This is a genomic window from Pseudomonas sp. B22129, assembly GCF_044218875.1.
In the GTDB taxonomy this organism is placed as follows: domain Bacteria; phylum Pseudomonadota; class Gammaproteobacteria; order Pseudomonadales; family Pseudomonadaceae; genus Aquipseudomonas.
The window spans coordinates 1,429,983-1,486,712 of sequence record NZ_CP162592.1; the positions used below are offsets into that span (position 1 = coordinate 1,429,983).

The window sequence follows — 56,730 nt, forward strand, 5'->3', positions numbered from 1 at the left end:
GGGACCTGAAATACAGCCTGGAAACCAAAGTGATCGGCGGTTTGTTCTTCGCCGGGCAAATCAACGGCACCACCGGTTACGAAGAAGCCGGCGCCCAGGGTTTGCTGGCCGGAACCAACGCCGCACTGCGCGCCCAAGGCAAAGACAGCTGGTGCCCGCGTCGCGATGAGGCGTATATCGGCGTGTTGGTCGACGACCTGATTACCCTGGGTACCCAGGAACCGTACCGGATGTTCACTTCCCGGGCGGAATACCGTCTGATTCTGCGTGAAGACAACGCCGACCTGCGCCTGACCGAAAAAGGCCGCGAGCTGGGCCTGGTCGATGACGCGCGTTGGGAAGCGTTCTGCAAAAAACGCGAAAGCATCACGCTGGAAGAGCAGCGACTGAAAAGTACTTGGGTTCGTCCGGGGACCGAGCAGGGCGACGCGATTGCTGAAAAGTTCGGTACGCCACTGACCCACGAATACAATTTGCTCAACCTGCTGTCCCGTCCAGAAATCGACTACGCTGGTCTGGTCGAAGTGACAGGCGGCGGCGCAGAAGATCCACAGGTTGCCGAGCAGGTCGAAATCAAGACCAAATACGCTGGTTACATTGACCGCCAGCAGGATGAGATCGCTCGCCTGCGCGCCAGTGAAGACACCAAGCTGCCTGTGGATATCGATTACACCGGGATTTCCGGGCTGTCGAAAGAAATTCAAAGCAAGCTGGGTATAACTCGCCCGGAAACGTTGGGCCAAGCTTCACGTATCCCCGGTGTTACTCCGGCAGCCATTTCGCTGTTGATGATTCATTTGAAAAAACGCGGCGCGGGCCGTCAGTTGGAGCAAAGCGCTTGAGTTCGTCTGTTACCTCGCAACATGCCGAAGAGTTATCCACAGGTGCACGCCAGTTGGGCGTCGACCTGACCCCGGCCCAGCACGAATTGCTGCTGGGCTACCTCGCCCTGTTGATCAAGTGGAACAAGGCTTACAACCTGACGGCTGTGCGCGATCCGGACGAAATGGTTTCCCGTCACTTGCTCGACAGCCTGAGCGTGATGCCATTTATCGAAAATGGCCGCTGGCTCGACGTTGGCAGTGGTGGCGGCATGCCCGGCATCCCGTTGGCCATCCTGTTTCCCGAGTCCCAGGTCACTTGCCTGGACAGCAACGGCAAGAAAACCCGCTTCCTGACCCAGGTCAAACTCGAACTCAAGCTGGATAACCTGCAAGTTATCCACAGTCGCGTTGAAGAATTCACGCCTGAACGTCCTTTCAACGGAATTGTTTCCCGGGCGTTCAGCAGCATGGAGAACTTCAGCAACTGGACTCGCCACCTGGGCGACCGCGACACCCGCTGGCTGGCAATGAAGGGCGTCCATCCAAGCGATGAGCTGTTAGCATTGCCGGCAGACTTCCACCTCGATAGCGAACACGCCTTGGCCGTACCCGGTTGCCAAGGCCAACGCCATCTGCTGATACTGCGCCGCACGGCATGATTGGGAACACAAGCAAGAATGGCTAAGGTATTCGCGATAGCGAACCAGAAAGGTGGCGTGGGCAAAACCACCACCTGCATCAACCTCGCAGCATCCCTGGTGGCTACCAAGCGCCGGGTGCTGTTGATCGATCTCGATCCACAGGGCAACGCCACCATGGGTAGCGGTGTGGATAAACACGGCCTGGAAAACTCGGTCTACGACTTGCTGATTGGCGAGTGCGACCTGGCTCAGGCCATGCACTACTCCGAGCACGGCGGTTATCAACTGCTGCCGGCGAACCGCGATTTGACTGCGGCGGAAGTGGTGCTGCTGGAAATGCAGATGAAAGAAAGCCGTCTGCGCAGCGCCCTGGCGCCGATCCGCGAGAATTACGACTACATTTTGATCGACTGCCCGCCGTCGCTGTCGATGCTCACGCTGAATGCGTTGGTGGCCGCCGACGGGGTGATTATCCCCATGCAGTGCGAGTACTACGCCCTGGAAGGCTTGAGCGACCTTGTGGATAACATCAAGCGTATCGCTGAACTGCTCAACCCGAACCTGCAGATCGAAGGCCTGCTGCGGACCATGTTCGATCCGCGCCTGAGCCTGATGAACGATGTGTCGGCGCAGCTCAAGGAACACTTTGGCGAACAACTGTACGACACGGTGATACCGCGCAACATCCGTCTGGCAGAAGCGCCAAGCTACGGCATGCCCGCGCTGGCGTACGACAAGTCATCCCGTGGTGCCATTGCCTATCTGGCGCTGGCCGGCGAGATGGTTCGCCGTCAACGCCGCAACTCTCGCACCGCTGCAGCCCAGCCAACTTAAGGAATCCCCATGGCCGTCAAGAAACGAGGTCTCGGACGTGGACTGGATGCACTGTTGAGTGGTCCGACCGTCACATCGCTTGAAGAGCAAGCGGTGCAGGCCGACGAGCGCGAGCTGCAGCACCTGCCGCTGGACCTGATCCAGCGCGGCAAATACCAGCCACGCCGGGACATGGATCCCCAGGCGCTGGAAGAACTGGCTAATTCGATCAAGGCCCAGGGCGTGATGCAGCCGATCGTGGTTCGCCCCATTGGTGGCGGGCGCTTTGAAATCATCGCCGGTGAACGCCGCTGGCGCGCGAGCCAGCAGGCCGGCAAGGAAACCATCCCGGCGATGGTGCGCGATGTGCCAGATGAAACGGCCATTGCCATGGCGTTGATCGAAAACATCCAGCGTGAAGACCTCAATCCGATCGAGGAAGCGATCGCGTTGCAGCGTTTACAGCAGGAATTCCAGCTGACCCAGCAACAAGTGGCCGAGGCGGTGGGCAAATCCCGCGTGACTGTATCCAACTTGCTGCGCTTGATCGCGTTGCCGGAAGTCATCAAGACCATGTTGTCCCACGGCGACCTGGAAATGGGCCACGCCCGTGCTTTGCTCGGTTTGCCGGAAAATCAACAGGTTGAAGGGGCGCGACACGTTGTCGCACGGGGTCTCACTGTCCGTCAGACGGAAGCCTTGGTTCGCCAATGGCTCAGCGGCAAACCTGCACCGGTCGAAACGGCCAAACCTGATCCGGATATCGCACGTCTTGAGCAGCGCCTGGCCGAGCGGCTGGGCTCTGCGGTGCAAATTCGTCACGGCAAGAAAGGCAAAGGGCAATTGGTCATCGGATATAACTCGCTTGATGAGCTTCAGGGCGTCCTTGCCCACATCCGCTGAAACATTTGCTTATGTAGCGCGCGATCGGAAAACACTACCCGACAGTTGAATAGGGGCTGAACCGCCCCTATACTCTGCGCGCATTTTGTCGGCACAAATTATGCCAAGTTATTGATTTCCGGCAGCCGACCATTGAGGAGCAAGAGTGATGGAAACCCGCACGCCAAACACGTTGCCGTTCCATCGCTTGGCCGTTTTCCCGGTTTTATTGGCTCAATTTGTCATTTTGCTGATCGCCGCATTGGCGCTTTGGTATTGGCATGGAGTCGTTGCCGGATATTCAGGACTCTGCGGAGGCCTGATAGCCTTGCTGCCCAATATGTATTTTGCTCACAGGGCCTTTCGGTTTTCCGGCGCCCGAGCAGCCCAGGCTATCGTCCGGTCTTTTTATGCCGGCGAAGCAGGGAAACTGATTTTGACGGCAGTGCTGTTTGCACTGACCTTTGCAGGTGTGAAGCCATTGGCGCCGCTGGCTGTATTCGGCGTCTTCGTGTTGACCCAACTGGTCAGCTGGTTCGCTCCCCTGCTAATGAAAACAAGACTTTCGAAACCTTAGGGCGTTTGAGGCAACCATGGCAGAAACAACCGCTTCGGGCTATATCCAGCACCACTTGCAGAACCTGACCTTCGGCCAGCTTCCTAATGGCGGCTGGGGCTTTGCCCACTCCGCAGCAGAGGCCAAAGAAATGGGCTTCTGGGCTTTCCACCTGGATACTCTGGGCTGGTCGGTCGCATTGGGTCTGATCTTCGTCCTGATTTTCCGCCTGGCGGCAAAGAAGGCGACTTCCGGTCAACCTGGTGCTTTGCAGAACTTCGTTGAAGTATTGGTCGAATTCGTCGATGGCAGCGTGAAAGACAGCTTCCATGGCCGTAGCCCGGTGATTGCACCGCTGGCACTGACCATCTTCGTCTGGGTGTTCCTGATGAACGCCGTCGACCTGATCCCGGTTGACTGGATTCCTCAGCTCGCCATGGCAATCAGCGGCGACCCGCACATTCCATTCCGTGCCGTATCGACCACTGACCCTAACGCTACCCTGGGCATGGCCCTGTCGGTCTTTGCGTTGATCATTTTCTACAGCATCAAGATCAAGGGCATCGGCGGCTTCATCGGCGAACTGACCCTGCACCCGTTCGGCAGCAAGAACATCTTCGTTCAAGCCCTGCTGATCCCGGTGAACTTCCTGCTGGAATTCGTGACCCTGATCGCCAAGCCGATTTCCCTGGCCCTGCGACTGTTCGGCAACATGTATGCCGGCGAGCTGGTGTTCATTCTGATCGCTGTGATGTTCGGCAGCGGCCTGCTCTGGCTTAGCGGCCTGGGCATTGTTCTGCAGTGGGCGTGGGCTGTGTTCCACATCCTGATCATTACCCTGCAGGCCTTCATCTTCATGATGCTGACCATCGTTTACTTGTCGATGGCGCACGAAGAGAACCATTAAGACCAGTCTCGACTAGTCTGATGTCCTTCCCGGTGAAACGGGAAGGTGGCCCAACAGGGCTATGAAACGATTTGTTTTACCGCTTTAAAATCTAAAAAACCTAAACCATACGACGTAAAAGTCGGGAGGAAAGATGGAAACTGTAGTTGGTCTAACCGCTATCGCTGTTGCACTGTTGATCGGCCTGGGCGCCCTGGGTACTGCCATTGGTTTCGGCCTGCTGGGCGGCAAGTTCCTGGAAGGCGCAGCGCGTCAGCCAGAAATGGTTCCAATGCTGCAAGTTAAAATGTTCATCGTCGCCGGCCTGCTCGACGCCGTGACCATGATCGGTGTTGGTATCGCTCTGTTCTTCACCTTCGCGAACCCTTTCGTTGGTCAACTCGCCGGTTAATCACTCGTTTTTTCGAGTGATTGGTGTGTTGTGCAACGAATGAGCGAGGTATTGGCGTGAACATTAATGCAACCATTATTGGTCAGTCCTTAGCGTTCTTGATTTTTGTCGTTTTCTGCATGAAGTTCGTATGGCCTCCGGTCATCGCAGCTCTGCACGAACGTCAGAAGAAGATTGCGGATGGGCTGGACGCTGCAGCCCGAGCAGCTCGCGACCTGGAGTTGGCCCAAGAGAAAGCGGGTCATCAACTGCGCGACGCTAAGGCACAGGCAGCTGAAATCATTGAGCAAGCCAAGAAACGCGGTAACCAGATCGTCGAAGAGGCTGTTGATAAAGCCCGCGTCGAAGCTGACCGTGTGAAGGCTTCGGCTCATGCCGAGATCGAACAGGAACTGAACGGCGTCAAAGACGCGCTGCGTGCCCAACTGGGTGCTCTGGCGGTTGGCGGTGCTGAGAAGATCCTGGGTGCCACAATCGATCAAAACGCGCACGCGGAGCTGGTTAACAAACTGGCTGCTGAAATTTAAGCGAGGGCGATCATGGCAGAACTGACCACGTTGGCTCGACCTTACGCTAAGGCAGCCTTCGAGCACGCCCAGGCCCACCAGCAACTGGCCTCTTGGTCAGCCATGCTCGGCCTGGCTGCAGCAGTGTCGCAAGACGACACCATGCAGCGCGTGCTCAAGGCCCCGCGCCTGACGAGCGCAGACAAGGCCGCCACTTTTATTGAAGTGTGCGGCGACAAGTTTGATGTGAAAGTGCAGAACTTCATCCACGTCGTTGCCGAAAACGACCGTCTCCCGCTGTTGCCGGAGATCGCCGCTCTGTTCGACCTGTACAAGGCCGAAGAAGAGAAGTCGGTAGACGTTGAAGTGACCAGTGCTTTTGCATTGAACCAAGAACAGCAAGACAAACTCGCCAAGGTTCTCAGTGCACGACTCAATCGGGAAGTGCGCCTGCAAGCTTCGGAGGACGCATCCCTGATTGGTGGTGTTGTTATCCGTGCCGGCGACCTGGTTATCGATGGCTCGATTCGCGGCAAAATCGCGAAACTTGCCGAAGCATTGAAATCTTGAGTTTGAAGGGGCAGCAGAGCAATGCAGCAACTCAATCCTTCCGAAATAAGTGAAATTATCAAGGGCCGCATCGACAAGCTCGATGTGACCTCCCAAGCCCGTAACGAAGGCACTGTCGTCAGCGTATCTGACGGCATCGTGCGGATTCACGGTCTGGCCGACGTTATGTACGGCGAGATGATCGAGTTTCCGGGCGGCGTCTACGGTATGGCCCTCAACCTGGAGCAAGACTCCGTAGGTGCCGTTGTATTGGGCTCCTACCAGTCTCTGGCCGAAGGCATGAGCGCCAAGTGCACAGGCCGCATCCTGGAAGTTCCGGTTGGTAAGGAACTGCTGGGTCGCGTAGTCGACGCACTGGGTAACCCTGTTGACGGCAAAGGTCCACTGGGCAACACCGAGACCGACGCGGTCGAGAAAGTTGCTCCAGGCGTGATCTGGCGTAAGTCGGTAGACCAGCCTGTACAGACTGGCTACAAGGCTGTCGACGCCATGATCCCTGTCGGCCGTGGCCAGCGTGAGCTGATCATCGGTGACCGTCAGATCGGTAAAACCGCTCTGGCCATCGACGCGATCATCAACCAGAAAGACAGCGGCATTTTCTGCGTCTACGTAGCCATCGGTCAGAAACAATCGACCATCGCCAACGTGGTTCGCAAGCTGGAAGAAAACGGCGCCTTGGCCAACACGATCATCGTGGCTGCCAGTGCTTCGGAATCTCCTGCGCTGCAATTCCTGGCACCGTACTCCGGTTGCACCATGGGCGAATACTTCCGCGACCGCGGTGAAGACGCGCTGATCGTTTATGACGATCTGTCCAAGCAAGCAGTGGCTTACCGCCAGATTTCCCTGCTGCTGCGCCGTCCACCAGGCCGTGAAGCTTACCCAGGCGACGTGTTCTATCTCCACTCCCGTCTGCTGGAGCGCGCATCCCGTGTTTCGGAAGAGTACGTAGAGAAGTTCACCAACGGCGCAGTGACCGGCAAAACCGGTTCCCTGACCGCACTGCCGATCATCGAAACCCAGGCTGGCGACGTTTCCGCGTTCGTTCCGACCAACGTGATTTCCATCACCGACGGTCAGATCTTCCTGGAATCGGCCATGTTCAACTCGGGCATCCGCCCTGCAGTGAACGCCGGTGTTTCGGTATCCCGTGTGGGTGGTGCCGCTCAGACCAAGATCATCAAGAAGCTCTCCGGTGGTATCCGTACCGCTCTGGCTCAGTACCGTGAACTGGCGGCATTCGCCCAGTTCGCGTCCGACCTGGACGAAGCGACCCGTAAGCAACTTGAACATGGTCAGCGCGTTACCGAGCTGATGAAGCAGAAGCAATACGCCCCAATGTCGATCGCTGACATGGCGTTGTCGCTGTATGCCGCTGAGCGTGGGTTCCTGACTGACGTCGAAATCACCAAGGTCGGCAGCTTTGAACAAGCGCTGATTGCTTACTTCAACCGCGATCACGCCGACTTGTTGGCCAAGATCAACGTGAAGGGTGACTTCAATGACGAAATCGACGCTGGCATGAAAGCCGGTATCGAGAAGTTCAAGGCCACCCAAACCTGGTAAGCCGCAGCGGGAGCCGCAAGGCTCCCGCTTGCTAACCTGATAGGTGTTACATGGCAGGCGCAAAAGAGATTCGCAGTAAGATTGCGAGCATCAAAAGCACGCAAAAGATTACCAGCGCCATGGAAAAAGTGGCGGTCAGCAAAATGCGCAAGGCACAAATGCGCATGGCTGCTAGCCGTCCTTATGCGGAGCGTATCCGCCAGGTAATTGGGCATTTGGCCAACGCCAACCCGGAATACCGCCACCCCTTCATGATCGACCGCGAAGTTAAGCGCGTGGGTTATGTGGTAGTGAGCAGTGACCGTGGTTTGTGCGGTGGTTTGAATACCAACCTGTTCAAGGCCCTGGTCAAGGACATGGCGGTAAACCGCGAAAAGGGCGTCGAGATCGATCTGTGTGTTGTTGGTAGCAAGGGTGCGGCCTTTTTCCGTAACTTCGGCGGTAACGTCGTAGCTGCTATCAGCCACCTGGGTGAAGAGCCGTCGATCAATGATTTGATCGGCAGTGTGAAGGTGATGCTGGATGCGTACCTGGAAGGCCGGATTGACCGCCTCTCCGTGGTATCCAACAAGTTCATCAACACCATGACCCAGCAGCCAACCGTGGAGCAATTGATTCCACTGGTGGCGACTCCGGATCAGGAACTCAAGCACCACTGGGACTACCTCTACGAACCAGACGCCAAAGAGCTGCTTGACGGCTTGATGGTGCGCTACGTGGAGTCGCAGGTGTACCAGGCGGTGGTCGAGAACAACGCAGCTGAACAAGCGGCGCGGATGATCGCGATGAAAAACGCTACCGATAACGCCGGTGATCTGATCAGCGATTTGCAGCTGATCTACAACAAGGCGCGTCAGGCTGCGATCACCCAAGAGATCTCGGAAATCGTCGGCGGCGCTGCCGCGGTTTAACGGTTCAAATATTCAGAGGATCCAGCTATGAGTAGCGGACGTATCGTTCAAATCATCGGCGCCGTTATCGACGTGGAATTTCCACGCGACAGCGTACCGAGCATCTACAACGCGCTGAAAGTACAAGGCGCGGAAACTACTCTGGAGGTTCAGCAACAGCTGGGCGACGGCGTAGTTCGTACCATTGCGATGGGTTCCACCGAAGGCTTGAAGCGCGGTCTGGACGTTATCGACTCTGGCGCTGCCATTTCCGTACCGGTCGGTAAAGCGACCCTGGGCCGGATCATGGACGTACTGGGCAACCCGATTGACGAAGCTGGCCCGATCGACACCGAAGAGCGCTGGGGCATTCACCGTCCAGCACCTTCGTTCGCCGAACAAGCGGGCGGCAACGACCTGCTGGAAACCGGCATCAAGGTTATCGACCTGGTTTGCCCGTTCGCCAAGGGCGGTAAAGTCGGTCTGTTCGGTGGTGCCGGTGTAGGCAAAACCGTAAACATGATGGAACTGATCCGTAACATCGCCATCGAGCACAGCGGTTATTCCGTGTTCGCCGGTGTGGGCGAGCGTACCCGTGAGGGTAACGACTTCTACCACGAGATGAAGGACTCCAACGTTCTGGACAAAGTGGCACTGGTTTACGGTCAGATGAACGAGCCGCCGGGTAACCGTCTGCGCGTAGCACTGACTGGCCTGACCATGGCCGAGAAGTTCCGTGACGAAGGTAACGACGTTCTGCTGTTCGTCGACAACATCTACCGTTACACCCTGGCCGGTACTGAAGTATCCGCACTGCTGGGCCGTATGCCTTCGGCAGTAGGTTACCAGCCGACCCTGGCTGAAGAGATGGGCGTTCTGCAAGAACGTATCACTTCGACCAAAGAAGGTTCGATCACCTCGATCCAAGCGGTATACGTACCTGCGGATGACTTGACTGACCCGTCGCCTGCGACCACCTTCGCCCACTTGGACGCTACCGTCGTTCTGTCCCGTGACATCGCTTCCCTGGGTATCTACCCAGCGGTCGATCCACTCGACTCGACTTCGCGCCAGCTGGACCCGAACGTGATCGGCCAGGAGCACTACGACACCGCTCGCGGCGTTCAGTACGTGCTGCAGCGTTACAAAGAACTGAAGGACATCATTGCGATCCTGGGTATGGACGAGCTGTCGGAAGCCGACAAGCAGTTGGTAAACCGTGCTCGTAAGATCCAGCGCTTCTTGTCGCAGCCGTTCTTCGTGGCTGAAGTCTTCACCGGTGCTTCGGGTAAATACGTTTCCCTGAAAGACACCATTGCTGGCTTCAAAGGCATCCTCAACGGTGACTACGACCACCTGCCAGAACAAGCGTTCTACATGGTCGGCGGCATCGAAGAAGCGATCGAGAAAGCCAAGAAACTGTAATCCCGGCGCCCGGCAACGGGCGCTCATCAGGTTGAGGCAATCAGATGGCTATGACAGTCCATTGCGATATCGTCAGCGCGGAAGGGGAAATCTTCTCCGGTCTGGTAGAGATGGTGATTGCACACGGCGAATTGGGTGACCTTGGTATTGCCATGGGCCACGCACCGCTGATCACCAGCTTGAAGCCAGGTCCGATCACTCTGACCAAGCAAGGCGGGGACAAGGAGGTGTTTTACATCTCCGGTGGTTTCCTCGAGGTTCAGCCGAACATGGTCAAGGTACTTGCCGACACCGTGCAACGTGCTGGCGACCTGGATGAAGCCTCCGCTCAGGAAGCCGTCAAGGCTGCCGAGAAGGCCCTGAACGAAAAGGGTGCGGACTTCGACTACAGCGCTGCTGCTGTACGTCTGGCCGAGGCTGCAGCCCAGCTGCGCACGCTCCAGCAGATCCGCAAGAAGTAAGCGGCCATGCCGTCACGCTTCATGCGCGATTGATTAAAAAGGGTAGCCTCGGCTACCCTTTTTCTTTTTTTGCAAAACACTTCTTTGGTCTGAAGTCGGACCGCCCAGGATTGGTAGCCATTCATGTCTCTCGAAATCGTCATTCTCGCCGCTGGCCAGGGTACTCGCATGCGTTCGGCCTTGCCCAAGGTGCTGCACCCGGTCGCGGGCAACTCCATGCTCGGCCATGTTATCCACAGCGCTCGGCAACTTGATCCACAGCGCATTCACGTGGTGATTGGCCACGGCGCCGATGTGGTACGTGAGCGCCTGGCGGCAGATGACCTGAATTTCGTATTGCAAGACAAGCAACTGGGTACCGGTCATGCCACCGCGCAAGCCGTGCCGTTCATCAGCGCCGATACCGTACTGATCCTCTATGGCGACGTGCCGCTGATTGAAGTTGAAACTTTGCAGCGCCTGCTCAAGCACGTCGTGCCTGGACAGATGGGCCTGCTGACGGTTGAACTGGATGATCCCACCGGTTACGGGCGCATCGTGCGCGACGCCGATGGCAAGGTTGCCGCTATCGTTGAGCACAAAGATGCCAGCGAAGCCCAGCGCGCTATTACCGAAGGCAACACCGGGATCCTGGCGGTCCCCGCCGATAAGCTCGGCGATTGGATGAGTCGTCTGTCAAACAACAACGTCCAGGGCGAGTACTACCTCACCGACGTCATCGAGATGGCGGTAAGCGATGGCCTGCGGGTCGCCACCGAACAACCTCACGACCCGATGGAAGTGCAGGGCGCCAACGACCGCAAGCAACTCGCCGAACTGGAGCGTCACTACCAATTGCGCGAAGGCCGCCGCCTGATGGCGCAAGGCGTGACCTTGCGCGACCCGGCGCGTTTCGATGTGCGTGGCGAGGTGACCGTAGGCCGCGACGTGCTGATCGATATCAACGTGATTCTCGAAGGCCGCGTGATCATCGAAGACGACGTGGTGATTGGCCCGAACTGTGTGATCAAGGACAGCACCCTGCGCAAAGGCGTGGTGGTCAAGGCCAACAGCCACCTGGACGGCGCGGTGATGGGCGAGGGCAGCGATGCTGGTCCGTTTGCGCGGTTGCGTCCGGGGAGCGTGCTGGGGGCCAGGGCCCATGTGGGTAACTTTGTCGAGCTGAAGAATGCCGTAATGGGTGACGAAGCCAAGGCCGGCCATTTGGCCTATCTCGGTGACGCAACAATCGGGGCTCGCAGCAACATTGGCGCCGGTGCCATCACCTGTAATTACGATGGCGCCAATAAGTACCAGACGACTATCGGTGAAGACGTATTCATTGGCTCCAATAACTCGCTGATCGCGCCCGTCACTATTGGTGATGGTTCGAACACAGCAGCAGGCTCGACCATCAACCAGGATGTGGATAAGTCGCAGCTGGCAGTGGCCCGCGCCCGCCAGCGCAACATCGACGGCTGGAAACGCCCGGTCAAAATCAAAAAGCCCTGAGTTATCCACAGTTCGATCGGCAGGCGCGGTTCCCCTGTGGGAGCTGGCTTGCCTGCGATAGCGGAGTGTCAGACGACATCAATGTTGAATGTCAGGCCGCAATCGCAGGCAAGCCAGCTCCCACATTTGGTTGGTGATTATCAAAAAATTTAGCACGCCCCGCTTGACGATCTTTCGCCAATAGGTTTTGATTGCCTTCGTTATCTTTCGAAACGAAACTTATCATCACCATGCCGAAACGAAATACACCCCAGCGGCGCCACAACATTCTGACCTTGCTCACCGAACAGGGCGAAGTCAGCGTGGACGAATTGGCCAAGCGTTTCGAAACCTCGGAAGTGACCATCCGCAAGGACCTGGCCGCCCTCGAAAGTAACGGGCTGTTGTTGCGTCGCTACGGCGGCGCAATCACCATGCCGCAGGAATTGGTCGGCGACGCCGCTCAACCCGTCTCGGCCTACAAGCGCGCTATCGCCCGTGCCGCCGTGATGCGCTTGCGCGAACACGCCCGGATCATCATCGACAGCGGCAGCACCACCGCCGCGATGATTCCCGAGCTGGGCCACCAGCCCGGCCTGGTGGTGATGACCAACTCCCTGCACGTTGCCCGTGCCTTGAGCGAACTGGAACACGAGCCTGTGCTGTTGATGACCGGCGGCACCTGGGACCCCCACTCGGACTCGTTCCAGGGCCAGGTCGCCGAGCAAGTGCTGCGTTCCTACGACTTCGACCAGTTGTTTATCGGCGCCGATGGCATCGATCTGGAACGTGGCACCACCACCTTCAACGAATTGCTCGGCCTGAGCCGGGTAATGGCCGATGTCGCCCGTGAAGTCGTGGTGATGGTCGAATCCGACAAGATCGGCCGCAAGATTCCCAACCTGGAACTGCCCTGGAGCAGCGTCCATACCCTTATCACCGATGATCGCCTGCCGCTTGAGGCCCGCGACCAGATCCAAGCCCGCGGCATTACGCTGATATGCGCGGCAATCATCTAGGAGAAACACCATGTGTGGAATTGTTGGCGCAGTCGCTGAACGTAACGTCACCGCCATTTTGCTCGAAGGCCTCAAGCGCCTGGAATACCGTGGCTATGACAGCGCAGGTGTGGCGGTTTTCTCCAACGCCGGCAAGCTTGAGCGCATGCGCCGCCCGGGCAAAGTTGCCGAGCTGGAGCAAGCCCTGCTCGGTGAGCCACTGGTTGGCCGCCTCGGCATCGCCCACACCCGTTGGGCGACCCACGGTGCGCCGTGCGAGCGTAACGCCCACCCGCATTTCTCCGGTGACCTGGCCGTGGTGCATAACGGCATCATCGAAAACCACGAAGTGCTGCGCGAACAGCTCAAAGGCCTGGGTTACGTGTTCACCTCGGACACCGACACCGAAGTCATCGCTCACCTGCTGAACCACAAGCTCAAGGACCTGGGCGACCTGACCGTCGCTCTGAAGGCCACCGTCAAGGAGCTGCACGGCGCCTACGGCCTGGCCGTGGTCAGCGCCAGCCAGCCCGACCGCGTCGTGGCCGCCCGCAGTGGCAGCCCGCTGGTGATTGGCCTGGGCCTGGGCGAAAACTTCCTCGCCTCTGACCAGTTGGCCCTGCGTCAGGTCACTGACCGCTTCATGTACCTGGAAGAAGGCGATATCGCCGACATCCGCCGTGAAAGCGTGCAAATCTGGGACGTCAACGGCAACTCCGTGGAGCGCGAAGCCGTGCAATACCGCGACGGTGCCGAAGCCGCCGACAAAGGCGAATTCCGCCACTTCATGCTCAAGGAAATCCACGAGCAACCCACCGTCGTGCAACGCACCCTGGAAGGCCGCCTGAGCCAGAACCAAGTGCTGGTCAACGCCTTCGGCCCGCAAGCTGCCGAGTTGTTCGCCAAAGTGCGCAACGTGCAGATCGTCGCCTGCGGCACCAGCTACCACGCCGGTATGGTTGCCCGTTACTGGCTGGAAGAACTGGCCGGTATTCCGTGCCAGGTCGAAGTCGCCAGCGAATTCCGCTACCGCAAGGTGGTGGTGCAGCCCGACACCCTGTTTGTGACCATCTCCCAGTCCGGCGAAACTGCCGACACCCTGGCTGCCCTGCGTAACGCCAAGGAGCTGGGCTTCCTCGGCAGCCTGGCCATCTGCAACGTCAGCATCAGCTCGCTGGTGCGTGAGTCCGACCTGACTCTGCTCACCCAGGCGGGTCGTGAAATCGGCGTTGCTTCCACCAAAGCCTTCACTACCCAGCTGGTCAGCCTGCTCCTGCTGACCCTGTCCCTGGGCCAAGTGCGCGGCACTCTCGCCGAAGGCGTGGAAGCCACGCTGGTGGAAGAACTGCGCCGCCTGCCAACCCGCCTGGGCGAAGCGTTGGCCATGGACAGCACCGTGGAAAAAGTCGCCGAACTGTTCGCCGACAAAAACCACACCCTGTTCCTCGGCCGTGGCGCGCAATACCCGGTGGCGATGGAAGGCTCGCTCAAACTCAAGGAAATCTCGTATATCCACGCCGAAGCCTACCCGGCCGGCGAGCTGAAGCACGGCCCATTGGCGTTGGTGGATGACGACATGCCCGTAGTGACCGTTGCACCGAACAACGAACTGCTGGAGAAGCTCAAGTCCAACCTGCAGGAAGTGCGCGCCCGTGGTGGCCAACTGATCGTGTTCGCTGACGAAAAGGCCGACATGACCAATGGTGAAGGCACCCACGTCATCAACATGCCGCACATCCACGACACCCTGTCGCCGATCCTCTACACCATCCCGCTGCAGTTGCTGTCGTACTACGTCGCCGTGCTCAAGGGTACTGACGTCGACCAGCCGCGCAACCTGGCGAAGTCGGTAACGGTGGAGTAAACCGCGATGAATCGGCTGGCTGCCATGGAAGCCTTGGTGCGCGTCATCGAAACCGGTTCGTTTTCCGGCGCGGCGCGACAGCTTCACGTGGGCCAGCCAGCGATTTCAAAATCCATCGCCCAGCTCGAGGAACGGCTGGGTGTGCGGCTGCTTCTGCGCTCCACCCATGGCCTGACGCCCACCGAAGCGGGGCAGAGCTTCTACGAACACGCCAAGCGTTCGATTGATGAAGCTGACGAGGCGGACATGGCGGCTCGCGGGGCTGGGGCTACATTATCCGGGCGCCTGCGGATCTGCGCCGCTGTGACCTTTGCAAGGCTGCACATCGTTCCTCACCTCGGGCAGTTCCTTGCGGAGCACCCGTCGCTGGACGTTGAAGTGGTACTGGATGATCGCAACGTCGACCTCATCGAAGCGGGCATCGACGTGGCGCTTCGGATGGGCGACCTGGTCGACTCCAGCCTGACCGCCAGAAAAATCGCTCAGGGCCGCCGCCTTGTGCTGGGTACACCGGCTTATTTCGAATCGGCCGGCGAACCGCAAACACCCGCTGACCTCACTTCCCATCAAACCGTGGTCTACGACCAACGGGGTGGTGGCGCGGTGTGGGCATTCCAGCAAGATTCGGTGAAAACCAACGTGACCGTCCGTGGACGCCTGCGCATCAGCGCTGCCGAGGGCATTCGCGAGGCTGTCCTGGCGGGCCTGGGCCTGACCATCTCTTCGGAATGGATGTTTGCACCCGAGCTCCAGGCCGGAGCCGTGAAATCCGTGTTGCAAGACTGGACGCTGCCACCTATCGACTTGTGGGCCGTGTTCCCCACCGGTCGCCAGGCCAGCGCCAAGGCGCGGGCTTTTGTGGCGTTCGTTGAGTCGCGAATGGTGCAAACATCCCGCCAGGTTTAATCCCTCTCTCCAGCCCAGGCTATTCCCGTGTGGAATAACCTTAATGCTTGGCCACTCTCTACAAGGCATGCGCCTCCCTCAGTACCTTTGAGTCCTTGGCCCGTCACTCACGGGCACTCAACGGGTGGAGCACTGCATGGCCAGGCTAAAAGGCAAAGTCGCCGTCATTACGGGCGGCAACAGCGGTATCGGGCTGGCGACGGCCAAACGTTTCGTTGATGAAGGCGCCAGCGTTTTCATCTTCGGTCGCCGTCAAACCGAATTGGACAAAGCCGTTGCATTGATCGGCGGTGATATCACTGCGGTCCAGGGCGACGCCTCAGACCCGCGCGACCTCGACCGGCTCTACGCCACGGTCGAGCAAGCCAAGGGCAAGCTCGACGTACTTTTCGCCAACGCTGGCGTGGTGGAGCTTCGTCCTCTGGATGAATTTTCCATCGAGCATTTCGACAAAACCTTCGATGTGAACGTGCGCGGCCTCGCCCTCACCGTGCAAAAAGCGTTGCCGCTGTTGCGCGATGGCGCGAGCGTCATCCTCACCGGCTCGATTGCCGGCGTTAAAGGCTACCCAACCTATGGCACCTACAGTGCCAGCAAGGCGGCGGTGCGTTCCTTCGCGCGCACTTGGACGATGGAACTGAAGGACCGTGGCATTCGGGTCAATACCATCAGCCCGGGGGCCATCGACACGCCGATCATGGACAGCCAGGTCTCAACCCCCGAAGAGGCTGACGCGCTGCGTATTCAATTCGCACAAGTCACCCCGCTCGGCCGCCTCGGCCAGCCGGAAGAAGTGGCCTCGGTGGCGCTGTTCCTCGCCTCAGAGGACAGCAGTTTTGTGGCTGGCGTCGACCTGTTCGTCGACGGCGGCATTGCTCAAGTCTAGACACCGCACCTCACACACACGGAACCCATCATGACCAAACTATTCAGTTCTACCCAAGTCGGCACCCTCAACCTGGCGCACCGCGTCGTGCTCGCACCGCTCACCCGCCTGCGCACCGAAGCCGGCGACGTGCCCGGCGATTTAATGGTCGAGTACTACACCCAGCGCGCCACCAAAGGCGGATTGCTGATCGCCGAAGCCACCAGCGTGTCGCCGATGGGCATCGCCTATGCACTCGCGCCCGGCATCTACACCGACGCGCAGGTGGCCGGCTGGAAGCGTGTGACCGACGCCGTGCACGCCAAGGGCGGCAGCATTTATCTGCAAGTCTGGCACGGCGGCCGCCAGGCGCACCCGGGCAACCTGGACGGTGCATTACCGGTCGCACCTTCGGCCATTCGCGGCGAAGAAAAATCGGTCGTCCGCGACGGCGACAGCATCGCAGAGGTTGACCAAGTGGTGCCGCGTGCCCTGAAAATCGAAGAAATTCCGGGCATCATCGAAGAATTCCGGCGCGGGGCAGAGCGCGCCAAGGCTGCCGGTTTTGACGGTGTAGAACTGCATGGCGCCAACGGCTACCTGCCTGACCAGTTCCTGCAAGACGGCTCCAACCATCGCGACGACGCTTACGGCGGCCCGGTCGAGAACCGCGCGCGGTTCATGCTCGAAGCCGTCGAGGCGTTGGTCTCGGTGTGGGGCGGCAATCGTGTGGCGGTGCGCATTTCACCCAGTGGCCAGTTCGGCACCATGTCGGACAGCAACCCGGCCGCGACCTTCGGCTATCTGGCCAAAGAGCTGAACCGCTTTGGCCTGGCTTACTTGCACGTCATCGAGCCGCGCATCCGCGGTTACGAGGACATCGAGCTGAACGTCCCGGCCGTGGCGTCCAAAAGCCTGCGTGGCATCTTCAAGGGGCCGATCCTGGCCGCCGGCGGGTTCACCCGGGAAACCGCTGAAGAAATCATCACGGCGGGTGATGCAGACATGGTCGCGTTCGGCCGGCTTTTCATCTCCAACCCAGACCTGCCGGAGCGCCTGCGCACGGGCGCGCCCCTCAATGATTACGACCGCAACACGTTCTACGGCGGCCGTGGCGAAGGCTATATCGATTACAGCTTCCTCGATGAAGCCGTTGCCTGATTGATGTAATTAGCCCGGCCAGGCTCGCGCAATACCTGTGGTGAGGGAGCAAGCTCCCTCGCCACAATTTTGCGTAAACGAAGCTTCACGAAATAAATCGGCCCTTCCAGGTGTTCCCTTGGGACAGCGCGCAACTGCGCGGGTAGTTCTAGCCCCCTGGAAGACGATCATGCTGACCTGTTTCGAGCCCGTTCAAGCCCCATCCCCCTCGCAAACACCGCTGCACGCGCTGTTTCAGCACGCCGCCGAACGGCCCAATGCCATCGCGCTGATTGCCGACGGTGACGTCTGGTCCTATCACCGCTTGGCCAATGAAGTGGTGCGGCTGAGCAATGGCTTCAAACACGCGGGCGTCGAGCCGGGTGATCGCATTGTCATGCTGGTGCGCACGTCGCCGTTGTACGCAGTGTTTCTGTTCGCTGCGATGATGAGCGGGGCGATCATGGTGCCGCTCAAGACTGAATTCACTGCCCGTGAACTGGATGAATTCCTCAGCTGGTTGCGGCCGAAGCTGTTTATCCACGAGGCGGATTTGCAGACGGTGATTTCACAGATGGACGCCGATGTTCTCGCGCGTACACGCACCTTCACCCGCACAGGCTGGGACGCTCTGCTGGGCGACGGCGGCCGTCAGACCGCGAAAGTACCCGTCGACATCGATTCAACCTGCCTGTTGCTGGCGACGTCCGGCACCACCGGCATGCCCAAATTGGTGGCCTACAACCAGCGCGCGATTTCCCACGTGGCCGGTGCCCTGGAGGCGTGGAAGCTCGACTCGGGCTCCTGCACCCTTGGCAGTACGCCGGTGGCCCATGTCTCCGGCTCTTTCGTGCTGCTCGCGACGATTATCAAAGGCTGCCGTGAAGTCATGTTCAGCCGGTTCGACGCCGACAAGCTGCTCGACGCCATCGAGCAGGAGGGCGGCAGCATGCTGTTTGTCGCGCCCTTCATCTGCCAGCCCTTGGTGGACGCTCAACGTAAACGCCCGCGCGACCTCAGCTCGCTGCAAGTCTGTGGGATCGGCGGCGACGCCTGCCGGCCGCCAGTGGCTGAAACCTTCCAAAGCACCTTCGCGTTCCGGCTGAACAACACTTACGGCCTGACAGAATGCCTGGGCAGCATGGCGTTCGGTTCGACCTGGGACACCCTCACCGCCGTGCCCGGGCGCGCACGCCTGGTGGACGCCGATGGCGTAATCGTCAGGCAAGGCGAAGTGGGTGAACTGCAGATGTGCGGCCCGAACCTCAGCCTCGGCTACTGGACCGGCCCCGGCGACATCATCAGCCACAGCCGCGAAGGCTGGTTTTCTTCCGGCGACCTGATGGTGCAGGAGCCCAATGGCGAATACCGCTTCGTCGGCCGCTGCAAAGACCAGATCGTCAGCTTCACCGACAAAATCTCCCCGGTGGAAGTGGAAAACCAATTGATCCTGCACCCGGCCGTCGCCGATGCCGCCGTAGCAGGCGCGCCGGATTGCGCAGCGGGGCAGCGCGTGGTGGTGCTGGTCAAGCGGGCGCCTGATGCAACGGCTACGGCGGATGAGATTCTCGCCTGGCTGGGCGAACGCCTGGCGCCGTTCAAGCTGCCGCAGCAGATCGTGCTGAGCGATGTCATCCCGCGCAACGCGCTGGGCAAAGTAGACCGCAATGAGGTGGTGCGAATCGTATCGCTGAATTAACGACCTCTTGTCGAAACTGTGGGCCACTGCCGGGCGCGGAGCCCGGCTTTACCCCTAGAATGCCTCCCTGTGGATAACTTCAGCCAGGGACGCCTTCACCATGAACATAGAACTGCTTATTGCCGGTATCGTCGTGGTCATCATCGTCGTTGGCCTGGTGGGCTGGATGGTTGGCGTCTACAACGGGCTGGTCATGCGGCGTAACGATGTGGATAAAGCCTTCGCCAACATCGATGTGCTGCTCAAACAACGCGCTGATCAAATCCCCGACCTGATGCGCGTGGTGCAAACCGCGATGAACCATGAAAACGCGCTGTTCACTCGCCTGAGTGACGCGCGCACGCAGTACCTCAACGCCAGCAGCCTCAACGATAAGGTTGAGGCGTCCAACCAGCTCAATGCGGCGCTCAAGTCGGTGATTGCAGTGGCGGAGAATTACCCCACTCTGATTTCGGGGCCAAACATGGTCGAGTTGCAGCACGCCATCTCGGCAGTGGAGGAGCGCATTGCTGACCGGCGTGAGTTCTTCAATGAGTCGGTAAACCTCTACAACATCGCCATTGCGGTGTTTCCCGACCTGTTTTTCGCGCGGATGCTCAGCTATCAGCGCATCCCGTTGTTGGCGATCAGCGCCGACGAAACCCGCTACGACGGCGTGAAGCTTGAGGTGCCGGGCGCATGAAAACCACCCAGGCGGGCGTTGTGGTGAAAAAGCCCAAGTGGAAAACCCTGCTGGGGCTGGTGTTTCTCGCCGGTTTCATCGCCTTGACGGTGTACGCGCCGAACATCCTGATCGCGCTGTTTTTCCCGATGTTTATTCTGATCGGCCTGCTGGTCAGCTTCGGTCCCAACTTCTACAAAACCGAGCAGCGCCTTGCTACCAGCCAGATTCGCTCGCTGGCCATGGGGCTGGTGGAAGTGCGCGGCAAGGTCATTGCCGACAAGACGATGCTGTCGCCGGTGCTGGGTAAGCCGTGCGTGGGTTACGTGTGGATTGTCGAGCAAGGCACGAAAGACAAGGACGGCGACTGGAGCTGGAGCCGGGTGTCGGGCGAGGCGCGCTGCAACGACTTCCGGCTGCGCGATGCGAGCGGTGAGGTCGGTGTGATTGCCGAGGGCATCGACCTGTTTGGCAACAAATCACCTGACGAATACGAGCTGATGGGCAGTTCCCGACGCCAGGGCGAAATCCTGCTCGTCCAAGACCTGGACGTGATGCTGATCGGCGATGCCTGCGAGCAGGCTGGCCAAACAGTGATCGCCCAAAGCAAGCACCCGAAGGCCGTGTTCGGCGTGGCGTTGACCGAGGACGTGGAAAACCGTCGAGTGCTGGCGCCGTTGTGGCGCGCCGGTGGCTTCTATGGCGCGGTGGTGGGCCTGCTGGGGGTTGGCATCATGGCCATGACCCCCGCGCACTTCGCCCAACTGCATTTGCCCGGCCCCGAGACGTATCAACAGATGGCGGGGCAGGGCCCGCTGTATCAATTGCTCGCCTGGCTGTACCGCGAAGGCGGCTTCCCGATTCCCTTCATGGCCGCGTTCGGGTTTTTCCTGACGCTGATCGTGGTGATCATGGCGACCCGGCTCGTACTGCCCAAGGGCATGCGCATCGCCGTGGCGCGGGTGTTGGGAGCGTGGACCGGGTTGGGCATGGTCATCGGCGGCGTGGTGACGCTGCTGTTGTTCGTCGCCCATGTGGATGTCATGAAGCTGTTTCTGGTGTGGATGTTGATCCTGCTCGGCACCCTGGTGTTCTCGCTGTTTGAGCAACGCAAGATGGGCGTGGCCTATCAACATTTTGCCAAACGGGTGGGCAAAGGCAGTTTCAGCGACGAAGACGCCTGATCAGGGCACAAACTCCACTTTCAACCCACGGCTGGCGCTGCGCCCCTGATCATCGCTGACCCGCAGCCGGTATTCTCCCGACTTGCCCGGCCGCCAGTTCAGCGTGGTTTGTGGCGGGCCCTGGCCGATCAGGGTCTGGTCGGCAAACCAGTACAGCGTTGCGGTATCGCTGGCCGCGTTGGCATTCAGCGGGATGCTTTCCTGGGGTTGGGACAGACGCAACTGATAACTCACTTGCGTCAATGGCGAACGGATTTGCGGCGCTTCGCTTGTGTCGCTGATGCGATTGGGCTGGCAGTTTTTCATCACAGTGGGCGGCGTGCGTCGCGGCAGGCCCGCGGCGCGATACAGCCGTTGCACATCACTGGGCCAGAACTCGAAGACCTCTTCACGGGTGTATTGCGCCTCGAACGGCGGGCACGCTGCCTTGCCCGTGCGGGTGTCGATCAGCACCGGGCGGTGCAGGTTGGACACGCGAATCGGCGACACGCCGGGGATGTACCAGGTCTTGCGGGTTTGCGGGCACCAGCGGTTGGGCAACTCACCGGAGGCGGCGCAAACGTCGATGCGCACCAGCCCGGCGGGCGGTTTGTCGGGCTTGATCACCACGTTGGGCAGGGCCAGGGGCAGGGCGTCGGCGATACGGAAAAACAGCGGCGCGGCGGTCTTGGCGCCGATGAACGCCGGGTTTGGCCGGCCATCGAAGTTACCCACCCACACCACCAGCACATACGGGCCGACCAAGCCTGCGCTCCACGCATCGTGAAAACCCCACGAGGTGCCGGTTTTCCATGCCGTGCGCCAGTGTCGGCCGGGTAAACCGTCCGGGCGTGGATTGCGCCGCAGCATGTCGCGCACCATAAAAGCGGCTTGCGGTGTGAGCAGTTGCGCGCCAGTGGCCTGCGGCTGTTCCTGCACATAGCGCAACGGCCGCAAATGCCCATCACCGGCCAGCATCACGTACAGCCGCGCCAGTTCCTCCGGCGTCATTTCGCCGCCACCGAGGGCCAGGGCCAGGCCGTAATGGCTTTCATCGCGCAGGCCCTTGATGCCGGCGCGCTGCAGCAGGCCATACAAAGAAGGCGATTTCACCTGGCTGGCCAGCCACACCGCCGGGATATTGCGACTACGGATCAACGCGTCCCGCGCCGTCAGTGGCCCGACAAAACTGCCGTCGAAATTTTCCGGCTGGAAGTAGCCGAAGTTACTCGGCAAATCCTTGAGGATGCTCATCGGGTGAATCACGCCCTGGTCCAGCGCCAGCCCATACAGGAACGGCTTGAGCGTCGAGCCCGGCGAGCGCCGCGACAGCACGCCGTTGACCTGGCCGTGGATGCTTGTGGATAAGTAGTCCGCCGAGCCCACCAGTGCTTTCACGCTCTGGTCGCGGCTGTCGATCAGAATGGCCGTGGCATTTTCCACGCCGGTACTGCGCCGTTCGGCGATAAAGCCGCTGATCAGGCGCTCGAGCAATTGCTGCAACGGCAGATTCAGCGTGCTGTTGATTTCATTGCCGTCCAGCGACGCCAGCAGTTGTTCGCTCAGGTGCGGTGCCAGAAACGGGATTTGCTGGCGGTTGCGGGCTTCGAGGGGCAAGTCCAACAAGCTGTCGTTACGCGGGTCTTGTGGATAAGTTTCGCGCCAGTCCGCCATCAAGCGCAGCCGCGCGTGTTGCAGCGATGGCCCGAAACGCGCGCGCCGCCCCGGCTGCTGCGGAATCACCGCCAGCGCCAGCGCTTCGGACAATGACAGTTGCGCCGCCGACTTGCCAAAGTAGATGCGGCTGGCGGCCTCGGCGCCTTCGATATTGCCGCCCATGGGCGCCAGGTTCAGGTAGGCCTCAAGGATGTCGTGCTTGCTGTAACGCGCTTCCAGCCACAGCGCCAAGGCCATCTGCTGCAACTTGCCCGGCACTTGGCGGGTGTTCAGATCCCACAGGCGCCGCGCCAGTTGCATGCTCAAGGTCGAGCCACCCTGGCGCTGGCCGCCACTGTAAGTGGCCATGGCCGCGCGCAGCAACGCCGGGGGATTGATCCCCGGGTGCCAGTAGAAATTGCGGTCTTCCTTGAGCATCAAGGCCTCGACCAATGACGGTGACATACGCTCCAGCGGTAGCCAAAGCCGGTATTGGCCGTCGTCCGCCAGCGTCATGCGCAACAGCGAACCGTCGTCAGCCAGTACCACCCGCGACGAGGTCACCGCTTGCTCCAGCGGGGCATGCGGCCAAAGCCGCAGCCCCGCCAACAGCACCGCCGCAGCCAGCAGCGGCGTCAGGCGTTTACGGCTTGGTAATTTCAAGCTGGCCTACTTTGCCGCGCCCTTGCAGGGTGGTTTCGTACATGCCTTCGGCGTAGGCCGGTGGCGTGTTGAAGGTACCTGCGTTGGTGGCGCGCACGCGGTAAACGAAAGTGCCTACGTCACGCAGTGCGGTGCCGTACAACACCACCCGGTCATCGCGTACGTCCACATAGTCCGGCTGCCAATTGCTCAGCTCGGTTTCGCCGATCGGTGCCTGCCAGGCGTCGGCCTCTTCGCCGTCTGCGGTTTCCACGTACTCGGAATCCTCGCCTTCACTTTCCTCGGTGCTGGCGGCTTCCGGCTCGGGCGGCAAGTTATACACAGGCTCGACGCCGCCCGGCAGCAAGTCGACCACGGCCACTTGCTGCACCTGGTCACGGTCGGTGGCGCGCAGGCGCAGACGCACCAGAAACTCATCGCCCACCGCGACTTTGCTCACTGGGTCGCCCTTGAGGTCAAGGTACTCGTGGATGATCTCCAGGCCATTGGTGATCGGCTTAAGCTTGGCGCCCTTGTCGAAACCGGCTTCGCTGAGCATGTAGAAGGCGGCCGGGCCGTCGGTTTTCTCCATTACCAGCTTCTGCGTGGCGCCCGGTACGGCGGCGCGCGGTGGCTGACCGGCCATTTCCAGCAATTGCTGTTGTTTGTCGCCCAGCCAGGCGGTGGCCTTGAGGGTCATGTCGCTTTGTGCGCGCTGGCCATAGTTGTCGAGGGCGCGCAGCAACAGGGCCGCCGACAGCGAGTTGTAACGCTGCTCGTTAAGGCGCTTGCCGAGTTTATCCAGCAGTGCCGTCGGCACATCGTCCAGCAGCTCGGGGAAGTGACGCGCGAGCAGGTGCAAGTGCTCGGCATCGTGCACCAGCGGGTCGTAATACAGACCGTCGCTGTCCCACTTATCCACAAGCGAGCGCCACGGGATTTTGCGGAACAGTGCATCCGCTTGGCGATCCTGCTTGAGCAGCTTGTAGCTGGCCGCCAGGTACGCGGCGCCCAGATCGTTCTGCCATGTGTCTTTGAAGTAGCTCTCGTAGCGCTCGCGGATATCGCTCAAGGCGCCGCTCACCAGAATCCCCTGACGGCTGAGCAGGTAGCTGGCGTACGCGCGGTTGCGCAATTCCGACAGGCCTTCGCTCGGGCCGTTGGCCAGGTCCGTCAGATAAGCATTCGAGCGCACCAAAAGGTCTTCCGGCACCGGCAGCCCGCGCTCCTTGGCTTCGATCAGGAAGTCGGTGGCGTACAGGCTTGCGTACGGCGCCACATCCGGGTTGGCCGCCCACAAGCCAAAGCCGCCGGCCCCGTTCTGACGCTGGCGCAGCATGCGTACTGCACTGCTGAACGCCTGCTCGGCTTCGGGTGCATTGCCGCCCCAGATCAACGCCGGCATGGCCTTGGACACCAATTGCTCGGTGCAGGCGTAGCCGTAGTCATCCAGGTAATGCTTGAGACCGTTGGCCCACACCAGCGGCGAGGCGGCGACGCCCAATTGCACGTCGCGCAGTTGGCTGAACAGCTCGCGAGTGGGTTTGAGCTCTTTGCTGGCGCTGTCGAAACGGCCCAGGCTCAGGGCCACGCGGTGCTCGCTCAGCGGGCGGATCGAGGTGGTTTCCGCCACCTGGATGCGCTTGCCGTCCGCCAGCACCGCGACAAAGCGCAGGTCCGCCGAGCCGAGGGTGTCACCCACCTTGATCTTGAACTCGGCGGTGCCTTCCTTGCGCGGTTGCAGCGACAGGGTGCTGCCCTTGTCGCCCTGCACGACCAGCCCGGCGCTGGTCTGCAGTTCAAATTTCACGTCGGCCGCGGCATCGAGGTTGCTGAACACCCCGGCGCTGACGCTGAACACATCCCCCGGCGCCACAAAGGCCGGCACGTTTGGCGTGATCACAATCGGCCCGCGCACCTCGGTGTTGGCTTCGCTCACGCCGACGCTGTCGGCATCCACCGCCACCGCAAACAGGTGCAGCTTGCCGTTGAAGCTGTCCGGCACCTGGTAATGCAGCACGGTTTCACCGGCGGGCAGGTCGACCAGGCCCGACCACCACGCCACGGGCGGCTGGTGCTTACGCTTGAACGGGTTCAGGTGGTTGGCCAGGGCGCCTTCCGTATCACCACCGGGTGCTGCCCCACTGAGCAGGCGGCTGAATTCCGGCAGGATCAGGTCAAGAATCTGACTGGTGCCGACCTCCAGCGCACGCTTCTGGAAGAAGAAGCCCAACGGGTCCGGCGCCTGGTAGCGCGCCACTTGCAGGATGCCTTCGTCCACTGCGTACACCACCGCGCGGCCCGGGCGGTCGGCGGTGACCTTGATGTCCAGTGTCTGCCCCGGCTCGATCTTCGCCGGGCCTTCAACCTTCAACGCCATGCGCCGCGCGTCCAGGTTGATACTGAACGGCACCACACCGTAAGACAGCGGGCTCATGTACACCTCGGCCGAGCCCATATCGCGCACAAACTGCACGTTGACGTAGGCATTGCCCTCAAGCCCGGCCGGTACGCGAATGTGTTGCACGCTGTTGGTGCTGTCGGCCTTGAACCACTGCTGGGTGTAGACCTTGTCACGCTCGATGGTGATCAAGCCCGCGCCGGTGTACGGCGCGCGGATGCTGATCGCAATGTCGTCGCCCGTGGCGTAGCTGCGTTTATCCAGGCGCAGTTGCAGCTCGGCGTTGCGCTCCAGCGAGCGCGAGGTGTTGCCACGGCCGGCCACGCTGTAGTCGATCTGGTTGAGCAGGTTGCCGTTGGCGTCTTTCAGTTGCAGGGTGAAATCCCCCGGCGTGCCGGTGTTCAGGGCCTGCTTGGCGCCTTCTTTGGTCATCGCCAACGGTGAGGCGGGCTGACTGATGTTCTTGATGCGCGACTCGTATTTGTAGGTGCCGTTGGACTGTTTCACCAGCACCGACACATAACGATGTTCAACCACCTCCGTGGTCAGGCCGTCGACTGCCAATGGCGAAAGGTCCGGCGCGACGGCCAGCCATTGCACCTGGCGCGGCGCATCTTTGGCGACGTATGACAGCGAATCCTGGCTTTTCACCCCGACGAGGTAAGGTGCGGACGACACCAGCAAGGCACTTTGCGCCGCCACGTTGCGCCCGCCTTCGGCTTCGAACACCTGGGTCATCACTTGCAGGCGGTAGGTGCTGTTGGCGAAGCGCTGCAGGTTGAGGTCGAGCACGGCCTGGCCGTTGTCGTCCACCGTGGTTTCGGCCAGGTCTTCGGTGCTGGCTTCTTCCAGGGTATCGGCGAGGCGGAAACGGTAGTCCGGGTAACGCTCGAATGCCGCGAGCGTCGGGCTCAGGGACATTTTCGCGGTGACGCGCCGGCCCGACGCCGGGGCGCCGAACAAGTGCATGGCGGTGACTTTCGCCACCACCTGATCCGGTGGAATCCAGCCCTGCACAGGGGTGTCGTGCAGGCTCAGGCTGACTTTCATGCGGTCCGGCTCAAAGTCGCGGACCTTGAAGCTGACGCTGCCCAGATCGGTGCGGGTTTGTTTCTCGCCGATCAACTGCAAGGTCGCGGTGTAATCCCCGGCGGGGGCGACTTCGCTGCTGGGGAAATCAAAGGTTTCAAAACCGCTGGCGGACAGCTTCAGCGGCTGACGAATCACTTCCAGACCACGCGGGTCGGTGATTTGCAGCTCCACCGGCAGGCCTTGCAGGGCGCCTTTCCAGTTGCCGCTGCGCACGATCATGCCCAAGTGCGCGGTCTCGCCAGGGCGGTATAGCCCGCGGTCGGTGAACAGATACGCGCTGAGGCGATCAATCGCGCCGTCTTCTTCCAAACCGCCTACATCAAAGCGCGAAAAATCCAGCTGCTGGGAGCGGCGGGCAATGGGCAGGAACGACTGGTCATTGCCGCGCGTGACTACGTACATCAGCGGCGTTTTCTCACGGCGCAGTTCGTCCAGCTTGGCGAAATGCGCGTGGCCCTCGGCGTCGGTGCGGCCGCTGCTGACCGGCAAGCCATTACGGCCAATGATGTCGACCTGGGCGTCGGATACCGGTGAACCGTTGCCGATGGACTGCACATACACATCATGGCTGCCATCGCTGGAGCGCTTGGCGATGATGCCCAGGTCCGTCACCACAATGAAACGCAGGTCGCTGGTGCTGCTGCGGTCGTACTCGAAAGTACGCTCGGCCGGGTCATCCTGGGGGCTGAGCTTGAGCACGAAAATGCCGCGTCGTCCGCCGTTGGCGGTGAGGTAGTGGCTCAGGTCAACGTTGTCGTAGACGGTTTTCGCCGGGTCATTCGACGACAGCGGAATATCCAGAGACTGGCGCTCAACCATGCGGTCGAAATATTCATTGCCGAAGTTGGGCCGGGCAAAGCTGCCGCTGCTTTGGTCCACCAGATGTTGCAACTGGTTGGGCAGCAAACGGGCAATTTCCACATGGGCACCCGGCACGCCACGGGCCATGAAACCCAGGCGTTTTTCGCCGTTAAGGCTGAGCAAGGCGCCGTCAGACAGGAACTGCAAGGTGCGCGGGTAGGCCGGCATGCTGATCAACGACGCCGTAGGATTCTTCGCCAGGTAGCCGCCAATGGCTTCCAGGTTAGCCGGCACGCGCACGTACAGCGCACGGCCTGCCGGGGCCTTGAATTTGAAGGCGTGCTGGGTGTTCAGCGGTTCGACGCTGGGCACGTGGGTCAGTGTGACCTTGGTGCTGCGGGCGAGCAGGGCGTCGTCGATGTCGTTGCTGGTGTAGGGGCGCGTGTCGTCCTGGGCTTTTTCCGGCAGCAGCCAGGCCTGGACCTTACCGGCGATGGTCTCATCGGCTACAGCGCTGGAGCTGCTGAACAACAGCACCGGCTCCGGCTCGCCACGTTCGTTGTCGGCAAAACTCACTTCGGCGGCGGTGAAGGTCAGGCGATAACGGCCGGGCACGGTGACTTCCGACACCAGCGGCGCGGTGCTGGCGTTGCCGCCGTCGCGGGCCTTGATGCCTTCGTCGAGTTTGGCGCTGACCGGCGTGCTTTCCAGCGGCGTGGCCAGGGCAGCGGAGCGCACGTAGGCGTTGAGTTTTTTCTCGTCGAAGGTGATTTCGGGGCGGTTTGGCAGTTGCGCGTCGCGGTAAGCCAGGCCTTTGCCGAGGGTTACGGTGACGCGTTTGCGCAGGTTTTCTTCATCCACCGGGTGGGAAAAGTGGAAGGTCGCCACCAGCTGTTTCAGCGTCGGGTTGGATGGGTCCTGATACAGCTCGTTTTGCGCCAGGGTGGCGCGGAACGGCTGTGTGGAAAACTGGCTGGTGTACTGGCCGAGCAACACGCCGTCGGCCAGCAGGTTTTTCTTGGCGAGGTCGAGGGTGTAATGGGCGTCGATGGGCCAGTCTTTTTCCGGCACGAACTGCAAGGTGCGGTCATCAGACCAGCGCCAGGTTCCGGCTACGCTCGGTTTGAGCGTAATGCCTTCGGTCACCGGCTTGCCAATCGCGGCCAGCGGGGCCACGGATTCGGCGAAGCGCACCTGCAGGTTATCCACAACCGGGGGTTGTTGGGTGTAGTCGGTCAGGTTCGGTTTGTGCAGCGAATAGCCCACGGTGTGGGGTTGCGGCAGGTGGGAATACCACTGCCAGCCGTAGAATCCGGCAGCGGCCAGCAGCACCAGGCCCAATACACCGGCGCCCGCCTGGCGTGGATAAGCGCGAGCTTTGCGCCCCAGGTTCGCCAGGCCATGGCCGATGGCACGCAGCCAGGACGGCGGCTGCCATTGGCCGAAGACGGCCCTCACCACAGTCAATAACGCACCGGCAACACGGCGGCTGATCGCTTTCAACGAATCGAACATGGTGAGCATCCCTGGCTAAGTGCGGCGTATCTTACACGCGTCTTTGATACAAAAGATGACGTGGATACACCGACCCGATCAGGCGTGCTGCACAAAGGTGAGGCGTACTGCAAAACCGATCAAAAGGCTGCCGAACAACCACTGCTGCACCCGTTGCGCCGAGCGATTGCGCGCCAGCCACTGGCCGATGCGTGCGCCGGCCAGGGCGTAGCAGCAATCGAACATAAAGCCGAACGTCACCAGCACCGCGCCGAGCAGTGCGAACTGCGCCGCGACCGGTCCGGACTGCGGGTTGATGAACTGCGGCAACAGTACCGAGCAGAACAGCAGCGCCTTGGGGTTGAGCAGGTTTGTGAGCAAGCCACGCTGGAATGCTGCGCGCCAGGCGTGGGCCGTTGCGGTGGTATTCGTCGAGTCGAGGTCGGGCAGCATGTTGGCCCGCAGGCACTGCACGCCCAGCCACAACAAATAGGCCGCGCCGCCCAGGCGCACCACATCAAATGTCCACGGTGCGACCTTGAACAGCGTCGCTAAACCCATGCCGGCCAACATGACATGGCACGCCCGGGCCAGCCCCAGGCCTATCGCTGTGGTCAGTGCCAGTGCCTTGCCCTGACGCGCGCCGGTTTGCAGCAGCAGGATCATGTCGGGCCCCGGCAGCAGGTACACCACCGAAAGCGCCACTAGAAATAACCAGAGTTCTGCCATGTTTCACCCCCTTCAAATGTTGGCTAATTCTAGGGTTGAAGGGCGGGGCAGGTGCTTGCGTAGTCAGCCAGAAAAGCGTCTAGTCTTGGCACTATCTGCCAATCATTACCATAACGGCCATTCACTTATGCCAAATCTTAAGCTTGATGCCTTTGACCGCAAGATTCTTGAAGCCCTGCAACGGGATGGCCGCTTGAGCAATGTGCAGCTGGCGGATGAGATCGGCCTGTCTGCTTCACCTTGCCTGCGCCGCGTGCGCCTGCTCGAAGAGGCCGGGGTGATTCGCGGCTATCAGGCCACGTTGGATCGCGACGAAGTGGGCCTGGGGATGATGGTGTTTGTGGGCGTGAAAGTGGAGCGGCATAACGACACCGAGGCCAACGCCTTTCGCGAAGCGGTGACGGCGCTGCCCGAGGTGATCTCGGCGTTTCTGGTGTCGGGGGAATCGGATTTCCTGTTGCAGGTGGTGGTGCCGGATTTGCGCGGCTATGAACGGTTTGTCACCGGCAGCCTGTTGAAGCTGCCGGGGGTGAGGGATATTCGCAGCAATTTCGCGATTCAAACGGTGAAAACCCCAGGCGCATTGCCGCTGGGGCATTTGCCGGGCTGATGACCTACTTGAAACCACCCCGAACCCTGTGGGAGCTGGCTTGCCTGCGAAGGCGTCGGCACAGTCAACATTGATGCCGGCTGACACTCCGTCATCGCAGGCAAGCCAGCTCCCACAATTAATTTACGTGGGGTTGAGGGCCGTGTTAATCAGGTCCACCAGTAGCGCACGAGGTGGAAGAAAATCGGTGCGGCAAAACACACCGAGTCCAGCCGGTCCAGCATGCCGCCGTGGCCCTCTATCATATGCCCCCAATCCTTCACGCCCCGGTCGCGCTTGATCGCCGACATCACGATGCCGCCGGCAAAGCCCAGCAGGTTGATCAGCAGCGCAATCAGAAACGACTGCCACGGGTTGAACGGCGTGGTCCACCACAGCGCCGCGCCGATCAGGGATGACAGCAGGATCCCGCCAACAAAGCCTTCGACGGTTTTGGACGGCGACAGGTTGGGCGCGATCTTGTGTTTGCCGAACAGCTTGCCGCACACGTACTGCAGCACGTCCGACAGTTGCACCACGATCACCAGATAAGCGATCAGCAACAGGTTGCGGCCTTCGTAGCCGGGGATGTCGAGGGTCAGCAGCGCGGGCACGAAGGACACGCAGAACACCGCGATCATCAGCCCCCATTGCACTTTCGACGCGCGTTCCAGGAAGTGCGTGCTGTCGCCACCGAGGGACGCGAGGATCGGCAGCAGCAGGAACACGTAGACCGGAATGAAGATCGAGAACAGCCCGTACCAGTCCGAATAAATCAGCAGGTATTGCACGGGCAGCGCCAGGTAAAACGCGGCCACCAGCGCCGGGTAGTCGCTGCGGCGGGTGGGGGTGAGGGTGAGGAATTCGCGCAGGGCGTAGAACGACACGGCGTAGAACAGCAGGATCACCGCGCCGGTGCCGAGCCAGAAGGCGATGCCGATGACCACCACCATCACCCACCAGGCGTTGATGCGCGCATTGAGGTTATCGATCACCGCGTTGGGCGTGCCGCGTGTGCGCAATTTGAGGATCAGGCCGATCAGCGAGGCGAGCACCAGGATCGCGCCGATGCCGCCGAATAACATCAGGGTTTGGCTATCCATGTCAGACGTGCTCCGGGGCGAGGGCGAGCAAGGCGTCGCGGGTACGGGCGAGGAAGGCGGTTTTGTCTTCGCCTTCCTCCAATTGCAGCGGCGCGCCGAAGCTGGTGGTGCACAGCAAAGGCAGCGGTAGCACGCGGCCTTTAGGCATGACGCGGTTGAGGTTAGCGATCCACACCGGAATCAGTTCGGCCTGTGGGTAACTTTTCGCCAAGTGATACAGGCCGCTTTTGAACGGCAGCAGGCCGTCTTCCAGATTGCGCGTGCCTTCGGGGAAGATGATCAGTGAGTCGCCGCCTTCAAGTGCGGCCAGCATCGGCTGCAATGGGTTATCCACAGGGTCTTTGCGCTCGCGGTCGATCAACACGCCATTGAATACGCGGTTGATGATGTAGCGGCGCAGCGCGCTTTTGTTCCAGTAATCGCTGCCGGCCACCGGGCGCGTGAATTTGCGCAGGTTCTGCGGCAACGACGCCCACAGCAACACGAAGTCGCCGTGGCTGCTGTGGTTGGCGAAGTAGATGCGCTGCACCGGCACGGGCGCACAACCGAGCCACAGGCTGCGGGCACCGGTGACGGTGCGGGCCATCGAAGTGATAAGCGTGGCGACCACGGGTTCGAACATGGGAATTCCTTATCCGGCGAAAGGCAGCCAAGGGCTGGCGAGGATCACGGCCAGGGTCAGCAACGCTTGCGCGCCCAGCAGCCAGGCCTGTTTGCGCAGTAGTTTGAGCGCGCCGCGGCGACGTTCGGTCCAGGGCCGGCCAACGCGCTTGGCCGATTGCAGGCCGAGGGTTTGCAGGGCCTGGTCGAGGTCCGGGGTTCGCTCGGTGTCCCGGGCCAGCAGCGTGAACAGGTCAGCATCGAAGGCCACGCGCAATGCCCAGTACTTTTGCAGCAGCCCGAGGACAATCATCCACAGCGCGAGCAGCAGGCAGATGGTGGAAATGCTGGCCATCAACAGCTGCGTCAGGCCGAACAGAAAGCCGAGCAGCGTCAGGCCTGTGGATAACTGATCCAGCGAGCGGCCACGACGCAGCAGGCTGGCGACGACCTGCAGTTCCATATCAGCGGGCATGGGGCAAACCCTCCAAAGCTTTACGGTGAGCGGGGTGCAGGACCACACGGGCCCGTGCTTTACGAATAATAGCCAGCGCCTCGTCGATGGTTGCCACGCGCCCGCTGTGCAGCAGCCAGGCGGCGACGGCGGTGGCGCTGCGCGAGTAACCAAGGGCGCAGCACACCAGCAGCGGGCCGTTGGCGCGCAGGCGTTCGATGGCTTGAGCGGCTTGCAGGCATTCGTCCGGGGTCGGGGCGACAAGGTCCAGCACGAGGATGGACTGATAAGCGCGGCCCTGTGGATCAATCGGCAGTTCGGCGCAGAGATCGACGATTGCCTTGAACGAACCCTGTTCATTCGCCGCAGGAATTCGCCCGAGCCAAACGTTATCCACAATCAAGTCGGGTTGTGGATGCTTACGGGTCCACAGGCGTGAATTTAGCCACGCGCCTGCCAGATAGGGCGCGTACAGCCAGCGTGCGGCGGGGGTCAGTTGGCCATCGGCACGCTTCTGAAAGCCGGATGCTCCGAGCACAAAGTAATTGGCCTTGATCAAGCCGAGGGAAACCGCCGGCCAAAGCAACCATAACCACCCGCCGCGTAATACGAAGGCAAGAACCACCAGCACCAGCGCGCCCAGCCCATAGCGCGCGCCGAGCCGCCAACGCTGGGGATCGCGCGTCAACCGGCCATTCAGCAGCGGGCTCCGGTGCTCGATCGGCCACAACCACACGCAAAGCCAGCCGGCGAGGGCGCCTGTGGGTAAGTCGATAAAGTGATGTTGATAAGTGGTCAGCACTGAAAGGCCGATCAATGCGAACCAGCCATGCACCAGCAGGCGCCAGAAGCCCTGGGTGTGGCGCTGGTACATCACCCACAGGATCACCAGCAGCGCGATATGCAGCGACGGCGCCTGATTGAAGGGTTTGTCGAACCCCGCCAGCACCGCAAACAGCCAGCCAAATACGCCATCCAGCTCCGGCCGTTCGAAGGTAAAGCGCAGCGGCCAGATCAGGAAGCAACTCACCGCAATGACTTGCGCACTGAGCAGGCGCAGCGCGTGTTGTTTCAGCTCATGCCGGGTATTGGGCAGCAGCAGGGAAAACCCGTAGAGCAGGTCGATGGACCAGTACGGCACGATGGTCCAGGCCCAGAACGGCATATGGGTTTCCCAGCCGAACACCAGCGTGCCGACGTCGCTGCGCTGGCTGGTGACCCACGTAGCGAAACCGTAGGTGCTGAAAAACAGCGGCGCCAACAGCAGCAGCCAGAGGACCGCCGGTTTCAATAGGCCGGGTTCGCGCATGTTCAGATCTTCTGCGCCAGGGACACGCTGAAAATGCCCCACTCATCCACACGCTGGGTGATCTTGCGAAAACCCGCCGCTTCGACCAATTGATCCATTTCCGCCTGGCTACGGCGGCGCATTACCCAGGCCTGGCCCTGGCGGTGGCTGGTCAATGCACGGGCGATCAACTCCAGTTGCGGGTGCCACGGCTGGCCGGTGTAGACCAGATAACCGCCGGGCTCTACGGCTTCGGCAAGACCTGCCAACGAGCCGCCGACCATGGCGTTATCGGCGAATAACTCATACAAGCCGGACACCACTGCCAACGTCGGCTTGGGGTCCAGCGCTGCCAAATCCAGGCGGTCAAACGCATCGCCTTTGACGAACTGTGCGATATCCCCCAGGCCTTTTTCGCGGATCAAGGCGCCACCGTCGCACACGTTGATGTCGCTGTAGTCGCGCAGGAGGATCGATTCCGGCAGCGGCGACATGCCCTGCAAGGCTTCGAGAATATAGCGGCCGTGGCCGGCGGCGATGTCGACAATGCGCACTTCACGGTCATCCCCACGCAACCTGGCCATGGCCAGGCGCAGCAATTCTTCGACATTCAGTTTGCGCTGACGAATCCCGCGCCAGCCGATGGAGTTGAGGTAGTTGGTATCGATCATCCGCCCCAGTCCGCCCTTGCCGGTGGGTTTGTTGCGGTACACATAGTCCAGGGTGCTGCCGGAGTCGAAGCCCGTGTCGAAGCCTAGCTTGACCCCGTCCGACAGGTTCTTGCCCAGGCCCATGCTGGCGCGGGTCATGCGCCAGTACAGGTCGCGCAAGGAGTTGCGCGGCAGCGGCGCGGCGAGGGCTTCGGACTCGGCGCAGGTGGCGCCCAGTTTGTCGGCGTCCAGCAAAGACGCGCGGTCCAGCGGCTGCGTGAAGTTCTGCAGGATAAAGCGCTTGGCGCTGCTCACGGCCACCGCGCGGTCGCGTTCGCCGAGGGTGTCGTGGAAGAACCCGGGAAGAATGTGCAGCTCTTTTTTCAGGCTGCCGAGGCGGTCGAAAAACTGCTGCTGGGGCTTGCGATGGACCACGAAGTCCGAGCCGGAAATCAGCAGCTGAGTCGGTACCTGAATCGCTTGGGCGTCGGCTACCACCCGGTCGGCGGCTTCGTACAGGCCGAGCAGCACATTCACCGAAATGGCCTTGGTAATCAGCGGGTCGCTGTCGTAGGACGCCACGCGCTGCGGGTCATGGCTGAGGAACTTGGCCTTGACGTAACTGTTGACGAAAAAATTGCCGCGAAACCTGCGCATCAACGCCAGGCCGGGGCGGGCGAAGGGCACGTAGAGCTTGACCTTGAACGCCGGGGAGGCCAACACCAGCGCGCGAATCTTCGGCGCGTAGTCGTGCACCCAGGTCGCCGCAATCACGGCACCGACGCTTTGAGCGATGACGGCGATGTTTTCTTCTTCGATGCTGTACGTGGTGCCGATGTGGTCGCAAAAGGTTTGAACGTCGCGGGCGCTGGTGGCGAAGCTGGGGCTGTCACCGCGTTCGCCAGGGGATTGGCCGTGGCCGCGGGCGTCCCAGGCGAAGAAGTCGAATTGCGCCAGGTCGAGTTCATCCACCAGGTGGGCGATGCGCCCCGAGTGCTCGTGGCCGCGATGGAACAGCAGGATCGCCTTTCGCGGCTCATCACCCTGTGGGGCGGTGGCCGGCCAGTGCCGGTAGAAAAGCTCAACGCCATCATGGGTACTGAAGGTGTGCTCTTGCTGTTCACGCATCGCAAAAATCCTTATGCAATCGGAGGGGTGGGTACTTCTTTGAGGCCTTGGCGCACGCGGTTGACCAGGGTGTAGGCGAGCAGGGCGGCGACCAGCCACATGACGGTGTCGACCCAACCCGCGCCGAGCCAGCCCAGCGCCACACCGGTGGCCAGCACGCCGAGCACGAAGGCGCGATCACTTTTGCCCATCGGCCCGTCGTAGCGCCGTGAAGCACCGACCATCGGCCCAAGTACCCCGGCGTATTCGCTGAACACGGCGAGCAGCGCCACCAACAGCACCGGCGCCAGGTTCACGCCGGGGATCAGCGCAAAGGGCAGGATCAGCGCACTGTCGGCGATCACGTCGCACAGTTCATTGAGGTAGGCGCCCAGGCGCGACTGCTGGCCGAATTCACGGGCGAGCATGCCGTCGATGGCGTTGAGGGCCATACGCAGGATCATCCACAGCGGAATCAGCGCGAACAGCCAGAGGTGCTGGGCGAAGCTGGCGATCAACAGGCCGACCAGCAGGGAAACCACGCCGGCCAGCACGGTGATCTGGTTGGCGGTGGTGCCGTTGTCGTAGAGGCGCTGCACGAGGGGGCGCAGCAGGTTTTGAAAACGCGGCTTGAGCTGATAGATCGAAATCATGGGGGGTGGCGCTTCCTTGTCCGTGAACCCGCGAAAACTGTTTTGGAGTGTGCCGATTAATCGTGGCCTGCACCAGTGATGGCTCGTGTTTCTGGGGGTTTAATCACGGTCTGCTACACACCGCACTACAAATGTGGGAGCGGGCTTGCCCGCGATGGCGACCTATCAGGCAAAACCTCTATAACTGACCCAGCGCCATCGCGGGCAAGCCCGCTCCCACAGGGGTTTTGTGAGGTTTGCGAACAAAAATTTCACGCCCCGTGTTATATCGTAACGAATTGTGTACATGTGGGCGTTGAGTGGATGCAAGTGGATCTAGAAGCGGACGGCGCCTCGGTCGAGGGCCTTGCGCGTTTTCAACAGGGGTTGTTTCACGCCCGCAGGCTCCGGCAAGCCGGTATTGGCCTGACGGCCCTGGCGGTGTGCGGCTGGGTGCTGGCGCTGTTTGTCGCGTTGTTTGCGCCGTTGTCGATTTGGCCGGTGGTGTTGATCAACTGTGCATCCGCCTTGCTGGTGCTGGTGGCCGGATTGCAGTCCGCGTGGTGGGTCGCCGATTGGCGCGCCCAGGCCCTGGAAGAGCCGACGACTGAAGTCGTCGAACTGCCGGTGGAAGAGTCAGGCCTATACGCGCGTCTTGTAGGGCGTTTCGGCAGCGGCTTGATCGCGCAGATCGGCGCGCCGGTGCTCTGGCTGGTCGGCTGGTCGTTGCTGGCGCTGGTCAGCATCCTCGAATTCTGGAACCTGGCGTTGCCCGCAGCCGCTGTCGGGCAGTCCGCCAGCATCGGCGCCGCGCTGGCCTTGGCCCTGGCGTTTGGTTTGCTGGTGTTCGAGCGCCGCCTGGCGCAGGAAACCGCCGCGCAATGGCCGGAAGCCTCGCAACTGGCGCAATTGAGCCGGGTAGCGATTGTGAGCCTGGTGGCCAGTGCGATTTGCCTGCTGTTCGCCAGTGCGGACTCGGTCTGGCCGTTACGCCTGGCGGTGTTGATCGGCTTAATGCCAGGCCTGGTCGCTGTCGAATTTTTGCTCAGGGCCGTGCTGTCATTGTTCAGCCCGCGCCAGCCGCGTGTCGAACCACGCCTGATGGCGCACAGTTTTATCGCCGGGTTGCTGCGCTGGCCGCCGCAACCTTTGCAGGCGCTGCAGCATGAATTGCACAACCGCTTTGGCATCGACCTGCGCCAGATCTGGGCATTCACCTACATGCGCCGGGCATTTTTACCGGTGTTGCTGGTGGTGTTGGCTGTCGGCTGGGCGCTGACCGGCGTGCACGAAGTGCCGCTGCAGGGCCGTGGGATTTACGAGCGTTTTGGCAAGCCGGTCGAAGTGTTCGGCCCCGGTTTGCATGCCGGGCTGCCGTGGCCGTTGGGCCGCGTACTGAATGTGGAAAACGGCGTGGTGCATGAACTGGCCACCAGCGTCAGTGAAGCCGCGGCGCCTGAATTGGCGCCCGCCGAGGGCCCGGCGCCAACCATCGCCAACCGGCTGTGGGACGCCAGCCATGTGAATGACAAATCCCAAGTGATCGCCAGCAGCAGCGGCGACAAGCAGGGCTTCCAGATCGTCAATATGGATGTGCGTTTCGTCTACCGTATCGGCCTGACCGATCAGGCCGCACTCGCCGCCACCTATAACACGGCCGACGTACCGACGCTGATTCGCAGCACGGCCAGCCGCATTCTGGTCCACGATTTCGCCTCGCGCACCCTCGACGAGCTGCTCGGTGAACAACGCACCCGCCTGGCCGATGAAGTCGGCCGCGCGGTACAGGCTGACCTGCAAAAACTCGACAGCGGCGTGGAAATCCTCGCCACGGTGGTGGAAGCCATTCACCCTCCGGCGGGCGCGGCCAACGCTTACCACGCCGTGCAAGCCGCGCAGATCGGTGCCCAGGCGCTGATCTCCCGCGAGCGCGGCGCGGCCAGCGAGCAGACCAACCAAGCCTTGCTGCAAGCCAGCACCGCCCGCGATCAGGCCTTGGCCACCGCGCGCGAAGTCAATGCCGGTGCCCAGGCGGCCGACCTGCGCTTTGCCGCCGAACAAAAGGCCTACGCCACCGCTGGCCAGGCGTTCGTGCTGGAACAGTACCTCGGTCAACTGAGCCTGGGCCTGGCCCACGCCAAGCTGCTTATTCTGGATCATCGCCTGGGTGCCGACGGCGCGCCGACGATCGATCTGCGTTCTTTTACGTTGCCGGCCGACCCTTCGGCGCCGCGCAAAGCCGTTCAATAAGGAGTCTGTCTGTTGAGCGCTCATTCTCACGATCACGGTCATCATCATGGCCACCACCATCATCATCACGGTGATGAGCAGGCTGGCGGCCCGTTCCCTTGGCGACGCATGGCCTGGGCGGTGTTGCTGGTACTGTTTGCGGTAGCCGCCGCAAGCCTGGTGCAAGTGCGGTCCGGCGAAGCCACGGTGATTACCCGTTTCGGCAACCCGTCGCGGGTGCTGCTGGAGCCAGGTCTGGGCTGGCGCTGGCCGGCGCCTTTCGAGGCGGCGATCCCGGTGGACCTGCGCCTGCGCACCACCTCCAGCGGGTTGCAGGACGTGGGCACCCGTGATGGCCTGCGCATCATTGTGCAGGCCTATGTGGCGTGGCAGGTGCAGGGCGACGCCGACAATGTGCAACGCTTTATGCGCGCGGTGCAGAACCAGCCGGATGAGGCGGCGCGGCAGATTCGCACGTTTGTCGGCTCGGCGCTGGAAACCACGGCGGCCAGCTTTGATCTGTCCAGCCTGATCAATACCGATGCCAGCCAGGTGCGCATCGCCGATTTCGAAGCGCAGTTGCGCCAACAGATTGATCAACAATTGCTCACCACCTATGGCGTGCGCGTGGCGCAAGTCGGCGTCGAGCGGCTGACGTTGCCGTCGGTGACACTCACCGCCACCGTCGACCGCATGCGTGCCGAGCGTGAAACCATCGCCACCGAGCGTACTGCCGTGGGCAAACGCGAAGCGGCGCAGATCCGCTCCGCTGCCGAACGCGATGCGCGCATTTTGCAGGCCGACGCTACTGTGAAGGCCGCCGATATCGAAGCGCAATCACGGGTGGAAGCGGCGCAGATTTATGGCCGCGCCTACGCGGGCAATCCTCAGCTGTATAACCTGCTGCGCTCCCTCGATACCTTGGGCACGGTGGTCACGCCCGGCACCAAGATCATCTTGCGCACGGATGCGGCGCCGTTCCGCGCATTGGTGGACGGGCCGAAGGACGTCCAGCCATGATCGAGCGTGACGGCCCGGACAGCCCGTGGATCCAGGCCGGGCGCCTGACCTTTCTGGCGCTGTACGCAGTGACGGTGTTGGCGGCGTTGGCCTGGGCGTTTTCCAATGTGCGCCAGATTGACCCGCAGAATCGTGCCGTGGTGTTGCACTTCGGCGCGCTCGACCGCATTCAGAATGCCGGGCTTTTATTGGCGTGGCCGCAGCCGTTCGAGCAGGTGGTGTTGCTGCCCGCCGCCGACCGCGTGATCGAGCGCCGCGTGGAGAACCTGTTGCGTTCAGACACCGCGATTCAGGCCGACCGCGTGGCCAGTTTTGCCACGCCACTGAGCGATGCCCTGGCCGGTTCCGGTTACCTGCTGACCGGCGATGCCGGCGTGGTGCAGCTGGATGTGCGGGTGTTCTATAAGGTCACTGAGCCCTATGCCTTTGTGTTGCAGGGCGAACATGTATTGCCCGCGCTGGACCGCTTGGTGACCCGTAGCGCTGTGGCGCTGGCGGCGGCGCGCGATCTGGACACGATTCTGGTGGCGCGCCCTGAACTGATCGGTACCGATAACGGCGCCGCCGAGCGCCGTGAACGGCTGCGCGGTGATCTGGTGCAAGGCATCAACAAACGCTTGGCCGAATTGGCGTCGACCGGTTTGGGCCTGGGCATCGAAGCGACGCGCGTGGACGTGCAATCGAGCTTGCCCGGCCCGGCGGTGAATGCGTTCAACGCGGTGCTGACAGCCAGCCAGCAAGCCGATAAAGCGGTGGCGAACGCGCGCACTGATGCAGAAAAACTCACTCAGACCGCGACTCAGCAAGCGGATCGTTTGGTGCAAGTCGCCCACGCTCAGGCCAGTGAGCGCCTGGCCAATGCGCAGGCGCAAACCGCAACCGTCGCCAGCCTTGCTCAAGTCAAAGACCCGGGCTTGCTGCCGCGTCTGTACCGCGAGCGTTTGCCGAAGATTCTTGGCCAGGCCGGCTCCGTGACCACTGTCGACCCCAAAGACGACTCCCGTTTGATCATTCAGGGAGCCGAACAATGAGCGCACCCATGCTGACATCCGCCGAGCAGCGCAGTGCTGCCCGGCAACTGACCCTGGCCATGCTGGCTTTGGGGTTATTGATATTGGGCCTGGTGTGGCGCTGGCTGGCGCCGGATCAGAATGGGGTCAGCCAGTTATTGCTGGGCGTGGCTTCCTTGCTGGTGGCCGTGCCGGTGATGCGTTCGGCCTGGTACAGCCTGCGTTTCCCGAGCCTGCATGGCATCACTGACCAATTGATCGCGCTGGCAATGATTGGCGCGTGGGCCACGGGTGATTTGCTGACCGCTGCGCTGTTGCCGATCATCATGATTTTCGGCCATGTGCTGGAAGAGCGCAGCGTGATTGGCTCTCAGGAGGCGATTCACGCCCTGGGCAAACTGACTCGCAGCCATGCGCGGTTGGTGCAGGTGGACGGCAGCATTGTGGAAGTGGATAACGGCACGCTGAACGCCGGCGATATCGTCGAAGTGCGCGCCGGCGACCGCGTGCCGGCCGATGGCGTGGTGCTGTCGGGCCAGGCCAGCCTGGACACGGCGCCGATCACCGGAGAGTCGGTGCCGCTGGAAGCCAGTGAGGGTGTGCAAGTGTTTGGCGGCGCGATCAACCTGGATGGTTTGCTGCGTTTGCAGGTGACGCGTACCGGCGATGAGTCGACCTTGGGCAAGGTCATCGCGCTGATGCAGAACGCTGAGCGCTCCAAGCCGCCGATCACGCGGCTGCTGGAGCGTTATGCCGGCAGTTATATGGTGCTGGTGCTGTTGCTGGCGGCGGTGACCTGGTTTGTGACCAACGACGCCCAGGCGATGCTCGCCGTGTTGGTAGCGGCGTGCCCGTGCGCACTGGTGCTGTCAGCGCCGGCGACGGCGATCGCCGGGATTGCCGTAGCGGCGCGGCACGGGATTTTGATTCGCAGCTCGGCGTTTCTCGAAGAGTTGGCAGACCTGACCTCGTTGGTGGTCGACAAGACCGGCACGCTGACCTTTGGCACGTTGCGCCTGCAATCGATTGAAACCAGCGCACCGGATCGGCAGGTGCTGTTGAACCTCGCCGCCAGCCTCGGCTCGGCCAGCAGCCACCCGGTCAGCCGCGCGCTGGCGGGGTTGGCAACGCAGGAGCAACTGCTCGTGTTGACGGATATTCGTGAGCGTCAGGGCCTTGGGGTGGTGGCGCAGACCGAGCAGGGCGAGGCAGCGTTGGGGCGGCCGGAATTGTTTGAGCAACTGGGCATCGTCACCACGGCTGTTCCCAACCATGATGGCCCGATTGCCGGGCTGGCGCTGAACGGGCAGTTCCTCGCATGGTTGTTGCTGGCTGACAGCGTCAAGCCGGAAGCACGCCAGGCCCTGCAAGAATTGCGCGACCTGGGCCTGGGCCGCCAACTGCTGCTGACGGGCGACCGCCAGAGCGTCGCCGACAGCCTGGCGCTGGACGTCGGCATCAGCGACGTTGAAGCCCAGGCACTGCCGGAAGACAAACTCAACCGCGTGCTGGGGGAGATCAGCAGTGGCTTCCGACCGATGGTGGTGGGTGACGGGATTAACGACTCTCTGGCGCTCAAGGCGGGTGTGGTCGGCGTGGCGATGGGGGCGGGCGGGGCCGACATCGCCCTGGCGTCGGCGGATGTGGTGTTGATCGGCAGCGATTTGCGCCGGTTGGGTACTTGCGTGCGCTTGAGCCGTCAGTGCCGGCAAACGCTGCAGGTCAACGTGATCATCGGTTTGGGCTGGACGCTGGCCATCGTGGTGTTCGCGGCCTTCGGCTGGTTGGGTGCGGCGGGCGCCATGATTGCGGCGGTGTTGCACAACCTCAGCACCTTGCTGGTGCTGGGTAACGCCGGGCGTTTGCTACGCTTTCAGGAGCCGCTGTTGAAGCTGGATGAATAAGTGATTCAGAGGCCCGATAAAAAATATTTAGAAATATTTGCGGCGAGCTGTAACGCTGATGAGGGACCTCACTCTAGTGCTATGTCGAGACTGAACAATCCGTTCAGACCGACTCCACTACCGATCATGAGGAATACAAAAATGAACTTCAAATCCGCTGCTGCTGGTGCCGCCCTCGCAATGGCCGCCGCTACCATGTTTGCTGGTGTTGTCACTCAGGCTCAAGCCGCTGACACCTCCGTGCACTGCTACGGCATCAACGCCTGCAAAGGCCAGAACGACTGCAAAACCAAGGACCACGCCTGCAAAGGTCAGGGTTCTTGCAAAGGCCAGGGCTTCAAAGTTCAAGCCAGTGCTGATGCCTGCACCAAGGCTGGCGGCAAAGTCGGCGAATAACCGGCACCGAGTGCTCCCGCAGCGGATGCCCCCCACCGCTGCGGACACTTTGCCCAGGAGTGAGTGATGTCCGCTTCCCTTCCGAGTCTGGGTTACGGCCTGGGTTTACGCAGTGAGTACTACCAGCAGATCCTTGAACAGTCGCCCGCTGTGGATTGGTTCGAAGTGATCTCCGAGAATTATCTGGTTCAGGGCGGTAAAGCCTTGTACTACCTGGACGCGATAGCCGAGCGCTATCCCTTGGTGATGCATGGCGTGTCCCTGTCCATCGGTGGGCCCCATGCCCTCGATACCGATTACCTGAACAACATCAAACAGCTCGCCGAGCGCATTCAGCCCGCGTGGATTTCCGATCACCTGTGCTGGAGCCGTGGCAGTGCGCACCAGTTGCACGATTTGCTGCCGCTGCCCTACACCGAAGAAAGTCTTTACCACGTGGCGGCCCGTGTTCGCCAAGTGCAGGACGTGCTGCAGCGCCCGTTGGTGCTGGAAAACGTCTCCAGCTATGTGCGCTCCAAGGCGGATGAATTTACCGAGTGGGAATTTCTCAACGCGTTGGCCCACCTCACCGGCTGCCAACTGTTGCTGGACGTGAACAACGTGTACGTCAGCTCGCGCAACCACGGGTTCGACGCGTGGACGTTCATTCGCAACCTGCCGCCGCAAAGCATCCGCCAACTGCATTTGGCCGGGCATATGGACTACGGCGATTATGTGGTCGATACCCACGACCACCCGGTGTGTGACCCGGTGTGGGCGTTGTATCAACAGACGCTTGAGCACTTGGGGCCGGTGTCGACGCTACTTGAGCGTGATGACCATTTTCCGCCGTTCGAAGAATTGCTCACCGAGTTGAGCAAAGCCCGGGAGCTGGGTGCGACTGCCTTGGCCAGGAGATCGCTATGCGCTTGACCGATTGGCAGTTGGCCTTTGAACAGCATTTGTTATCCGACACCTCCACCGCCAACAGCCACTTTGCCGCCACCTTGCTGGGTGGCCCGACGCTGGATGTGGACACGGGCCTGGCGATTTATCACAACGCCTATGTGTCGCGACTGCAGGAAGTATTGCGCCATGACTTCGGCGCGATCTGGTATTGGCTGGGCGATGATGAATTCGCGTTACTGACAGAAGCCTATGTGCGCCGTTACCCCTCGGCCCATTACAGCCTGCGCTGGCTGGGTGAGCGTTTTCCGGATTTTATCGTCGAACATCTGGTGGCTGAACAAAGCCCGCCGCTGGCTGAACTGGCGCGGCTGGAGTGGGCGTTCACGCTGGCGTTCGATGCCCCTGAAGGCGAGCCGTTGAGCCTGAATGACATGGCCACACTGCCGCCTGAAGAGTGGCCGGGTTTGCAGGTGACGCTGGCGCCTTCTGTGCAGCAGCAGCTGTGTCATTTCAACACGGTAGCGATCTGGCGAGCGAGCAAGGATGAGTCGGATTTCCCCGACAGCCATGCACTTGAGCTGGCGCAGATTTGCCTGGTATGGCGCCATCAAAACGTATGCCATTACCGCAGCCTGGAACCTGCAGAAGCCTGTGCACTGGCGGGCATGGTGACCACCGGCTGGAATTTTTCAGAACTGTGCGCGGAGCTTGCAGTCACTTATGGAGAGGGTGCCCCGTTGCAGGCCGTTACATGGCTGAAACAATGGATCCAGGACGGTTTGCTCGAGCGCCGAGCCCCATAGAAAAGTGCTATCAAATCGATAGCCTCCTACTTTGTCTCCGGATGGTCTACCCTCACTCCAGACGTCTGAAACAAGGGGGGACTACTCATGCTCGCGCAACTTCCACCGGCCTTACAGAATCTCAAGCTACCGCTGCGGCTCCGACTCTGGGATGGCCATGAATTCAACTTGGGCCCTGAGCCCAGTGTGACTATCGTGGTGAAGGACCCCACGGTCGTGACCAAGCTGACCCATCCAACGCTCGACTCATTGGGCGAAGCCTTCGTCCAGGGCAAACTGGAGCTGGAAGGCTCCATCTCCGAGGTCATTCGGGTATGTGACGAATTGAGTCACGCCCTGATCGAAGACGACGAGGGGAGTCGTCCGGTGCGCTCGATCCACGACAAGGCCACTGATGCAGCGGCCATTTCCTATCACTACGACCTGTCAAACGAGTTCTACCAGCTATGGCTGGACCAGGACATGGCCTACTCCTGCGGTTATTTCGAAACCGGCAGCGAATCCATCGACCAAGCCCAACAAGACAAATTCCGCCACCTGTGCCGCAAATTGCGGCTGCAGCCGGGTGAGTATTTGCTCGATGTCGGCTGCGGTTGGGGCGGGCTGGCGCGGTTCGCGGCGCGCGAGTTCGGGGTCAAGGTGTTTGGTATCACCCTGAGCAAGGAGCAATTGGCGCTGGCCCGTGAGCGGGTCAAAGCCGAAGGCCTGGAAGATCAGGTTGACCTGCAACTGCTCGACTACCGCGACCTGCCGCAGGACGGCCGTTTCGACAAAGTGGTCAGCGTGGGCATGTTTGAACACGTCGGCCACGCCAACCTGGCGGAATATTGCAAAGTCCTGTTCGGCGCGGTGCGTGAAGGGGGCCTGGTGATGAACCATGGCATCACCGCCAAGCACACTGATGGTCGCCCTGTGGGCCGTGGCGCCGGGGATTTCATCGAACGTTACGTGTTTCCCAATGGCGAGTTGCCGCATTTGGCGATGATGACGGCTGAAATCAGCGAAGTCGGGTTGGAAGTCGTCGACGTTGAAAGCCTGCGCCTGCACTACGCGCGCACGCTGGACCATTGGAGTGAGCGTCTGGAAGACAACCTGGAAGCTGCTGCGAAGATGGTGCCGGAGCAGGCGCTGCGTATCTGGCGCCTGTACCTGGCCGGCTGCGCGTATGCGTTTGCGCGGGGCTGGATCAACCTGCATCAGATTCTGGCGGTGAAACCGCATGCCGATGGCAGCCATGAACTGCCGTGGACGCGGGAGGATATCTACCGCTGAAACGCGGTGATGCAAACGATGAAGATCTACATGTGGGAGCGGGCTTGCTCGCGAATGCGGTGTGTCAGCCAATGAATTTATTGACTGGCACACCGCATTCGCGAGCAAGCCCGCTCCCACATTTGTTCGGTGTCGTTTATTAGAGAATCGGCGAGATCAAACGCGCCACCCGCATGCCCAGCTGTTGCAGGCGGCGGGTCTCGCGGTTTTCTTCCTGGCTGACCTCATGGGCCAGGGCAAAGTCATCCAGCAGCATCTGCTCCACTTCGCTGGCGAAGGCCTCGTCTACCGTCAGCAACATCACCTCGAAATTCAGCCGGAACGAACGGTTGTCCATGTTCGCACTGCCGATGGCGCTGATTTCGCTGTCCACCAACACCACCTTCTGATGCAGAAACCCCGGTTTGTAACGGAATACCCGCACGCCGGCGCGTACGGCTTCGATCGCATAAAGGCTGGAGGCGGCGTACACGATGCGATGGTCAGGGCGTGACGGCAGCAGCACGCGCACGTCTACCCCGCGCAGCACGGCCAGGCGCAGGGCGGAAAAAACGGCCTCATCGGGAATGAAATATGGGCTGGTGATCCACACGCGCTCGGTGGCGGCGTGAATGGCTTCGACGAAAAACAGCGAGCAGGTTTCGTACGGGTCGGCCGGGCCGCTGGCGAGCAGTTGGCAGAGCACGCCGTCTTCGGGGTAGGCGTCCGGCAGAATCAATGGCGGAAGTTCGCGCGCGGCCCAGAACCAGTCTTCGGCGAACGATTCCTGCAGGCACGCCACCACCGGGCCGGTGACTTGCACGTGGGTGTCGCGCCACGGCGCCAAAGGCGGTTTTTTACCGAGGTATTCATCGCCGACGTTATGCCCGCCGACAAACCCGGTGATGCCGTCCACGACTACGATTTTGCGATGGTTGCGAAAGTTGACCTGAAAACGATTGAGCCAGCCGCTGCGGGTGGCGAACGCTTTGACTTTGACTCCGGCATCGCGCAGCGATTGCACATAACGGTGCGGCAGGGCGTGGCTGCCGATGCGGTCGTAGAGCACGTGAATGTCTACACCTTCGGCAGCTTTTTCCTTCAGCAAGGCATGCAATTGCCTGCCAAGCTCGTCGTCATGAATGATGAAAAACTGGAACAGCACGGCAGTTTTGGCGTTGCGAATCGCGTCGAAGATCGCGCTGAAAGTGGCATCGCCATTGATCAGCAAGCGCACTTCATTGTTGGCCAGGCAGGGCATGCGTCCCAGCTTGGGCATGGCGCGCAACGACGCATAGGCACTGGAGTTGCGCGCGGCCAGGGCCTCTTCGACCCACGGGCGCCAGTTCAGCTCGGTGATCGCTGTGTGCATTTCCTGGTTGGCCTGGCGCCGCGCCTGGATGTAAGCATCGAACGTGCTGCGGCCAAAAATCAGGTAGGGGATCAGCGTGAGGTAAGGCATGAACATCAGCGACAAGGCCCAGGCGATCGAGCCTTGGGCGGTTCTGACGGTCAGCACCGCGTGGATGGCGGCGAGGGTCCCGAGAAAATGCAGCGTAGCGATGAAATAGGCGAGCAGGTGCGGGCCAAAAAAATCCATGAACGACATCTCTCCAGGCGATCCAAGTGCCTAACAGACCATGAACGGCGGCGAATGTCGCTATTTTATTTGCCGTGCAACACTGGCGGCTTTGCGGCGTCTAACGCCCACAATTACCCAGGAGTTACTCGATGAATGCTCGTCTGCCAGTTTTGGCCATAGTCGTTGGTTTGTTGCTGCCCGTGGCGGCTCAGGCGCAGATGCTGGCGCCGGGCTTGTGGGAATTGACCACCAGCAATATGAAAGTTGATAACCAGGACCTGCCGGACCTGTCGCTGATCCTCGGCCAACTCAAGCAACAGATGACCCCTGAACAGCGCGCGATGCTGGAAAAACAGGGCATCACCATGGCCGGTAAAGGTGTTCAGGTGTGCCTGACGCCGGCACAGGTGGCCTCGGACTCTATTCCCCTGACCGACCCGCAATCGGGCTGCAAACAGGAAGTGACCGACAAGACCGGTAACCAATGGAAATTCCGCTTCAGTTGCCCGAAAGCCCAAGGTACTGGCGTGGCCACCTTCAAGAGCCAGCAGGAGTTCACCACCACGGTCAACGGCACCTTCAATGCCACCGGCATCCAACAGAAGGGCAGCCTCGACAGCCACGCCCAATGGCTGGGCAGCGATTGCGGTACCGTCAAACCTCGCGCTTAACGCAGAAAGTGCAGGGGCAAGCCCTGGCAGCTGTCGACCACTTGGCCGTTGTGCCACGCCAAGTGGCCTGACACCAGCGTGGTGCTGACGCTGTGGCGAAAGCTGCGCTCGGCAAACGGGGTCCAGCCGCAGCGCGCGAGGATCGGCTGGCCGCTCACCGGTTTACCTTCGGCCTCGGGCTGGATCAACACCAGGTCGGCCCAATAACCCTCACGCAAGTAACCACGGTCGGGAATGGCGAACAGGTCGGCCACGCGGTGGCTGGTCTTCGCCACGAGTGTGGTCAGCGGCAGGTGCCCGTCAGCCACCAACTCCAGCAACGCCGGCAATGCGTGCTGCACCAGCGGCAGCCCGGAGGGCGCCTCGCGATAGCCCAACTGTTTTTGCGCCCAGGTGTGCGGCGCGTGGTCACTGCCAATCACGTCCAGCCGATCACTCAGCAAGGCCAGGCGCAGAGCATCGCGGTCGGCGCGGGTTTTGATCGCCGGGTTGCATTTAATCTGATGGCCAAGGCGGTGATAGTCGCGGTCGTCGAACAACAAATGGTGCAGGCAGACCTCGGCGGTGATGCGTTTTTCCGCCAAGGGTTTGTTTTCGAACAGGTCCAGTTCGCGGGCGCTGGTCAGGTGTAGCACGTGCAGGCGCGTGTTGTGGCGCTTGGCCAATTCCACTGCAAAGGATGACGAACGATAGCAGGCTTCGGCATCGCGGATCAGCGGGTGGGCAACGGCGGGAATCTGGTCGCCGAACCGCTCGCGCAGGCGTTGCTCATTGGCGAGGATGCTCGGCGTGTGTTCGCAGTGTGCCAGCAAGATGGTTGGCACTTCGGCAAACAAGCGCTCCAGAATCCGTGGGTCGTCCACCAGCATGTTGCCGGTGGACGCGCCCATGAATACTTTGACCCCGGCGACTTCGCGCGGGTCGAGGGCGGCGACGGTGTCGAGGTTGTCGTTGCTCACGCCAAAGTGAAAACCGTAGTTGGCCACCGAGTGCAGCGCGGCGCGGCGCTTTTTATCGGCGAGGGCTTCCAGGTTCAACGTGGCCGGGTTGGTGTTGGGCATGTCCATGAAGCTGGTGATGCCACCGGCCACTGCCGCACGGGACTCGCTGTAGAAACTGCCTTTGTCCGGCGCACCGGGCTCGCGAAAATGCACCTGGTCGTCGATCATCCCTGGCAGCAGCCACTGGCCCTTGGCATCGATTTCAACCGGCTCGTTGTAGCCTTCCAGGCTGGTGGCGATCTTCTCGATACGGCCATTGGCGACCAGCACGTCGGCGTCGAATTCCTGGCCTTCGTTGACCAGGCGGGCATTGCGAATCAGCAGGCGGCTCATGGTTCAGAACTCGTTTTGCAGGGCTTTGTAGCCGCGCACCAAATCGACGTTGGTGCGCGCCACGTCTTCGGAAAACTCCGAGGCGCTGACGCTGACCGGCGGGAATTGCGACAGGTCGGTATTGGGCCCGATGCGGGTGGTGGAGGGCACGTAGAACGCGGCGGGCAAGTCGCGGCCATCGACCACCGAGTTGTGACGCACCACGCAGCCATCGCCCACGGCGCAGTTGAATAGCACGCTGTTGAAGCCGATAAACACGCGGTCGCCGACGACGCAGGGGCCGTGGACGATGGAGCGGTGCGCAATCGAAGTAAATTCGCCGATGGTCACCGCCGCGCCGGACTTGGAGTGGATGACTACGCCGTCCTGGATGTTCGAGTTGGCGCCGATGGTGATCGGGTCCATGGCGCCGCTGGCGTCAACTTCGTCGGCGCGGATTACCGCGTAGGGGCCGACGAACACGTTTTCGCCGATGATGACTTTGCCGCAGATGATCGCGGTCTTGTCGACGTAGGCCGATTCGGCAATCACCGGCAGGTCGCCGGAAGGGTTCTTGCGGATCATGCAACAGGCTCCGTGATGATGTGAACGTGGTCGCCGTCAATGGCGTTGTAAAAGCAGGTTGGCCGGCCGGTGTGGCAGGCAGGGCCTTGTTGGTTGACGATCAGCAGTACCGCGTCGCCGTCGCAATCCAGCCGTGCTTCTACCAACTGTTGCCAATGGCCGGAGCTTTCGCCTTTGTGCCATAGCTGCTGGCGCGATCTTGACCAGTAGCAGACTTGCCCGGTGGCCAGGGTTTCGTTGAGGGCCTGGCGGTTCATCCAGGCCAGCATCAACACCTCGCCGCTGCCGTGTTGCTGGGCGATGGCGGCAATCAGGCCATCGCTGTTCCACGGCAGGGCGTCGAGCACGGCTTCAAGCGGAAAGCGGCTGCCCAGGGCAGCCTCTTCCAGGTCGAGCATGCTCAAGGTCATGGCTTGCTCAGGGCCGCGCACAGGGTGTTGAGGTTGTATTCGAACAGCCCGGTGAAGGTGCTGGCCGGGCCTTCAGCGGCGAGGGCGTCGGAGTACAGCGTGCCGCCGATCTGCGCGCCGCTTTCGTCAGCGATCTGCTTGAGCAGGCGCGAGTCCTTGATGTTTTCCATGAACACGGCCTTGACCTTGTCTTTGCGGATCTGGGTGATCAGCGCGGCGACTTCGGCGGCCGACGGCTCACGCTCAGTCGACAAACCCTGTGGCGCGAGGAACTGAATGCCATAGGCCTGGCCCAGGTAACCGAACGCGTCATGGGAGGTCACGATGCGACGGTTACCCGCTGGCAGTGCGCCGAATTTGGCTTTGGCTTCGGCCAGCAAGCGGTAGATTTCTTTCAGGTAGGCTTGGCTGTTGCGCAGGTAATCAGCCTTGTTGGCCGGGTCGGCGGCGACCAGTGCCTTGGTGATGTTGTTCACATAGATTTCGGCGTTGGCCAGGTTGTGCCAGGCGTGCGGGTCCGGGATGGTTTCGCCGTCTTCTTCCATGGTGTGGGAGATCACGCCTTTACTGGCGGTGACTACGGTGGCCTTGGTTTCGGTGCTGGTCACCAGGCGGTCAAGCCATGGCTCAAAGCCCAGGCCGTTCTTGATGATGACCTTGGCCTTGAGCAGCGCCTTGGCGTCATCCGGTGTCGGCTCGTAGGTGTGGGCATCGGAGTCGGGGCCGACCATATTGCTGATCTGGATGTGATCGCCACCGATCTGGTGGGTGATGTCATCGAGAATACTGAAGCTGGTGACTACCTGGAGTTTGTCGGCGGCCTGTGCCATCGACAACGGCAGCAGGAGACTGAACAGCACGAGTAAAGCGCGCATCGGGAAACACCTCATTGGGATGTAAGAGAGGGCGGGCGGCGCAGCAAACCGTGCACCGGGCCGAAAACCACGGACAGCAAATACCCTGCGCCAGCCACCAGCACGATGGCCGGGCCGCTGGGCAGTGAGTAGTAGAACGACAGCAACAAACCGAACCACACCGACAGGCATCCCAGCACCGCCGATACCGCGATCAACACCGGCAGGCGCCGGCTCCAGAAGCGTGAAGCAATGGCCGGCAACATCATCAAACCCACCACCATCAACGCGCCGATCGCCTGGAAACCGATCACCAGATTCAGCACCACCAGGGTCAGGAACAACCCGTGGGCGAGTGGGCCAAGGCGGCTGACGGTTTGCAGGAACAGCGGGTCGAGGGTGTCGAGCAGCAGCGGTTTGTAGATCACCGCCATGGCGATCAGGCTGAAACTCGACACCCACAGCATGCCGGTGAGGGTGGTTTCGTCCACGGCCAGGGCGGAGCCGAACAGCAGGTGCAGCAGGTCCAGGCGCTTGCCGGCGATGCCGAGGATCAGCACGCCGGCGGCGAGGGAGATCGGGTAAATGGCGGCGAGGCTGGCGTCCTCACGCAGGCCGGTACGGCGGGTGATCCAGGCCGACAAGCCAGCCATGCCCAGGCCGGCGCCGAGGCCGCCGATGGTCAGGGCGGGCAGGCTGATGCCTGCGAACCAGAACCCTAGCGCAGCGCCGGGCAAGATGCCGTGGGCCACCGCGTCACCGATCAGGCTCATGCGCCGCAGGATCAGGAACACACCCAGTGGCGCGGTGCTGCACGCCAGTACCAGCCCGCCGATAAGGGCGCGGCGCATGAAAACGAAGTCGTTAAAGGGCATCCACAGGTGGGCGGCGAAGTGCATCAGGCCACCTGCATTTGGGGTTGCGGGCGGATCAGTTCTTTACTGGGGCCAAACACGCAGCCGCTGCTTTTGATTTGCACCACTTGTTGGGTGTGATGGCGCACGGAGGCGAGGTCGTGGCAAACGATGACTACTGTGCGGCCTTCATCGTGCCAGGCGTGCACGTGTTTCCAGCACAGGGCCTGGCCTTCTTCATCGAGGGCGGCGTGGGGTTCGTCGAGCAACAACACGGGCGCTTCGGCCAGGCTCATGCGGGCGAGCAGGGCGCGTTGCAATTCGCCGCCGGACAACGCCATCAGCGGGCGATGCTCCAGGCCGCTCAAGCACCAGTCTTCCAGCACGGCGTGCAGGCGTTGGCTGCGTTGCTCGGGCGTGAGTTTGGTGCCCCAGAAACCGGCGGCGACCAGCTCTTGAAGGCTGATCGGGAATTGTCGATCCAGGTGTTGTTGCTGGGGCAGAAACGACAGGCCGCCACGGCGTGGAACCTCCACGCTGACTTTGCCCGCCAGCGGCTTTTGCAGGCCGGCGATGACTTTCAACAGGCTGCTTTTACCGGTGCCGTTGGCGCCGATGATGCCGGTGAGGCTGCCTTTTTCCAGCGTGAGATCCAGGGCGGGTGTCAGCGGTTGGCCGGGGGCACCCCAGCGCAAAGCGTTACAGGTGATCATGCAGGGTTTCTCGTCCAGCGGCTTTCAGCCACGGCATCGTGCGCGTGCAGGCTTTCGGCGTGGATCACTTTCAGGTGAAAAGCTTTGACTGCATCCGAGCGTTTCAAGGCGAGGTTCAGGCGGCGGGCAGCGTCTTCGCAGAACATCAGGTTCTGCCCGTTGGCCAAGGCGAAGGCTTGTTCGTCCGCGCGTTTTACGGCGGTTTGTACGGCGGTGCCGAGGGCGGCTTCGACATCGTCGATCAGGTCGGTGAGCGGCAGCGACGGCAGCATTTCGTCCAGTTGCAGGGAAATTTGCGCGCTACTGCGCTGGCTGTGGGGCGTGGCGACGATGCCGTTGGCGCTGCCGAGCCAGGTCAGCACGTCTTCATGCTGCAACGGCGTGTTGGCGAAATCATCCAGAAATTGCTGCTGAATCAACTGCCTGGCGAGCGCGGCTGAGCATGGGCAGGTTGAAGAGTAGGTAACGTCAATTTTTAGTTCCACGTGGAACATTCGGTTTTCCAGACGCGCTTCGATGCACACCGGGTAGCCTTTCCAGCCGGCCAGCGGGCTGACTAATGCCGCGCGTTTGAGCAGCAAATCGGTGTGGATACGCAGGTAGGCGTTCTTAGATAAACCTTCATGACTCTCCAGAAAGCGCTCAAGTAGAGTACGCAGAAGCGCAGGCGTCAGCGGTTGTTGGTCAAGCATTTCCAGGGCCAGGTACAGGCGTGACATATGAATGCCACGGGCTTCGCCGTCGTCCAGGCTCACGCCGGCATCGGCAGTGGCGGTCAGGCGTTGGCCGTCAATGAGGATAGGCAAGGCGATGCCGCACATGCCCACCCAATCGAGTGGCAAGGCTTGGCGTGAAGCCTGCGCGGCGATATCCGGCAGAGTCAGCGCATTCATGGGCAGGTCCATCGTTGGAAATAAAAAGACATGTTATATTATAACTATTGAGTCGACGATGATTTTTCTGCTTCAGCCTTTCTTCAGTCATGTCGAGCAGGGACGCTCCTTTATTTGCGGTATTTGTCATGCACAGACGTCAGCTCCTTAACCTGCTGCTGGTCAGCCCCCTCTTCACTTTGCCGTTGGGGGCCTACGCCACGCAGATTCGCAATGCGCGCCTGTGGCGCTCGGACGATAAACTGCGGCTGGTGCTCGATCTCAGCGGCCCGGTGCAATACAAGACCTTTTCCCTGACTTCGCCTGAGCGTTTGATCATCGACCTGAGCGGCGCCGGGCTCAGCGGTGATTTCTCGCAACTGGTGCTGAAAAACAGCGGCATTACCTCGATCCGCTCGGGGCATTTCGGCAAGGGCGACACGCGCATCGTGCTCGACCTCGCCGCGCCGATGCAGCTCAACAGCTTCTTGCTGCCGCCGCAGGATGGCCAGGGCCACCGCCTGGTACTCGACCTTACCAGCGCCACCCACGCGCCCCGCCAAATCGCGGCTGAACCTGCGCCATTGGTGGCGCCCGTGGACAAGGCGCACCCCAAGCGCGACATCATTGTGGTGGTCGACCCCGGCCATGGCGGCAAAGACCCGGGCGCGGTCGGCTCCAAGGGCCAGCGCGAAAAAGATGTGGTGTTGTCGATCGCCCAGCTGTTGGCCAAACGCTTGAAGCGCGAGAAGGGCTTTGACGTGAAACTGGTACGCAACGACGACTTCTTCGTGCCATTGCGCAAGCGTGTGGACATTGCGCGTCAGCACAAGGCCGACATGTTTATCTCGGTGCACGCCGATGCCGCGCCACGCCTCACCGCCTCAGGGGCTTCGGTGTATGCCTTGTCGGAAGGCGGCGCAACGTCCGCCACCGCACGGTTCATGGCGCAACGCGAAAACGGCGCCGACCTGCTGGGAGCCACCACGCTGCTCAATCTCAAGGACAAGGACCCGATGCTGGCCGGGGTGATTCTCGACATGTCGATGAACGCCACCATCGCCTCCAGCCTGCAACTGGGCAGCTCGGTGCTGGGCAGCCTGCAAAACATCACCACGCTGCACCAGAAACGCGTGGAACAGGCCGGTTTTGCGGTGCTCAAATCACCGGATGTGCCGTCGATCCTGGTGGAAACCGGGTTCATCTCCAACACCCAGGACGCCCAGCGGCTGGTGACCGCGCGTCATCAACAGGCTGTAGCCGATGGCCTGTTCGAAGGCCTGAAAAAGTATTTCCAGAAGAACCCGCCGATGAACAGCTACATGGCCTGGGTACAAGAACAGCAGAACGGTCAGGTCTAGCAGCCGGTCATTCGGCTACACGTGAACTTGGCGCTGGCGCCACCGGAACTGGAAAACCGGTTAATGGTGGTCCAGCCCACGCGGCGTGTGTAGCCGACCCACGCCTCCCCATCGGACGCCAACCCGGTAAAGAACGTCAGCTGCCCGTAGCGGCTGCTGGTCTGTGCCCAGTAGCGTTTGCCGATCACCTCAAAACCGCGCAAATACGTAGTGCTGCCTGCTGTTGCCACGCTGTAGGCATTCCCCAGCGGGTCCACACAGGCCAGCAAGTTGGCGCTGCGCGTGCAATTGGCCAGCGGGCTCGGCGTTTGCGCGCAGGCCGGTCCTGCGGCTGCCAATAACAGGGCGCACACCAGATATTTCATAGGGTTTCTCGGGGCCGGGAAGTGTTCAAGCATTGCGCCCTTCGTCGTGACGAGCAAGGGGGGATTGGCTTATTTGTATTGTTATACTATAACATTAAAAAACAGCCTGACCCGTGAACTGCTTTCCATGACTGAACAAGACCTCCTGGCCCAACCGCCTGCCGACTACATGAATGAAGCCCAGCAAGGTTTCTTCCGCGAGTTGCTGCTGACCCAGCGCTACGAACTGCAAGCGCGCATCGAGACTGAATTCCTGCTGCTGCGCGAGCAGGAAACCAACAGCGACCCCGCCGATGTGGGCAGCGCCGAAGAACAGCGTCAATGGCAACTGCGCCTGTTGGAGCGGGAAAAAAAGCTGTTGGACAAGATCGACGACACCCTGGAATTGCTGGCCCGCGGCGAGTACGGCTGGTGCCGTGAAACCGGCGAGCCCATTGGTCTGAAACGCCTGCTGCTGCGCCCCACAGCAACCTTGAGTATCGAAGCCAAAGAACGTGAAGAGCTGCGCGAACGCCATAAACGGGCGATTTGACCGGCCACCCCTGATGAGGATTACCTGATGACCAATCGTCTCCCCGTTACCGTGTTGTCCGGCTTCCTCGGCGCCGGTAAAAGTACGCTGCTCAATTACGTCCTGCGTAACCGCGAAAATCTGCGCGTGGCGGTGATCGTCAACGACATGAGCGAAATCAACATTGATGGCAGTGAAGTCCAGCGCGACGTCACCCTCAACCGCGCCGAAGAAAAACTGGTGGAGATGAGCAACGGCTGCATTTGCTGCACCTTGCGTGAAGACTTGCTCGAAGAAGTCGGAAAACTCGCTAAGGAAGGTCGGTTCGATTACTTGCTGATCGAGTCCACCGGCATCTCCGAGCCATTGCCCGTGGCCGAAACGTTCACCTTTCGTGATGAAAACGAGCAAAGCTTGGCTGATATCGCGCGGCTGGACACCATGGTCACCGTGGTCGATGGCATGAATTTCCTGCTCGACTATCAGGCTGCCGAAAGCCTGGCCTCACGCGGCGAGACTCTGGGCGAGGAGGACGAGCGTTCCATCACCGATTTGCTGATCGAGCAGATCGAGTTCGCCGACGTGATCCTGATCAGCAAGATCGATCTGATCAGCAGCCGCGAGCGCGAAGAGTTGATTGCTATCCTCGAGCGCCTCAACGCCCAGGCCGAAATCATCCCGATGGTCATGGGTGAAGTGCCG

At 61.1% G+C, this 56,730-nt stretch carries 53 protein-coding genes (2 of these 53 running past the window's edge); 35 read left to right on the forward strand and 18 right to left on the reverse strand.

All coding sequences use genetic code 11. The features are described 5' to 3' along the window. The 22 genes from mnmG to AB4P94_RS06565 all read left to right on the forward strand — a co-directional run. Positions 1-842: the 3' end of a tRNA uridine-5-carboxymethylaminomethyl(34) synthesis enzyme MnmG gene (mnmG, locus tag AB4P94_RS06460; RefSeq protein WP_026136734.1), read on the forward strand. Its footprint begins 1,051 nt before the window's first position; only the last 842 of its 1,893 coding nucleotides appear in the window; its start codon lies off the left edge, out of view; its stop codon occupies positions 840-842. Beyond that, on the forward strand, positions 839-1,483 hold the full coding sequence (gene rsmG, locus AB4P94_RS06465) for a 16S rRNA (guanine(527)-N(7))-methyltransferase RsmG (RefSeq protein ID WP_395609882.1): 645 nt from the start codon (positions 839-841) through the stop codon (positions 1,481-1,483). Before mnmG ends, rsmG begins: the two co-directional genes overlap by 4 nt. Before the next feature lie 18 nt (positions 1,484-1,501). Beyond that, complete coding sequence (locus tag AB4P94_RS06470; protein WP_032885161.1) at positions 1,502-2,299, forward strand: ParA family protein; 798 nt, start codon at positions 1,502-1,504, stop codon at positions 2,297-2,299. A 9-nt stretch (positions 2,300-2,308) separates the two neighbouring features. Beyond that, the gene (locus AB4P94_RS06475) at positions 2,309-3,181 is read left to right on the forward strand and encodes a ParB/RepB/Spo0J family partition protein (protein WP_016970690.1); all 873 of its coding nucleotides are present in this window, start codon (positions 2,309-2,311) and stop codon (positions 3,179-3,181) included. 148 nt (positions 3,182-3,329) lie between these two features. Then, positions 3,330-3,737: a F0F1 ATP synthase subunit I gene (locus AB4P94_RS06480; protein WP_010565865.1), complete on the forward strand. Its 408-nt coding sequence runs from the start codon at positions 3,330-3,332 to the stop codon at positions 3,735-3,737. Positions 3,738-3,753: 16 nt separating this feature from the next. Further along, the gene (atpB, locus tag AB4P94_RS06485) at positions 3,754-4,623 is read left to right on the forward strand and encodes a F0F1 ATP synthase subunit A (protein ID WP_395609883.1); all 870 of its coding nucleotides are present in this window, start codon (positions 3,754-3,756) and stop codon (positions 4,621-4,623) included. A 133-nt stretch (positions 4,624-4,756) separates the two neighbouring features. After that, complete coding sequence (atpE, locus tag AB4P94_RS06490) at positions 4,757-5,014, forward strand: F0F1 ATP synthase subunit C (protein ID WP_002555987.1); 258 nt, start codon at positions 4,757-4,759, stop codon at positions 5,012-5,014. A gap of 56 nt (positions 5,015-5,070) precedes the next feature. Beyond that, a complete protein-coding gene (locus tag AB4P94_RS06495) occupies positions 5,071-5,541 on the forward strand; it encodes a F0F1 ATP synthase subunit B (protein WP_078739899.1) in 471 nt (156 codons plus the stop codon). Between the two features lie 12 nt (positions 5,542-5,553). Then, positions 5,554-6,090, forward strand: a complete 537-nt coding sequence (locus AB4P94_RS06500) for a F0F1 ATP synthase subunit delta (RefSeq protein ID WP_017135121.1) — start codon at positions 5,554-5,556, stop codon at positions 6,088-6,090. A 21-nt stretch (positions 6,091-6,111) separates the two neighbouring features. Further along, complete coding sequence (gene atpA / locus AB4P94_RS06505) at positions 6,112-7,656, forward strand: F0F1 ATP synthase subunit alpha (protein WP_071485332.1); 1,545 nt, start codon at positions 6,112-6,114, stop codon at positions 7,654-7,656. 50 nt (positions 7,657-7,706) lie between these two features. Beyond that, positions 7,707-8,567 (forward strand): F0F1 ATP synthase subunit gamma, encoded by an 861-nt coding sequence (gene atpG, locus AB4P94_RS06510; RefSeq protein WP_010207685.1) that lies wholly within the window; start codon positions 7,707-7,709, stop codon positions 8,565-8,567. Positions 8,568-8,594: 27 nt separating this feature from the next. After that, on the forward strand, positions 8,595-9,971 hold the full coding sequence (gene atpD, locus AB4P94_RS06515; RefSeq protein WP_003177062.1) for a F0F1 ATP synthase subunit beta: 1,377 nt from the start codon (positions 8,595-8,597) through the stop codon (positions 9,969-9,971). A 44-nt stretch (positions 9,972-10,015) separates the two neighbouring features. Next, positions 10,016-10,432 (forward strand): F0F1 ATP synthase subunit epsilon, encoded by a 417-nt coding sequence (locus AB4P94_RS06520; protein WP_178920930.1) that lies wholly within the window; start codon positions 10,016-10,018, stop codon positions 10,430-10,432. Between the two features lie 123 nt (positions 10,433-10,555). Then, positions 10,556-11,923 (forward strand): bifunctional UDP-N-acetylglucosamine diphosphorylase/glucosamine-1-phosphate N-acetyltransferase GlmU, encoded by a 1,368-nt coding sequence (gene glmU / locus AB4P94_RS06525; RefSeq protein ID WP_395609884.1) that lies wholly within the window; start codon positions 10,556-10,558, stop codon positions 11,921-11,923. A 230-nt stretch (positions 11,924-12,153) separates the two neighbouring features. Further along, positions 12,154-12,921 (forward strand): DeoR/GlpR family DNA-binding transcription regulator, encoded by a 768-nt coding sequence (locus AB4P94_RS06530; RefSeq protein ID WP_395609885.1) that lies wholly within the window; start codon positions 12,154-12,156, stop codon positions 12,919-12,921. 10 nt (positions 12,922-12,931) lie between these two features. After that, a complete protein-coding gene (glmS, locus tag AB4P94_RS06535) occupies positions 12,932-14,764 on the forward strand; it encodes a glutamine--fructose-6-phosphate transaminase (isomerizing) (RefSeq protein ID WP_395609886.1) in 1,833 nt (610 codons plus the stop codon). A 6-nt stretch (positions 14,765-14,770) separates the two neighbouring features. Further along, positions 14,771-15,670, forward strand: a complete 900-nt coding sequence (locus AB4P94_RS06540) for a LysR family transcriptional regulator (protein ID WP_395609887.1) — start codon at positions 14,771-14,773, stop codon at positions 15,668-15,670. Positions 15,671-15,806: 136 nt separating this feature from the next. Next, on the forward strand, positions 15,807-16,556 hold the full coding sequence (locus AB4P94_RS06545; RefSeq protein WP_395609888.1) for an SDR family NAD(P)-dependent oxidoreductase: 750 nt from the start codon (positions 15,807-15,809) through the stop codon (positions 16,554-16,556). Positions 16,557-16,586: 30 nt separating this feature from the next. Then, positions 16,587-17,696 (forward strand): alkene reductase, encoded by a 1,110-nt coding sequence (locus tag AB4P94_RS06550; protein WP_395609889.1) that lies wholly within the window; start codon positions 16,587-16,589, stop codon positions 17,694-17,696. 169 nt (positions 17,697-17,865) lie between these two features. Then, positions 17,866-19,374: a class I adenylate-forming enzyme family protein gene (locus tag AB4P94_RS06555; protein WP_395609890.1), complete on the forward strand. Its 1,509-nt coding sequence runs from the start codon at positions 17,866-17,868 to the stop codon at positions 19,372-19,374. Positions 19,375-19,474: 100 nt separating this feature from the next. Then, positions 19,475-20,056, forward strand: coding sequence for a LemA family protein (locus tag AB4P94_RS06560; protein ID WP_395609891.1), 582 nt, complete (start codon positions 19,475-19,477; stop codon positions 20,054-20,056). Continuing rightward, positions 20,053-21,219: a hypothetical protein gene (locus AB4P94_RS06565; protein ID WP_395609892.1), complete on the forward strand. Its 1,167-nt coding sequence runs from the start codon at positions 20,053-20,055 to the stop codon at positions 21,217-21,219. The genes AB4P94_RS06560 and AB4P94_RS06565 overlap by 4 nt, the downstream gene beginning before the upstream one ends. On the opposite strand, the gene pbpC is transcribed toward AB4P94_RS06565, so the two are convergent. From pbpC to AB4P94_RS06580, 3 genes are all read right to left on the reverse strand, one after another. Continuing rightward, positions 21,220-23,517, reverse strand: a complete 2,298-nt coding sequence (gene pbpC / locus AB4P94_RS06570) for a penicillin-binding protein 1C (RefSeq protein WP_395609893.1) — start codon at positions 23,515-23,517, stop codon at positions 21,220-21,222. Next, positions 23,498-29,305, reverse strand: coding sequence for an alpha-2-macroglobulin (locus tag AB4P94_RS06575; protein ID WP_395609894.1), 5,808 nt, complete (start codon positions 29,303-29,305; stop codon positions 23,498-23,500). Before AB4P94_RS06575 ends, pbpC begins: the two co-directional genes overlap by 20 nt. A gap of 78 nt (positions 29,306-29,383) precedes the next feature. Further along, positions 29,384-30,013 carry a LysE family translocator gene (locus AB4P94_RS06580; RefSeq protein WP_395609895.1) on the reverse strand — a complete coding sequence of 210 codons (630 nt, stop codon included), beginning with the start codon at positions 30,011-30,013 and terminating at the stop codon, positions 29,384-29,386. A gap of 127 nt (positions 30,014-30,140) precedes the next feature. Between AB4P94_RS06580 and AB4P94_RS06585 the strand changes: the two genes are divergently transcribed. Then, the gene (locus AB4P94_RS06585) at positions 30,141-30,623 is read left to right on the forward strand and encodes an Lrp/AsnC family transcriptional regulator (protein ID WP_016978705.1); all 483 of its coding nucleotides are present in this window, start codon (positions 30,141-30,143) and stop codon (positions 30,621-30,623) included. Positions 30,624-30,772: 149 nt separating this feature from the next. On the opposite strand, the gene AB4P94_RS06590 is transcribed toward AB4P94_RS06585, so the two are convergent. From AB4P94_RS06590 to AB4P94_RS06615, 6 genes are read right to left on the reverse strand one after another with little or no spacing between them, the layout of a single operon-like run. Further along, complete coding sequence (locus AB4P94_RS06590) at positions 30,773-31,705, reverse strand: phosphatidate cytidylyltransferase (protein WP_083356010.1); 933 nt, start codon at positions 31,703-31,705, stop codon at positions 30,773-30,775. Between the two features lies 1 nt (position 31,706). Next, positions 31,707-32,327: a lysophospholipid acyltransferase family protein gene (locus tag AB4P94_RS06595; RefSeq protein ID WP_395609896.1), complete on the reverse strand. Its 621-nt coding sequence runs from the start codon at positions 32,325-32,327 to the stop codon at positions 31,707-31,709. Positions 32,328-32,336: 9 nt separating this feature from the next. After that, a complete protein-coding gene (locus tag AB4P94_RS06600) occupies positions 32,337-32,780 on the reverse strand; it encodes a hypothetical protein (RefSeq protein WP_395609897.1) in 444 nt (147 codons plus the stop codon). Then, complete coding sequence (locus AB4P94_RS06605) at positions 32,770-34,068, reverse strand: phosphatase PAP2/dual specificity phosphatase family protein (RefSeq protein ID WP_395609898.1); 1,299 nt, start codon at positions 34,066-34,068, stop codon at positions 32,770-32,772. Before AB4P94_RS06605 ends, AB4P94_RS06600 begins: the two co-directional genes overlap by 11 nt. Before the next feature lie 2 nt (positions 34,069-34,070). Further along, positions 34,071-35,825: a bifunctional alpha/beta hydrolase/class I SAM-dependent methyltransferase gene (locus AB4P94_RS06610; RefSeq protein ID WP_395609899.1), complete on the reverse strand. Its 1,755-nt coding sequence runs from the start codon at positions 35,823-35,825 to the stop codon at positions 34,071-34,073. Positions 35,826-35,836: 11 nt separating this feature from the next. After that, a complete protein-coding gene (locus tag AB4P94_RS06615; RefSeq protein WP_395609900.1) occupies positions 35,837-36,457 on the reverse strand; it encodes a CDP-alcohol phosphatidyltransferase family protein in 621 nt (206 codons plus the stop codon). 303 nt (positions 36,458-36,760) lie between these two features. On the opposite strand from AB4P94_RS06615, the gene hflK (AB4P94_RS06620) reads away from it, so the two are divergent. From hflK (AB4P94_RS06620) to cfaB, 8 genes are all read left to right on the forward strand, one after another. Beyond that, positions 36,761-38,686 (forward strand): protease modulator HflK, encoded by a 1,926-nt coding sequence (hflK, locus tag AB4P94_RS06620; RefSeq protein ID WP_395609901.1) that lies wholly within the window; start codon positions 36,761-36,763, stop codon positions 38,684-38,686. Between the two features lie 9 nt (positions 38,687-38,695). Continuing rightward, the gene (gene hflC, locus AB4P94_RS06625; RefSeq protein WP_395611303.1) at positions 38,696-39,685 is read left to right on the forward strand and encodes a protease modulator HflC; all 990 of its coding nucleotides are present in this window, start codon (positions 38,696-38,698) and stop codon (positions 39,683-39,685) included. Beyond that, a complete protein-coding gene (hflK, locus tag AB4P94_RS06630; RefSeq protein ID WP_395609902.1) occupies positions 39,682-40,716 on the forward strand; it encodes a protease modulator HflK in 1,035 nt (344 codons plus the stop codon). The genes hflC and hflK (AB4P94_RS06630) overlap by 4 nt, the downstream gene beginning before the upstream one ends. Further along, positions 40,713-42,599 (forward strand): cation-translocating P-type ATPase, encoded by a 1,887-nt coding sequence (locus tag AB4P94_RS06635; RefSeq protein ID WP_395609903.1) that lies wholly within the window; start codon positions 40,713-40,715, stop codon positions 42,597-42,599. Before hflK (AB4P94_RS06630) ends, AB4P94_RS06635 begins: the two co-directional genes overlap by 4 nt. 141 nt (positions 42,600-42,740) lie before the next feature. Continuing rightward, entirely contained in the window at positions 42,741-42,995 is a 255-nt protein-coding gene (locus AB4P94_RS06640; protein ID WP_016971728.1) for a membrane protein, read from the forward strand. Positions 42,996-43,061: 66 nt separating this feature from the next. Further along, on the forward strand, positions 43,062-43,907 hold the full coding sequence (locus AB4P94_RS06645) for a DUF692 domain-containing protein (RefSeq protein ID WP_395609904.1): 846 nt from the start codon (positions 43,062-43,064) through the stop codon (positions 43,905-43,907). Further along, on the forward strand, positions 43,898-44,686 hold the full coding sequence (locus tag AB4P94_RS06650; RefSeq protein ID WP_395609905.1) for a putative DNA-binding domain-containing protein: 789 nt from the start codon (positions 43,898-43,900) through the stop codon (positions 44,684-44,686). The genes AB4P94_RS06645 and AB4P94_RS06650 overlap by 10 nt, the downstream gene beginning before the upstream one ends. A gap of 87 nt (positions 44,687-44,773) precedes the next feature. Further along, positions 44,774-45,958: a C17 cyclopropane fatty acid synthase CfaB gene (gene cfaB / locus AB4P94_RS06655; protein WP_395609906.1), complete on the forward strand. Its 1,185-nt coding sequence runs from the start codon at positions 44,774-44,776 to the stop codon at positions 45,956-45,958. A 139-nt stretch (positions 45,959-46,097) separates the two neighbouring features. Here cfaB and cls read toward each other — a convergent pair whose 3' ends face one another. After that, positions 46,098-47,537, reverse strand: coding sequence for a cardiolipin synthase (gene cls, locus AB4P94_RS06660; protein WP_395609907.1), 1,440 nt, complete (start codon positions 47,535-47,537; stop codon positions 46,098-46,100). Between the two features lie 131 nt (positions 47,538-47,668). Between cls and AB4P94_RS06665 the strand changes: the two genes are divergently transcribed. Continuing rightward, positions 47,669-48,190: a DUF3617 domain-containing protein gene (locus AB4P94_RS06665; protein ID WP_395609908.1), complete on the forward strand. Its 522-nt coding sequence runs from the start codon at positions 47,669-47,671 to the stop codon at positions 48,188-48,190. On the opposite strand, the gene AB4P94_RS06670 is transcribed toward AB4P94_RS06665, so the two are convergent. Genes AB4P94_RS06670 through folE2 form a run of 7 tightly spaced genes read right to left on the reverse strand, consistent with a single transcriptional unit; the run spans position 48,187 to position 53,812 of the window. Beyond that, on the reverse strand, positions 48,187-49,524 hold the full coding sequence (locus AB4P94_RS06670; protein ID WP_395609909.1) for a dihydroorotase: 1,338 nt from the start codon (positions 49,522-49,524) through the stop codon (positions 48,187-48,189). The two genes, AB4P94_RS06665 and AB4P94_RS06670, sit on opposite strands and share 4 nt — an antisense overlap. 3 nt (positions 49,525-49,527) lie before the next feature. After that, the gene (locus tag AB4P94_RS06675; RefSeq protein WP_016971721.1) at positions 49,528-50,088 is read right to left on the reverse strand and encodes a DapH/DapD/GlmU-related protein; all 561 of its coding nucleotides are present in this window, start codon (positions 50,086-50,088) and stop codon (positions 49,528-49,530) included. Then, positions 50,085-50,498, reverse strand: coding sequence for a phosphoribosyl-AMP cyclohydrolase (gene hisI, locus AB4P94_RS06680; protein WP_395609910.1), 414 nt, complete (start codon positions 50,496-50,498; stop codon positions 50,085-50,087). The genes AB4P94_RS06675 and hisI overlap by 4 nt, the downstream gene beginning before the upstream one ends. Beyond that, positions 50,495-51,373, reverse strand: coding sequence for a metal ABC transporter substrate-binding protein (locus tag AB4P94_RS06685; RefSeq protein ID WP_395609911.1), 879 nt, complete (start codon positions 51,371-51,373; stop codon positions 50,495-50,497). The genes hisI and AB4P94_RS06685 overlap by 4 nt, the downstream gene beginning before the upstream one ends. 11 nt (positions 51,374-51,384) lie before the next feature. Further along, positions 51,385-52,251, reverse strand: a complete 867-nt coding sequence (locus AB4P94_RS06690; protein WP_395609912.1) for a metal ABC transporter permease — start codon at positions 52,249-52,251, stop codon at positions 51,385-51,387. Continuing rightward, the gene (locus AB4P94_RS06695; RefSeq protein ID WP_395609913.1) at positions 52,251-52,919 is read right to left on the reverse strand and encodes a metal ABC transporter ATP-binding protein; all 669 of its coding nucleotides are present in this window, start codon (positions 52,917-52,919) and stop codon (positions 52,251-52,253) included. The genes AB4P94_RS06690 and AB4P94_RS06695 overlap by 1 nt, the downstream gene beginning before the upstream one ends. Then, a complete protein-coding gene (folE2, locus tag AB4P94_RS06700) occupies positions 52,916-53,812 on the reverse strand; it encodes a GTP cyclohydrolase FolE2 (RefSeq protein ID WP_395609914.1) in 897 nt (298 codons plus the stop codon). Before folE2 ends, AB4P94_RS06695 begins: the two co-directional genes overlap by 4 nt. A 128-nt stretch (positions 53,813-53,940) precedes the next feature. On the opposite strand from folE2, the gene AB4P94_RS06705 reads away from it, so the two are divergent. Further along, entirely contained in the window at positions 53,941-55,152 is a 1,212-nt protein-coding gene (locus AB4P94_RS06705; protein WP_395609915.1) for an N-acetylmuramoyl-L-alanine amidase, read from the forward strand. Here AB4P94_RS06705 and AB4P94_RS06710 read toward each other — a convergent pair. Then, on the reverse strand, positions 55,149-55,517 hold the full coding sequence (locus tag AB4P94_RS06710; RefSeq protein ID WP_395609916.1) for a glutamine synthetase: 369 nt from the start codon (positions 55,515-55,517) through the stop codon (positions 55,149-55,151). The genes AB4P94_RS06705 and AB4P94_RS06710 overlap by 4 nt on opposite strands. A 127-nt stretch (positions 55,518-55,644) precedes the next feature. Here AB4P94_RS06710 and dksA point away from each other — a divergent pair, with 127 nt between their 5' ends. Further along, complete coding sequence (gene dksA, locus AB4P94_RS06715) at positions 55,645-56,049, forward strand: RNA polymerase-binding protein DksA (RefSeq protein WP_395609917.1); 405 nt, start codon at positions 55,645-55,647, stop codon at positions 56,047-56,049. A 27-nt stretch (positions 56,050-56,076) separates the two neighbouring features. Next, positions 56,077-56,730, forward strand: the 5' portion of a protein-coding gene (zigA, locus tag AB4P94_RS06720; RefSeq protein WP_395609918.1) for a zinc metallochaperone GTPase ZigA. 555 nt of this gene lie beyond the right edge of the window; the window shows 654 of its 1,209 coding nt (coding positions 1-654); it begins with the start codon at positions 56,077-56,079; its stop codon lies off the right edge, out of view.

Excerpts from the sequence above, each read along its gene's own strand:
- AB4P94_RS06470 (WP_032885161.1), top strand. The coding sequence starts at position 1,502 with ATGGCTAAGGTATTCGCGATAGCGAACCAGAAAGGTGGCGTGGGCAAA.
- AB4P94_RS06475 (WP_016970690.1), top strand. The coding sequence starts at position 2,309 with ATGGCCGTCAAGAAACGAGGTCTCGGACGTGGACTGGATGCACTGTTG.
- AB4P94_RS06480 (WP_010565865.1), top strand. The coding sequence starts at position 3,330 with ATGGAAACCCGCACGCCAAACACGTTGCCGTTCCATCGCTTGGCCGTT.
- atpB (WP_395609883.1), top strand. The coding sequence starts at position 3,754 with ATGGCAGAAACAACCGCTTCGGGCTATATCCAGCACCACTTGCAGAAC.
- atpE (WP_002555987.1), top strand. The coding sequence starts at position 4,757 with ATGGAAACTGTAGTTGGTCTAACCGCTATCGCTGTTGCACTGTTGATC.
- AB4P94_RS06500 (WP_017135121.1), top strand. The coding sequence starts at position 5,554 with ATGGCAGAACTGACCACGTTGGCTCGACCTTACGCTAAGGCAGCCTTC.
- atpA (WP_071485332.1), top strand. The coding sequence starts at position 6,112 with ATGCAGCAACTCAATCCTTCCGAAATAAGTGAAATTATCAAGGGCCGC.
- atpG (WP_010207685.1), top strand. The coding sequence starts at position 7,707 with ATGGCAGGCGCAAAAGAGATTCGCAGTAAGATTGCGAGCATCAAAAGC.
- atpD (WP_003177062.1), top strand. The coding sequence starts at position 8,595 with ATGAGTAGCGGACGTATCGTTCAAATCATCGGCGCCGTTATCGACGTG.
- AB4P94_RS06520 (WP_178920930.1), top strand. The coding sequence starts at position 10,016 with ATGGCTATGACAGTCCATTGCGATATCGTCAGCGCGGAAGGGGAAATC.
- glmU (WP_395609884.1), top strand. The coding sequence starts at position 10,556 with ATGTCTCTCGAAATCGTCATTCTCGCCGCTGGCCAGGGTACTCGCATG.
- AB4P94_RS06530 (WP_395609885.1), top strand. The coding sequence starts at position 12,154 with ATGCCGAAACGAAATACACCCCAGCGGCGCCACAACATTCTGACCTTG.
- glmS (WP_395609886.1), top strand. The coding sequence starts at position 12,932 with ATGTGTGGAATTGTTGGCGCAGTCGCTGAACGTAACGTCACCGCCATT.
- AB4P94_RS06540 (WP_395609887.1), top strand. The coding sequence starts at position 14,771 with ATGAATCGGCTGGCTGCCATGGAAGCCTTGGTGCGCGTCATCGAAACC.
- AB4P94_RS06545 (WP_395609888.1), top strand. The coding sequence starts at position 15,807 with ATGGCCAGGCTAAAAGGCAAAGTCGCCGTCATTACGGGCGGCAACAGC.
- AB4P94_RS06550 (WP_395609889.1), top strand. The coding sequence starts at position 16,587 with ATGACCAAACTATTCAGTTCTACCCAAGTCGGCACCCTCAACCTGGCG.
- AB4P94_RS06555 (WP_395609890.1), top strand. The coding sequence starts at position 17,866 with ATGCTGACCTGTTTCGAGCCCGTTCAAGCCCCATCCCCCTCGCAAACA.
- AB4P94_RS06560 (WP_395609891.1), top strand. The coding sequence starts at position 19,475 with ATGAACATAGAACTGCTTATTGCCGGTATCGTCGTGGTCATCATCGTC.
- AB4P94_RS06565 (WP_395609892.1), top strand. The coding sequence starts at position 20,053 with ATGAAAACCACCCAGGCGGGCGTTGTGGTGAAAAAGCCCAAGTGGAAA.
- AB4P94_RS06575 (WP_395609894.1), bottom strand. The coding sequence starts at position 29,305 with ATGTTCGATTCGTTGAAAGCGATCAGCCGCCGTGTTGCCGGTGCGTTA.
- AB4P94_RS06580 (WP_395609895.1), bottom strand. The coding sequence starts at position 30,013 with ATGGCAGAACTCTGGTTATTTCTAGTGGCGCTTTCGGTGGTGTACCTG.
- AB4P94_RS06585 (WP_016978705.1), top strand. The coding sequence starts at position 30,141 with ATGCCAAATCTTAAGCTTGATGCCTTTGACCGCAAGATTCTTGAAGCC.
- AB4P94_RS06590 (WP_083356010.1), bottom strand. The coding sequence starts at position 31,705 with ATGGATAGCCAAACCCTGATGTTATTCGGCGGCATCGGCGCGATCCTG.
- AB4P94_RS06595 (WP_395609896.1), bottom strand. The coding sequence starts at position 32,327 with ATGTTCGAACCCGTGGTCGCCACGCTTATCACTTCGATGGCCCGCACC.
- AB4P94_RS06600 (WP_395609897.1), bottom strand. The coding sequence starts at position 32,780 with ATGCCCGCTGATATGGAACTGCAGGTCGTCGCCAGCCTGCTGCGTCGT.
- AB4P94_RS06605 (WP_395609898.1), bottom strand. The coding sequence starts at position 34,068 with ATGCGCGAACCCGGCCTATTGAAACCGGCGGTCCTCTGGCTGCTGCTG.
- AB4P94_RS06610 (WP_395609899.1), bottom strand. The coding sequence starts at position 35,825 with ATGCGTGAACAGCAAGAGCACACCTTCAGTACCCATGATGGCGTTGAG.
- AB4P94_RS06615 (WP_395609900.1), bottom strand. The coding sequence starts at position 36,457 with ATGATTTCGATCTATCAGCTCAAGCCGCGTTTTCAAAACCTGCTGCGC.
- hflK (WP_395609901.1), top strand. The coding sequence starts at position 36,761 with ATGCAAGTGGATCTAGAAGCGGACGGCGCCTCGGTCGAGGGCCTTGCG.
- hflK (WP_395609902.1), top strand. The coding sequence starts at position 39,682 with ATGATCGAGCGTGACGGCCCGGACAGCCCGTGGATCCAGGCCGGGCGC.
- AB4P94_RS06635 (WP_395609903.1), top strand. The coding sequence starts at position 40,713 with ATGAGCGCACCCATGCTGACATCCGCCGAGCAGCGCAGTGCTGCCCGG.
- AB4P94_RS06640 (WP_016971728.1), top strand. The coding sequence starts at position 42,741 with ATGAACTTCAAATCCGCTGCTGCTGGTGCCGCCCTCGCAATGGCCGCC.
- AB4P94_RS06645 (WP_395609904.1), top strand. The coding sequence starts at position 43,062 with ATGTCCGCTTCCCTTCCGAGTCTGGGTTACGGCCTGGGTTTACGCAGT.
- AB4P94_RS06650 (WP_395609905.1), top strand. The coding sequence starts at position 43,898 with ATGCGCTTGACCGATTGGCAGTTGGCCTTTGAACAGCATTTGTTATCC.
- cfaB (WP_395609906.1), top strand. The coding sequence starts at position 44,774 with ATGCTCGCGCAACTTCCACCGGCCTTACAGAATCTCAAGCTACCGCTG.
- cls (WP_395609907.1), bottom strand. The coding sequence starts at position 47,537 with ATGGATTTTTTTGGCCCGCACCTGCTCGCCTATTTCATCGCTACGCTG.
- AB4P94_RS06665 (WP_395609908.1), top strand. The coding sequence starts at position 47,669 with ATGAATGCTCGTCTGCCAGTTTTGGCCATAGTCGTTGGTTTGTTGCTG.
- AB4P94_RS06670 (WP_395609909.1), bottom strand. The coding sequence starts at position 49,524 with ATGAGCCGCCTGCTGATTCGCAATGCCCGCCTGGTCAACGAAGGCCAG.
- AB4P94_RS06675 (WP_016971721.1), bottom strand. The coding sequence starts at position 50,088 with ATGATCCGCAAGAACCCTTCCGGCGACCTGCCGGTGATTGCCGAATCG.
- hisI (WP_395609910.1), bottom strand. The coding sequence starts at position 50,498 with ATGACCTTGAGCATGCTCGACCTGGAAGAGGCTGCCCTGGGCAGCCGC.
- AB4P94_RS06685 (WP_395609911.1), bottom strand. The coding sequence starts at position 51,373 with ATGCGCGCTTTACTCGTGCTGTTCAGTCTCCTGCTGCCGTTGTCGATG.
- AB4P94_RS06690 (WP_395609912.1), bottom strand. The coding sequence starts at position 52,251 with ATGCACTTCGCCGCCCACCTGTGGATGCCCTTTAACGACTTCGTTTTC.
- AB4P94_RS06695 (WP_395609913.1), bottom strand. The coding sequence starts at position 52,919 with ATGATCACCTGTAACGCTTTGCGCTGGGGTGCCCCCGGCCAACCGCTG.
- folE2 (WP_395609914.1), bottom strand. The coding sequence starts at position 53,812 with ATGAATGCGCTGACTCTGCCGGATATCGCCGCGCAGGCTTCACGCCAA.
- AB4P94_RS06705 (WP_395609915.1), top strand. The coding sequence starts at position 53,941 with ATGCACAGACGTCAGCTCCTTAACCTGCTGCTGGTCAGCCCCCTCTTC.
- AB4P94_RS06710 (WP_395609916.1), bottom strand. The coding sequence starts at position 55,517 with ATGAAATATCTGGTGTGCGCCCTGTTATTGGCAGCCGCAGGACCGGCC.
- dksA (WP_395609917.1), top strand. The coding sequence starts at position 55,645 with ATGACTGAACAAGACCTCCTGGCCCAACCGCCTGCCGACTACATGAAT.